Consider the following 57,671-nt stretch of genomic DNA (forward strand, 5'->3'; position numbering starts at 1 on the left):
GTACGGATATTGCTCCGCGACTTGGATGCGGGCCTGCGAGCCGATAGAACGGAACAGCTTCGCCATCTCCTCGACCGTCTCCGCGGGAGGCGTCTCGCACAGAGCAGGCATGCCAGCGGCAGACAGCTCTAGCAACGCATACGGAGCTGCGGTTCTCGGAACGCTGACGACGACGAACGAGAGATCCGTCATCGCGAGCAATTCCTTGATCGAGCGGAATGCGGGAATTGCCCACTTCCGCTGCATCTCCGCGCCCTTGTCCGCGTTGCGAACGACGATTCCCCCGACTTCGAACCTCTCGGGCAGAGCGGCGGCAATCCGTAAGTAGAATTCAGACCGCCAGCCGCCGCCGACGATGCCGAACCGAACGGCGCCGCTCATAGCAGCCTCCCGTTGCGGCCGCCGCCGACTCCGTCGTAGGGAATGCCGGCGACCCAATCCCGCCCCTCGGAGGGCGGCTGGAAGCGATCGACCGGGAAGGTCACGCGGCAACGCTCTCGCGCGGACAAGTAGGCGCCTTCGACGATTTGAAGCGCCGCCAGCGAGCTATCCGCGACGCGATAATCGGGCGCGCCCGACTCGATGTCCGACGCCATATTCTCGAGATGGCGCCGGTGTCCCGTGACGGGGTATTCCTCGGGAACGATCAATCCTTCGTCCCGCCAGTCTCTGCTCTGCAGCGCGTAGCCGTTCTCCCAGCCCCAGAATTCGATCGTGCCGCGCGTTCCGACGAGCCGGAACAACGTATCTTTGCCCTCTCGATTGACAAGCACGTCGTCCCCCGTGTTCATGACGATCCGGACGCCGCCGCGCGTCTGCGCATAAGTAATCGCCGCCGTCTCCACCTGCATGCCGTCCCGGTAAGTGCGCGTGCTGGAATCGCATTGCGCCATGACCCAATCGAGCGGGTCGTCCTGCATTAGCGACATGCTGAATTGCAACCAATGAATGCCCGCGTTGATGATGTCCCACTTGTCGTTCTGAATCTCCACCAGCTTCAATTCGCCGATGTCGCCGCGCTTCACGCGTTTGATGATTTCCAGAGGCGTCGCTTTGGCGATCAAGCCGTGAGGGACGGACACGGGAAGTTTCCTCTCCTTGATCGCTTCCAAGATGCGGCGGCCCGAAGCCGCGGTATGTCCAAGCGGCTTCTCTACCAACAGCCCTTTCAGTTGCGGCATCGCAAGCGCGTCCATCGTCACTTCCTCGTGCGACGGGGGATACGTGCTTACGCACACCACGTCGGTCGGACATTCCGCGAACATCGCGCGATGGTCGGCGTACGTCGCAATGCCGGGGAACTCCCTTTGCAATTCCTCGCGGACTTCGGGCCGCAGATCGGCGACCGCCTTCAATTCGAACAGGTCGGATGCCGCCAGGGCGCTCAGACTAAGCCGACCGCCCTGACCTCCCCCCACGACCGCAGCCGTTAATTTGTCCATAGACGAAGCGCTCCTCTCTACTCCCAAGGTTGAAGCACGATTTTCGCGCATTGTTGCGACGCGGACGTCTCGAACGCTTCCTGAATGCGGCTCATCGGATAGACGTGCGTAATGAGGCGATCTACGAGCGGGGAGCGCCGAATGACGTCCATTAGCCTTGGGAACGCGTTCAGATTGTAATGCCAGGAGCCGATCAAGGATATTCCTTTGCGAATCAAGTCGGGGCTGATCCGGATCGGCGTGTCATCCCCGCATTCGCCGACGAACGCGATTCGGCCGCCTCTGGCGATCGCGTCGATCTGCAATCTGTGCGCGGCCACGGCGCCGGATGCGTCAATGCCGCAATCCGGTCCTTTGCCGCCCGTCAGCCGCTTGATTTGCGCGACCGCGTCGGGACCGCGCGGGTCGACGATATGCGTGACGCCCATCTCCCTGGCCAGCGCGATTCGATGCGCGTTCGATTCGACCGCGATAATCTCCGCGCCGCGGAATTTCGCGTTGACGACGGCGCCGAGGCCGACGGGACCGAGGCCCGTGATCAGCACGGTCGAGAATGCGTCGACGCCGAGCTTCTCCATCGCGCCGAACGAGGCGCCGAGACCGCAGCACGCCATCGAAGCTTTCACATAGGACACGTCGTCCGGAATGGCCGGAAGCAACCACGACGGCTTCGCGATATATTGCGTGATCGTAGGGGCTCCGTAGTTCAGGTTATGTTCGCAGTGGACGTAGTCGCCGGCGAGACAAAGCCCGCATTGTCCGCACGGGTATTGCGGCATGACGACGACCCGGTCGCCGACTTTCACCCGGCTGCCCGCGGACACTCGCACCACTTCTCCTGCCGCCTCATGTCCGAGTCCGACGCAGGGCTCGCCTTGAACGAACGCCTTATATTCCGCGCACATCGGCGCCGCGTGAATTTTGACGACGGCCCAACCTTCGCCCGGTAATTCCGGCTCCTCCCGTTCGACGAGCCCGATTCGTTGGGGACCCATTATCGCTGCCGTTAGCATCTTTCCGTCCTCCCATTCTCTCCGAATTCGTCCGGAGTTTCAATATCAAGCGCCCAGTGAACGCCGTTACTAATGATCTGTCTGAATGCCTGCAGTTCGAAGTCCTCGGGATGGCCGAGCGTCGTCGTCATCGTACGCCCGCCGCCGTAGTGCTTCCTTGTCCATACGACCGGATGAATCCGCAGCGTATGATGATCCGCCGTTCCGTGCTCGGGATGGACGGCGTAGCCGTTCATCAGCACCTCCGCTTCTCCGGCCGCTTCCGGATAGGGGAATACGTCGTACAGCCATGAGCGGGCGACGAAGCGCTGCGGCACGCCCCGCAATACGGGATGATCCAGACTATTCCGGTCCGCGTTCACGTCCGTTATCGAGGAATGACCGAAGTGGCGGATCCACGGCGCTCCCAACACGTCGATGCCGAATTTGCGATTCCACTCCCGCAGCGGGTGGCCTTCCGGATAGTCGAAGGCATGCGTGCTGGTGCGAAAAGCGATGACCGGTCCTCCCCGCTCGAGATAGGCGCGAATGTAACGGAACTGCTCCTCGGGCAGCCGACGGAAGCGCAAGTAGACGATCATCAGATCGGCTTGCTCAAGCTCGGACAATCCCGGAAGGTGATCCGCCGCTCTCGGGTCGGGTTGGCAGGTTAGCAACGCGACCTCGGCTCCGTATCGACTCCTCAATTCCTCAGCCACCGACGCCAGCGACTCCTCCGAACGGTATTCGTCTTCACCGCTTACGATGGCGACGCGCTTGCCTTGAAGCGAACCTATCGATTCTTGCGATCCTCTAGCTTTCGCCATCATGACCTATTCTCCTTATCGTTCCTGGCAGCGATCGGATGGAGCGTGCCGGCGATATAATCGCCGTTCCATCGCGTTACGCCGTTCGGGTCGCTCTCCGCCTGCGCCGATTCTTCTTCGACCATAATCCATCCCTCGTAGTCGCTGTCCCGCAAGAAGCGCACAAGACCAGGATGGTCGATCTCGCCCTTGCCCATGGGATGCCATCCGCCCGCGCCGGACCAATCCTTGAAATGGACGTGGCGTATGAGTTCCCTCTGTTCGCGAAACACTTCGACCGGGTCCATGCCACCATTGGCAATATGACCGGAGTCCGGCGCATAGCCGATCACCCGCCGGTCCAACCCGGCGAACAGAACCTTGTAATCCTCTTCGGTCCGGAATACGGAGCCCGCAGGAGAATTCGGGTGATACGCGCAGACGATCCCCGCCGATGCGGCGCGCGCCGCGACGGCATTAATAATGCCGAGCAAATTCCTCTGGCGCTCAAGAACCTCGTTGCGGTCGTGCCAGGGCAACTGGACAAGAATGAGCAACGTCCCGGGAAAATGGCTCAAATACGCCAGCAGCCCGTCGGCCTCTTCCTGCTCATCGTCGCTTTCCCGTTCTCCTCTCCAAGGAAGCGCGAGCGTCAAGGCGGCCAACGACAACCCGCGCAGGTTCAACGCCTCCTTCAGCTTCAGCGGATCCCCTGCGTAGGGACCGAGCATGCAGACTTCGGCTTCTACGCCCGTAAACCCGCTGGCCGCGACGACGTCCAATATAGCATTCAGCCGATCCCGATATTGGTCATAGGAGATCTGCCACGTATAGGTCTGGCATCCGAAACGAATTCCGCTCATCGTCGAACTTCTCCTCCCCGAGAACAAGATTCTCGTCTATTCTGCATCTGATTTAACCTTACGGGTTTACGATAACGGCTTTCACGAATCCAGGCGGCTTAGCAGCCGCCGTCTCGAACGCCTCGTTGATTCGGTCTAGCGGGAATCTGTGCGTCACGAGAGGGCTCATCTTTAATCGGCCGCTTGCGAGCAAATCCATGCCGATCCGAATGCCGCTCATGTAAATATCCCAATCTCTCTCGTGGGCGTTAACGACGTCCAGGCCTTTGTAGTTCCACAGTTGCATGTCGACGGAGCGGCGGCCGATCTGATGATAACCGACGATGACCAGCGTTCCACGGACACGTACGCATTCGGCCGCAGTGTTCAACGCGCCTTCGGACCCCGTCGCTTCGATGACGACATCGGCCCCTTCGCCGCCCGTAAGCTCCCGGACCTTAGCCGCGACATTCTCCCGTCCCGCATGGATGACGATGTCCGCTCCCAGCTCACGCGCCAAGTCCAGCACTTCGTCCCGAGAGTCGACCGCGATAATCCGTCCCGCACCCCTCAGCCTGCTCCCCTGCAAGACGAGAGATCCCATGAACCCCAATCCGATCAGGACGACCGTATCGCCGAGCTCGATCCGCGATCGATTGACGGCGTTCACCGCGCAGCCGATCGGCTCGCCGAGGGCATGCTCGAACGGAACGTGGTCGGCCAGCTTGACGGCATACCGAACCGGAACGCATAGCTCCTCCGCGAATCCGCGCGATCGATACGGGTAGACGACGACCCGGTCGCCGGGTTTGAAGTCGTCGGTATCCACGCCGCTCCCGGTTTCCAGAACCGTTCCGCTCGCTTCATGACCGTGATATTCGGGCTCTTGCAGGTTCCGTTCGGGAAGCCACATATGAAGCTCCGACGTGCAGACCCCGCACGCCGCCACCTTAAGCCGAATTTCACCCGGTCCCGGGGATGGACGTTCCGCCTCTTCGATCTCGAATTTTCGTTGACCCGTCAGCGCCGCTATCTTCATCCTAGCCTCTTTTCCGACCGGAGCCGGTCGCGTCATGTTCCCTCATGAAAGCAAGCGTCAATGCGTTGAACCGGTCCAGGCTGTCCCAATGGTGCGTATGACCGCTGCCCGGGAACATCTCCAAGCGTGCGAACGGGATCGCCGCCGCCAGCTCTTCGGAATACGCCGGCGACAGGAAGATGTCCTTGTCCCCGGCCGTAACGAGCGTCGGCATGCGCAAGTCGCCCAATAGCGACCTCGCGTCGTGTCCGGCGCAGGCTTCGCACTGCGCTTGGAAAGCGTGAGCAGGCATACGATTCGGGGAATCCGCCGATGCTGCCCGCTCCCGCATATCTTCCTCGCGACTGTTGGCATAGGAGGGGACGAAGATCCAAGCGTTCAGCAGCTTCGCGAAGACGACGGGGGACACCGCCCCGTAGACGTCGCCCATCATGCCGAATACGGACTTCGTATAGGCGTCGCAATGCGCCCACGAACCATGCAGGCTTAAGGAGGCTATTCGCTCCGGACGAACGGCGGCAAGGTGCTGCGCGATCGCGCCGCCCATCGATATGCCGCTTACGTGCACGCCATCGAGATCTAAGGCGTCGATTAACGCCGCGGCATCATCGCCCATTCTCTTCGTCGAATACGGGCCTTGCGGCTTGCCTGAGCGACCGGCGCCGCGATTGTCCAGGAGCAAGCAACGGAAATGGCGTTCATACGCCTGCGCATGCTGCTCCCATACCGAGCCGTCCGCGCCAAGCCCCGTGAGCAGCAACAGGGGAGGCCCGCTGCCTCTCTCTTCGTAATACAGCTCGATTCCGTCAGCTTCAACGTACGGCATCTCTTCGCCCTCCTTCCGTCCGCGCGGCATTCACCCCATCGCGCAGGAACCGCAATCCGTCCCGGGCGATCGTCTCCTCGCTATCCCCGAACGTACGCCACAAGTGCAACCGCGAGACGAGACCGGGAACGGACTGGCCGAAGGCTTCGATCGTCAACCAGCCGTCGTATCCGGAGCCGACCAGGTAAGGGAAGAGGTCCGGCGGGACGGCATGACCTCCGCCCGGCGTTCCGCGATCGTTCTCCGAGATATGGACGTGCTTGATGGCGTCCCGAACGTCACGCCATGCCGTCGTTACGTCGCGTTCTTCGATGTTGCCGTGATGCGTGTCGGCCAGCAGGCCGACATTCGGCAATCCAATGCGCCGAACGAAAGCCGCCGCCTGCGCCATCGTATTGACGATATACATCTCGAACCGGTTAAGCGGCTCTAATGCCAGACTTACGCCGCAAGACATCGCATATTCGCCCGCTTGCCGCAGCACATCGGCCGCGCGTTCCAGCTCATCGTCGGTCGGAGCGGCGCCGCTGAATCGACCCAAGCCTTGGAACAGCGGTCCGCATAACACTTGCGCGCCAAGCGCCGCCGTCTTGTCGATGGCGCTTCGGATTTCTTCCAACGCCGCAAGGCGCAGGCGCGGATCCGCGCTGGCGGGATCGGCATTGGACGCATCCAATGCCAGAATGGCGCTTCGTCCGAGATTAAGGCTGTCGCAGAGCGCCGAGAAGGCGGAGATGTCCGAACGCGTCATCGGCGCCACGGGGAACTCCACACCGTCGAAGCCCCAATCGCGAAGCGTGCGAATCAGTCCTTCATGTTCGGCGAACGTCGGCGTATCCGTCCACAGCAGCAAGTTCATCCCGATCTTCATTTCGCTCTCATGCCTCCTTGCGCTTCAATGAGTCGTCGCACGAACGGGACGGCTTCGCGCCCCCAAGCTTCTACTTCCGCATTGAAGCAGAAGTCGACGCACCACCAATCCAAGTCCGCCAGCAACGCCCCGCTCTGTTCCAGGAGCCCATCGAAGTCGACGAAGCCCTTGCCGAACGCGGCATGGGTACTCGTCTCGTCATCGTGCAACGTTCCGTCGGAATCGATCAGATGAAAGTGGCCGATATACGGCGCGAGCAGTTCGGCGTAGGCTTCCACGCCGCCGTCCAGCACCTCGGCGCTACCCTGATGTCTCGCTCCGACGACCGCACCCATATACGCATGGCTCGTGTCGAACAGAACCTTGAAATGGGGCGAATCGACCGCTTGGCACATGGCGAGCACTTCGGAAGGTTTGTTCAGCCAGAAGCCCGGTTCGAACTCCCATACGATCGTAGCGCCTTCCGTCCTGGCCGTCTCCGAGGCTGCCCGCCATACGTCCGTCAAATGCTCGAAGGTTCTTGCATAAGCTTCGCCGGTCAGCGCCATCGGCGGGCTAACCGTATCGATGCGAATCGTTCGCGTCCCGATGTCCGAGGCGAAGCCGATCATCTGTTTCAACCGCTCCGCATACCGATCGGACGAGACGAGCGCGGGCGGAACATCGTTAAAGGAAGGCGCATAGCCCGAGACTTTCAGACCGTAGGATTCAATCAAACGGCGCAGCTCGCTTCTTCGCGCGGCCGTGTCGAACTGTTCCGGGGCGGGATGCGGCGGGAAGCCGTTAATTTCCACTCCGTCGTAACCCGCGTCGCGCGCGTAACGCAAGACGTTCTCGAATGACCAAGGCGCGTGGGCAAACGGTCCGAACGCGAATGCCCAGCTGCCGATCGACAGCTTCGGTTTCATGAGATTACCCTCCTATGTGTGACCGGATGCGTACCGGATCGGCACGCACCGCGGCCTCATCAATCCAGCGATAGGCGATAGTGCAAGCCGTCCACCGGATCGCCGTACTTATTCAGAAACCGGGCGCTTACGGCGATCTCCCTGCCGTGCGCCCCGTAACAGACCATAAACCAATTGTTGACGCCTCGGTTCAGCAGCACGTCGTTGATTTTTACGTCGGCAGCGTCGCTGCCCTCATGCTTGTAATCGATGTACTTGTCGCCGTTCATCCACATCTCGAACGAGCAGTTGACGGTCACGAACAGGTCGGGCACGATGCTGGTGTCGGGCAGCAATCCGTCTTCCCGGTTGAGCGGGTTGCGGTTCAAGGCGGATTCTACGAACAAGGTCAAGAAGTACGCGTCATCGGCGTCGTTCTGCAACCGGATGAACCCGTCTTTCTTCTCTTGCTTCTGAAAATAACCGTAAGGTCCTTCGCCCAAATGATTCAGTCTGTAGTCCCTGTCCCTAAAGTAAGCCGACAGTTCATCGAAGCGGGATCCGCCGTCGTACTTCTTCGCCATCATCATGCCGACTCCGTAATCCCTGTCGGCTTTGATCTGCGTCAGCACGTCCGACCGGATGCCGGCTCCCAGATTGGCGAGCAGTCGGGAATAGAAACGGACGGTCTTGTCGTCAGACAGCAACTTGACCTGCGGGATCAGCAGCTTGCCCTTGCCGACCTGCAGCAGCAAGCCGTAGCTTCTCGATTGGAAAGGGCGGCTATCGCTCATCGTCGCGATGCTCATCTTAATGGCTTCCGCGTCCAGGCCTTCCACGAAGAACGCTTGCCACGGATTGTTCACGCCGTCGAGCAGCGATTCGCCGTCGACGCACGCCACGCTGCATTCGGCAATGACCGTATTGCGAACGCTATCGTTCGTCACCCCGGAGTACGTAACGGCTTCCATCCGGTACAAGTCGTAAGCCGACACGCCCGCCAGCAACCGATTAGCTGACGGCTTCAACTGATAGACCGCTTCGCGCTCCACCGACACGCGTCGGCCGGCCAACCGTCCGAGCATCGTCTCGTGTTCCGGCAGCACGCCGGGCAGCACGAGAGTTCCCCCGTTCTCCATATAGGAGACGAGCTTGCTCGCATCCTCCGTCCGCAACCCGGACGGGTCAGCCAGCACGATATCCGCGTCAACCGACTCCGTATCGCTTCCTTGCATGGAATCGGATAACAGTCCGAGCCCGGCGAAGTAAGCCGCGAATTCGGATAGGGGTTCCCCGTACAGTACCGTGCGTGCGGCAGTGCGGCCGCCGACGGAAGCGGCATAGGCCAGTATGTTGCGCAGCAGCGCGCAAGCTTGCGGTACTTCTCGGCTATAAGCCGTCAGCTCCAGCTGACTCATGATGACCGTGCCTCGGCCGTTCGCGTATTCCAGCAGCGGCGTCCACATCAGGCCGCCCCAGCCGAAGTCGCCTTCTGCGCATTCGAGCAAGATGCGGAAGTCGCCTTTAGCCGGTTTGTTGAATGCGTTACCGACCAGATGTCCGCATGCCGGATCGTTCGCGTTGCGGCGATCCCAGAACGCAAGATCGTCCTCTTCAAGACCGGCGAAGATAGGGTGGTTATGGTCGTTCATGAATGTCTTGAAATATTTCCGGCCGGATAGCTCTACCTCTCCGAAGGCCAACGTGCGTTGCTCTAACACGATGACCACGCCGCCCGCATTCGCGAAGCCTTCCAGCGGCGGCTGAAGGTAATCGGCTTTGCCCGAGAACAGCGGTCCGATCACGACAATATCTGCGCCGTCCAGCGAAGCCTCGTTTACTTCGTCTATCCGCTCGACCCGGTCGACCAAGCCGGATACGATCGCCAAGCCTTCATCGGAGCCGACATAGGCGACCCGCTTGCCGCGCATATCGACCGGCCGGGCAAGCCGGGCACGCGAGTACGCCTTGTATTCCCGGGTCAGCACATACTGCTCTATGCCTTCGTGGTAGAGCCGCATCTCCAGCCCGACTATCGCGACTCGGCCTTCCTCTGGCTCCGGCAAGACGAAGCGGATCGCGATCGCCTCCTGTTCGCCAGGTTGCTGCAGGAAGTCGAATTGTCCGGCGGCGATCGTTCCGATCTCTCCTTTCACCTCGAAGACGATCTTCGCTTGATGCGGGACAAGCGTATCGTTGTATACCGTGAAGCTTCTGGCGACGTCCTCGCCCGCATAGAACGAGCCGTTGTAGTCGTCTGCGATGATCGTTGCCGGCTTGAAGCTGTCGCGGAACTCCGTATAGGCGCTGTTCGGCATATACGGCTTACTTTCGCCGATCCACCCGTTATCGAGCGTGATCGAGTTCTTGACGATGGTGCGCGGCTTGACGCCAGGCGTCTCCAGATCGTCCCAGACGAGTGCGACGTCTTGCTCCGGCATCGTCTTCATCATGTAGTTGACCATGTTGAACGGCGAAACCCCGGTCACTTCCGCTTTGCGCGCATACTCGACGAACATTTTCTCGCTTAAGCCGAGATTGCGCTGCGCTTCTTCGAAGCTTAGGTAAGCGGACTGGCCGACATAATCGCTCGCTACTTGCGGGGCGATGTAGTGCCACTTGCCATGCTCGCCGAAGATCAGCGGCAAGCGGCGGTCCCAGCCGTCTACCGTACCGTCGATATTATAATGCATGCTGACGACCTGCATGTCGGCCGGGTCGAGCAGGCGGTTATCGCCGTCGCACGAGATAAGACGCGTGCCGTCCAGTCGGTTTATCGTTTCCATTAGCTCGCGAATATGGCGTTTGTAGCCGTCTCTGCCGTCGACCCAACGCATCTCGTTCTGCATGCTCCACATGACGACGGAAGGGTGGTTCCGGTCTCTGCGCATAATCGACTCGAGATGGCGGTGGCTCTGGTCGATGAACGCCGGATCGTCTGCCTGTATCGACTTGGCTGACCCGTATATCGCGCTTTCCCCGATCAGCAGCATGCCGACTTCGTCCGCGGCTTCCAGATATAATTCCGGATAAGGCATGCCGTGCAGGCGAATGAAGTTGATACCCGACTCCTTGGCTAATCGATACCAATTCAATGCGTAGGCTTTGGTCTGTTGGGCGAAGCCTTGATAATGCCAAGCGTCCGATCGCAAATTGACTCTAACGCCGTTCAAGTAAAACTTGTGTCCTTCCGCCCAAACTTCCCTGAACCCGAACCGGGTATCGACCGCGTCCACGACTTGCCCGTTATGATAGACTTCCAGTCTTAACGCGTATAGGTGCGGATTGTCCGGACTCCAATAATTGGGGTCGGTCCATTCTGCTTCCGTCCGCAGCGAACCGCTTCCGCCGCCTGCCAGCGCCGCTTTGGTTACCGCCAGTTCCTTCACTCGCAGAGTGCCGTCGTAGACGAACGCCCGAAGCGTAATGTCCGCTCCCTCGGCGGCACGATTGAACAACTCCGCTTCCACGCCGATCGTATGCGTTCTCCAGGAAGTGACGATCCGGCAATCGCCGAGATGCAGCTCGGGCGTATACTCGAGGAAGACGTCCTGCCAGATGCCTCTGGCCATTCCGGCAAACCAAGTTCCGTCGGGTGCAATTCGCTTCGACGCTGCCCCGGCGGCGATCGTCCGGAATGGTCCGCACCACACCTTGACGTCCACCGATGTCCGACCTTCGCCAATCCAATCGGTGACATCGATTCTGATCGGCAGGAATGCTTCGTCGCTCGAATGAACGAGCTTATCGTCGATATAGATTTTCGATGCTTGCATAATGCCGTTAAATAGAAGCCATACCCGCTCGTTCGGCGCGCGATCCACTCGGACCTGACGGCCGATGACGCCTGCTTCCGCCCGATTCCACTCCTCGGGATAGCCAAAGAGATCGTAAGGCCGATACGTCTGCGCTTCATCCGGCATGTTGCGCAGCAGGAACCGCCAACTGGACGGCACGCGAATCGGAGTTTCCTCCCAGGCCTCGACGCGGATCGTATCGCCGGGTTCGTCGCCTTCGTAAATCGGAGCGAATCGCCACTCGCCGTTCAGGCAACGCCTTCTACGAGCGGGATTCCGTTCCCACGGCTTCAGCAGCCCTTCGACGGCACCGGGGGGCTGCTGCGGAGGCATCGGATCCGCTTCCCCGAAAGCAGCCTTGTCGCCGAAGACGTTGTTCTTAAAGGTAACGAGCTTATCTATCATGCAGAGAAGAGATCCGTCTCCCTTGCCGCATTGCCAGTAGACGACATTGTCTTCGACGACGATCGGCGTCGCGAAGGTATCACCGTAGTTGTCGATCTGCAGCCCTTTGCCGTTATATTGGCTAGCGGGTGGGTCTTGATGAATCCGGTTGCCGCGAACGAGCCAGTGGTGGCCGCCGCTCAGCCCGATGCCCGCATTGCCCGTACGGTATACCTTGTTGCCCAGCACATGGTAGTACCCGCCGCCGCCGTCTCCGAGCATGATGCCGGATCCGCAGGATGAGGAGCTGTATCCGTAGATGTAATTGTCGCGAACGACGATCGGATATTCCTCGGAGCCCGTACTGCAATAGCCGTTAATGTGATCCTCTGCGCCGAAGCCGGTGTGTTCCCGCTGACATTGGTCCGGGGACTCCGGGTCGACATAGGAGAAGTTATTTTCGATCAGGATCGGAGCCTCGCGTCCGTCGCAGAGAGCAACCTGTACCATCTGTCCGCGGGGGAAGGGCCCTCTGTGGTTTTTGCTGAAATTCCCGCTGAACGTAATCGGGCCCTTGCATTCGACCAGATAGGCGCCCGTCGGACAGTTCTCGAAATAATTGCCGCGAATCTCGATATCGCTCGCACCCATCGGCTGCACGATCGGATTGTCCCATCTGTCGCCTTCCGTCGTCATCACGCCGGCGAACTGCTTGACGTATGCTAGTGTGCCGGACGGCTTCAGGTCGTGAATATAGTTATTCCGGATCTTAATTCCGCTAACGGGACCGTACAGAACGATCGCTCCGGCAATATCGCATTCTTGGATGGTGACGTTGTTCGCCTTGACGACGATGGCATAACCTTCGGGCCGGCTGAAGCGTAACCGGGACACGACCGCGCCGTCCTCGGTCACGACGAGCGGCTCTGGTTCCTTCCATTCATGCAGATTGTTCATCTCATAGTCTCCTTGGCACGTACAAATTCAAAGTATCGAGGGAACGGAAGAACGGTTCGCTCTTGCGATCGCCGGTTTCCTCCGTATGAATAAGAGACGCGATAACGGCCGTCGTATTGAAATTGGAAATGCGCTGCTCCTCGTTATGAATCCGAATGCCGGCATCCTGATACTCGTAACGGATATGCTTGCCGAACTCCAGATCCCGGCTGATGACCGGTATCCCGGTATCTACGAGACGATGAACGCCTTCGCCGACGCGCTTGGACTCGAACGTTCGGAGCGTCACCCAAGCCGAGAATTGATGCGGATCGCCGGTTGCCCGCACTTCGTACGCGCATGCCGAATCGAGCTGACCAAGGATGGCCGCCAGTTGTTCTTCCGTCAGATTGCCGCGTGCCGCTTGAACGATTTCTTCGCGCAGCTTGCGGATTGCAGCGCTCTCGCTGGTCATGAATAATCCCCCTTATATCGCTCGCGCGGATGCCGGCTCTCTCCCGCGAGCGACTCCGCGACGAGCATCGGCCCGCGCCCCGCGCCTGGCGGCGCGTAAGGCGGGGCCGTTGCTTGCCGTGCGCTTGCGCATACGGTTTATTAGTGCGACTTCAACCACTCGTTCAATTGGTTCTGCTTCTCTTGCAGCAGCTTCTCGCTGCCCGCCTTCTTGAGCTTGTCGCGGAATTCCGCCAAATACTTGTCAGGGTCGAGCGTTCCGGATTCGAGGCCGATGCCGTATTTGTCCAACACGGCGTCCGTTGAAGCGATCTCCGTCTGTACCGGTTCTTCGTTGAACGTGAAGCCGAAGTACGGCGACACCTTCGCCGACTCGTTCATCTTCTTCGTCTGATCCCACGTATCCGCCGGTTGCCCCTCAAGCAGATAGCCGTTAAATACGGACCCCATTACCCAAGGGAAATCCGGCGCATAGCCGCTGTCGAAGTCGATACGAATCGCGTTATCCCCTGTTTTCGCGTAATGCTTGCCTTCAATGCCGTAGGTGATCAAGTTGTACAGCTCGCTGTCGGAATTAACCAGGTCGAGGAACATCAACGCCCGTTCCGGATTTTTGGACGTGCGGCTGATCGCGTTCAACCCGGAAGTCACGCCGGTGAACGACGGCTCCGTCAGGCGGACCGAGACCAGATCGTTATTGCCCCATTTCGCGCGTTCCTCCACTTCGACGCCCGGCTTGGAAGTCGGGTCGAAGGCGGCTGCCACAACGCCTTTGTTAAACAGCTCCTCTTCCGGGTTCTTCATCGTTGCGATGTCCGGATGGATGTAGCCTTTCTCGTACCAGCTGCGCGCAAGTTGAAGATAGGACTCGTATTCGGGAGTGAAGGCATAGTCGACGATCGTGTTCGTCGTATCGCCTACGCGGACCTTCGCCACCGTGTCGTCGTCATAGCCGTAGAGCTTGCCGCTGAAGAAGTTGCGGCTCCCCCAAGGGACGATGTCCGGCTCGTTAGCCTTGAGCTGAGCGAAGAACGGTTCCAGATCCTCGAACTTACGAATCGTGCTCAAATCCAGACTGTATTTGTCGACGAAACGCTTCTGCAGCAGAATGCCGACCGATTTCGCGGCGATTTGGTAAGTAGGAACGCCGTAAATTTTGTCTTGTACTTTCGTGTCGCTCCACATCCAGTCCGGCATCATCGTTTTCAGATGGGGACCGTATTGGTCGAGGAGTTCGTCCAGCGAGACGAACGCGCCTTTGCTGGCATTGTTGGAGTAGTCGAATATCCAGTTGGCGGTAAAGGCGATATCGAAGTTATCGCCGGCCGATACGATCGTGTTCATTCTGTCTTCGTATTCGCCGCCGTCGAACGGCTCAAGCTTGATCGTTGCGTTGATCTTCGCTTGCGTAATTTTGTTCACTTCGTCTTCAACCGTTTTCAAATCGGACTGCGCCTTCGGCTGCATGTAGTGCCAGGTCAAAGTGACGGGCTCCAGCTTATCCGGCGTAGTGGACGGATCACCGCCTGCGCTTGCCGAGTTGGAGCTTGAAGGACCTTCGTTCGACGTTTTATTCTCGTTGGCGTTATTCGAACAACCGGACAATACGAGTGCCGCAATTAAAAGACCAGCCATGCCATACCCTGTCGCTTTTCTCTTGTTTATCATGCTAATCCGACCTCCTAGAATTTGTTGGTACTTCATCTTTATAAGGACGGGTAGCCGGGCGATCACTCCGGCATGCTACCCTTTTAAAGAACCGATGGTAAGGCCTTTGACGAAGTATTTCTGGAAGAAGGGGAAGATGAACATCATCGGCCCGGCTACCAGAATCGCCATTGCCATTCGGGCGGACAGCTTAGGGAAGTTTGCCATATCCATTCCGCTAAGACCTTGCAGGAATTGTTTCTTGGTCGTGAGGAATTCAATCGTGTTCATCATTCGGACCAACAGCAGCTGCAAGGGAACCAGCGCGTCGTTATTGATGAACAGCATGGCGTTGAACCATTCGTTCCAATAGGAGAAGGAGATGAACAGTCCTAGCGTGGCGAGTCCAGGCGTCGACAACGGCACGACAATGCGGAAGAAGATACGAAACTCGCGCGCCCCGTCGATCTTGGCAGACTCGATGACTTCGCCGGGAATGCCCTGCAGGAATACCCGTAGCACAAGCAGGAAGAACGGGCTGAGCAAGCTAGGCACGATGAGCGCCCACAGCGTGTCTTTCAAATGCAAATACTGCGTCATTAGAATGTAGAAGGGAACGAGGCCCCCGCTGAATAGCATCGGTAGGAAGAAGTAGAGCATTGCCGGACGGCGCAGCGCGTAATCTTTACGCGACAGCACGTACGCCGTCATCGCGGTTATCAGCAGACTGATGATCGTGCCGACGACGGTAACGGTGATCGTCACCCCGTAGGCCTGCAGCATAACGCCGGGAGATTGAAGCAAGTAAGAATAAGACTTTATCGAGAAATGCTCCGGTATGAACCGATATCCGTTATCGGTGAGCGATTGTTCGCTGCTGAACGAGATCGCGATTACCAGCAGGAACGGTAACAGAATAACGGCCGACACGAGAACGAAGATGCCGTGAATGATGCCTTCCGTAACGAAAGATTTATTGATTCGCCGAGTCATGCTCTACCTCCTACCACATCGAGTAATCTTCGTTCTTCTTGCGGACGATATAGTTCGTTGCCAGAATGAGCACGAGGCCGACGACCGATTGGAAGATGCCGACCGCGGCCGACATGCTGACGTTGCCTAGAGAACGCAGTGCCCGATAGACGTAAGTGTCGATGACGTCCGTCGCGTCGTAGACAAGCGTTGAGTTGCTGGGCACGAAATAGTGCAGTCCGAAGTCTCCGCGGAACATGCCGCCAATGCTGAGGATAAACAAGGTGAAGATCACCGGCGAGATCAGCGGAATCGTGATGCGTACGATCATCTGCCGTCTCGATGCCCCGTCGATTCGAGCTGCTTCGTAATAAGTCGGATCAATGGCGATAATGGCGGCGAAATACATTAACGTGGAGAAGCCGATCGATTTCCAGAGATGCACGATATTAAGAATGAAAGGCCAGTATCTGGCTTCGGCATACCAACGGACCGGCTCGGCTCCGAATACCGACTGAAGCATCTCGTTAATGTAACCGCTCTGGTGATCGAGGAATGCATAGGTGATATAGCTGACCAATACGAAGGAGATGAAATACGGCAGGAACAGAATCGTCTGGTACAGCTTGATGAACCCGCCTTTGATTTCATACATGAGCACCGCCAGCGTAATGGAGCAGATAGCGGTAATCACAATGTAGCCGGCGTTGTACAGCACCGTATTGCGGATTAAAATCCAAGCTTGGTCGGACACGAAGAAAAACTTGAAGTTGTCGAAGCCGACCCACGCGCTGCCGAACATGCCTTTGTCGTAGCGGTATTGTTTGAAGGCGATAATCATTCCGATCATCGGCAAGTACGACATAACGAGCACGTAGAGAAAGCCGGGCAGGATTAACGCGTTCATTTCTTTATTGCGACGAATTCTTTTCCAAAGAGATTTCACAGATTCACCTTCTTCTACTCGGATGCCGGGGAATGCCGGGTTTCAGCTTGCTTGGGAGCAGGCAACTTTTGAACTTGCCATGATCATGGCACAATTATCGGCCGGTTGCGTACTGTTCATCGTAAATCTGGATGTACTTTCGCGCTGTACGAATTAAACTTTACTGAACGAATCGCTTTTACAAACAAAAAAGGCAGGGTATCCTGCCTTACATGCGACTTAATCGATCGCTTTTTTGATCCGATATTCCTTCGGCGTCGTACCGAATTTCTTCTTGAATAGTCTGAAGAAATAGCTTTGGTTAATATATCCGACCTTCTCCATGACCGTATTAATGCTGTAGTGCTTGTTTTCCAATAAATCCAGGGAGCGATTCAGTCTAACATCATTGATATATTCCGTTAAAGGGACGTTCTCCGTCTGTTTGAACACGCGTCCGATATATACGGGGGACATCTTCAAGACCAATGCGATGCTCTGCAGGTTAAGATTCGGATCGTAGTAGCTCTCGCCTACGATTTCCTTGATCGTCTCGATCAGAATACGGTTCTTGCTCTCGGGCATAACTTGCTGGCGCGACATAATGTCGGCCAGCAATTCCCGCAGCAACGCGGTCATCTCGTGCAGCGTGTCCCGGTCGAGCATCGTGCGGATGAAAGTCGTTAAGTCGATGTCGACGGGCTGCAAGCGGTTCGCGTTGATCTCGTGTAGCGTCGTCTTCACGAGAGCGACCGTATCGAGCAGGGAATGAATCATATTGTCTTCGCTTAGCGTCTGCAAGTAGCCGCGGATTTGGCCGAGGAGCTCTTCTAGCGGCTCGCCGGTTTGCGAAGACTTGATGGCCGCAGCCAGCTTCTTCTTCAGTTCGGGCGGCAGCTGGAAATCGTCGTTGGCCTCGTTGCGGGCAACGTCTGAAGGCAGGATTACGGACATCTTACCGATCGTTAGCCTGTACTTGGCGACTTGCTGCGCCTGTGCGTACGCCTTGGGCAAGTCGCGCCAATGTTCCGCAAGACCGCTTAAGGCGACGGTGACCGATACGCGGAAGTAGCTCCACACCGTCCGTTGCATCTCGGAGAGCAGATCCGGAAGCGCTGCATATCCGCCGCCTGCGGAGGAACGCGGGATCCCGACGATAGCAGCCCCCTGGTCGCCCCGGAATTCCACGATCAAATTCGGATATTCGCGGCCGATGATCTCGCTTGCGATATTGCCGATGGCGAAGCGAATCAGCTCTTGATCCGCGTGGCTAGGCCGCTCCTCGAAGGCGCGGTAATCGTCGATCCGCAAGACGCACACCGCAAGCCGCTCGCGTTCGCTCGTCAAGAACGGTTGCTCCCGCAAGTAATCTTGCCATTCGTCGTTCATCGTCGCGGGCCCGTCTGCCAGCAGCGTCCGCGAATAATAGTTGTGCACGATATTGCGCTTGGCGTCCTGTTCCTGCCGCATTCGCTTCACGTTGGCGATCGCTCGGCTATGGACGCTGGCGATGATCTGGAATTCGTCCTGGCCCTTCTGCAGTTCGGCAGCCCCTTCGGCATTGTGGCGGAATTCCCCGACCAAGCCGTGAACCGGCCGATACAGCTTATGACTGACGATTAGGGAGAACACGAGCGAGAGAAGCAGGAAGATTACGGTGACGATCACCGTCGTGTTTCGCAGATGGTGAATATTCCCGAGAATTTCCGAATAGGGCTGGACGCTGACAATGACCCACTGGTTGATCCCCGTCTCCAGATAAGTGACGATCTGATCGGGACCTGCGCCATGATAGGTAAAGGAATTGAACGTATCCCCGTCATGAACACGCTTCCAAATTTCTTGTTTAACGGACTCGGGCAACCGGCTTTGCGCCGAATAGATCGCTTCCCCCTTGTTATCGACCAAGTAGACCTGCTTATTCTGATGAACGTCCGAGATATTGATCTTATTCATATTGTCGAAGAGCCATTGCGGCTTAATATTCAGAATCAAGACGCTATCGCCGGAGCTATAACCCTTAAGCGACTCGTACATGAAGTACGAAACAACGTAGGGATTGCTGCTCCCGGCCGCATCCTCGTTCGTTACCCCCCCGGTCAACGGAGTGAGCCGCATCTTTCTTACCTGTTCCGGCTGCTGCAGGAACAGCCTGACATCCTTCAATAGCTGCTCATGAGTCCCGTTCGATTTGGAGCCGTAGATGAACTTATCCAGATTTCCGTTGTAGATCAGAATGGAATGCAAATACGCGGAAGAATGCACTAGATAATCGAGCTCTGCCTGCTTGTTGAGAATGTCCAACATATCCGGCGTCCTGCTGTTCATCAGAACTTTCGTATCGTTCCGATAGTAGAGCGATGTCGCGAGGTTCTTAATGATTTCGTTCATATGCCCTAGCTCGTTATTCAATTGATCCATCACTTGCCGGTTCGATTGCCGGGTCGCTTTGAGCATGAGGGATTCCGCGCTGTAGTACAGCACGGCGGAGCTGACAAGCAAGAACAGAACCATGAGCAGGGAGATCGTCCTTATAATGCTTTGCCAATACTTGCGGGATTGGTAGGTTCTCAGCCAACTCATCGGGTATGCCTCCCACGGGTATCTAATCGGACAGACGGTATGTCTACCTCTATAATTAACAGGCGATGTCTCTATTGGTCAAGTAAGATTGTCTTCCGATATTTCATTAAAAAACGGGTCCGCGGGATTAGATTCCCGCTAGACCCGTCCTCAGCGCGCCGGTTGCGCCCGGAGCCGTCTTAGTGGCCCCACGCCTCGAATTCGTATATTCTGGCCGTATTATCCGAACCGGTAGTCGGCGTCGTAATGTACAAGCGCACGTAGCGGCTGGTGAAAGCCGTGACGGTACGATCCGTCACGCTTCCGGTATTGCCCGTTACCGTGTCGACGTCGACCCAGCTTATACCGTCGCTGCTCCGCTGCAGCTTAAAGTCTCTCGTGTTGAAATAACTTGCCTCGCCCGCTGCTTGCGCATGCTTCGCGACCCAACGGCTGATGCTGTAGCTCTGCCCGAGGTCCAGAGCGAGCCAGTGGCCGCCGGTCGTGTTGGCGGAAGCCCACTTGGTGGTCAGCGAGCCGTCCACCGTTCTGCTAGCTGCTTCGGTAGCATAGTTAGAGTCGGCCGTAGCCGTCTTGCCGAGCGCTACGTTCGCATCCGCGGCAGCGGCGGCGCCCCACACTTCGAATTCGTATATCCGGGCGGTGTTATCCGAAGCGGTAGTCGGCGTCGTGACGTAGAGTCGCACATAACGGTTGGTGAACGCCGTGACGTTACGATCCGTCACGCTCCCCGTATTGCCCGTCACCGTGTCGACGTCGCTCCAGTTCGTCCCGTCGCTGCTCTGCTGCAGCTTGAAGTCCCGGGTATTGAAGTAGCTCGCCTCGCCTGCAGCTTGCGCATGCTTCACGACCCACCGGCTGATACTGTAGCTCTGTCCGAGATCCAAGGCGAGCCAATGTCCGCCGGTCGTGTTGGCGGACGTCCACTTAGTGGTCAGCGAGCCGTCTACCGCTTTGCCGGCCGCTTCGGTGGAATACGTGGAGTCGGCCGTGGCCGTCTTGCCGAGAGCCAGGTTCGACGATGACGGAGTGGATGAGGTCACGGTAATGTTCTTCTCGACTCTCGCGCCGCGCCCTAAATTATCCCATACGACCAGCGTCACTCGGTACGTGCCCGCTTGATTGTACGTATAAGTCGGGCTCGTGGTAGTCGATGGAATACCGTCTCCGAAGTCCCATAGCGAGAAGCCGATCGACCCGCCCGGATCGCTGGACGTATTCGTGAATGAAACCGTTTGACCCACGGTGGCAGTCGTCACGGAGGTGAAATTGGCCGTCGGCTTCGCATTGCTGAAGCCTCTGGACGTCAGCTGCGTGTTCGTTCCGTTCCCGCTGACCGTATTGCCGCTCCACTCCAAATCGGGGGCAGCAGACGGATAACCCGATATCGATGCGCTGACATTACCCGTGATCGTGTTGTTCACGAAGCTCAGCTTATCGATCCCCGTAGTCGGACTTACTTCGATGCCGAGACCGCCGTTGTTCTTAATCTGGTTGCTATCCAACGTGAAGTAAGTCGTATTCCCGTTGAAACGGAAGCCGTGGCCGTCGTTGTCGGGATAGGTGGCGTTCGGATTGCTGTTCTGAGTGTTCTGGAACGTATTATTGTAGAAATACTGATAGTTCGCATTGCCCGTATCGCCTTGAACTTGCGCACCCCACTGCACCATGTTCTGAACGGTGTTGTAAGCCCAATAATTGTGCTGCTTGTCGCCGTCGTTCGAGATCGAGATGCCGACCTGCTGTCCGCTGTCCACCGTATTATCCGTGAATACGTTGTTGCTGGTGGAGGCGGCTTCCAACCCGAGGAACTTAATCGTTCCGCTGGTATCGCGCACCGTATTCCGGCGTACGGCCGTATAATCCGCGCCGTCCAGGCTAATCCAGTGGTCTACGACGTTGTCTTCGATGATCGCCTTGCCTGACTCGCCCCATACCTCGATCGCCAGCCCCTCGCCTACGGGAGTCGTGCTCATTCCGGAGCCGGATACCGTATTGTTGCGAATAATGCTATCCGTGGATCCGTCGTGAGCGAAGATGCCTCCTCGTCCCGTATTCGAAATCGTATTGCGCAGGATCTGGTTGCCCTTGGATGCCCAGCCCATTCGAATGCCCGAGCCCCACTCCCTGGACGTTCCGATGTTCGTAATCGTGTTGTCCGCGACGGTGCTGTTCTTGACGCCCTTCAAGGAACCGGCATTGCCGCTCTCGCCTTCGAACCAGATGCCGAAAGGACCGTACAGCGAAGCCGTGCCCACGAAGTTTTTAATCGTCAAGTGATGGAAGTTGTGCCCGCTGCCGTTATGCGCCTCGATTCCGTAATACGCTTCGGGGTCGCTGTTCCCGTCGAGCGTCAGATTGGAGATCTCGACGTTAGAGATGCTCGACGACATCGGCATGTAGATCATTGCGCTGCCGGCCGAGCCGTTGAACTTGATGATCGCCGTGCTCTGGGATGCTCCGTTCAGCTTAATTCCGGACTTCGGAAGCAGAGAAGAGTTAATGTAATAAGTACCCGCCGGGAAATAAACCGTGTCTCCGGACGATGCCGCGTTAATCGCATTCTGGATCGCCGTCGTGTCGTCGCTCGCGTCGCCGCCGTTGGCGCCGTAAGAGGTGACGTTCATCGTCGCGGCATAAGCGCGGTCGTACGATAGCGCCGGAATGCCCAAGCTCAGCAACAACATGATCATTCCGGCACGATAACACCACAGGGGAAAGACCCGTCTTCCGTCATTTCTACGATTCATTACAGCAACTCCTCCATGAGTGGAATACCGCGTCGTCGGGACGCGTCTTGCTTGTAAGACGTGAAACCGGAATTGCACCACCTGTTCAGGGATAATAAAATCGCCTCTGTCATTCCGCGCGGAACTTAGTTCAATCATAGATAGGATTGAACGAACATGAACACTGTACAAATCCAACTTTGCCGTACAACGGGACAGCATGATCTATATTTCGCTGTATTGAAGGGGCGCGCGGATTCGCGTAATCGGCAGGTGCTTAGGGGTAACCTAATAGCCCCCATGCAGCCTGGTGGCCGTGGGGGCTTATTCTGCTTATTCAAACTTTTCAATTGGTAACGCGAATGTAATCGATGACGACCGATTGCCCGGACGCGGAAGGGTTAAGAGGATCGATTCTCAGCTGCCTGATCGTGCCCGTCCAAGAGGCGTTGCCGGACATATCGACGATATAGTCGGCATATCCGCTATTCGCGACGATAGGGAAGGCGACGGATTTAGTTTCGCTCCAGGTCACATCCGAGTTCGTGATGAAATAGACTTTGGCTGCGGTCTGGGGCGATGCATTGAGCATTCGAATGCGCACCTTGTTATAGGTCGTCGGAGCGGCGATCGCCAGAAGATCGGGAGACTTCAACTGCATATCCGTGCTTGCAGCCGTCATGGTGTAGGCATTGTTCGAGACCATGCCATTGAGATGCAACGAGCTCCACCCTTCGACGTTCGCATTCGTATTGAAGTTCCATGCCTTCGCGCTTGTATACCCGGAGCCGGTATTATGCAGCTTAAATTCGTACATGATCGGCGTGGCGCTTCCGCTCGTATAGTAAATCCGCGCCTTGCTTCCGGTGACGGCCGGGAAGCTGTGCGAGCTGGGGGCGGCAAGGCTGCCTATGGCCGTTCCCGTATATGCGGTCGCCCATGCGCCTCCGTTCCAATATTCGATCCGGAATCCGGTTGTTCTGCTCCCGAATTCAGCCAGTACGGCTTGATTGAAGGTCGTTCTCTCGCCGAAATTGACTTCGAGCCATTGTCCGTTGAATACGGAGTATTGCGCGGCCTGCCAGTTCGTTCCGTTCAAGCCGTCGAAGGCCAGATTCGCGGATTGATTGCCGTCCCACTGGGACGAAGCGCTGTACGTTTCGCATCGCGCCAGATTCGAGCCCCAAGGCGAGCAGCCGTTCAGTATCGGCCCTAACCGGTCTACGATCTTCTGCACACCGTTGTCATTGGGATGAAGGGTGTCCAGATAGTCGGTAGACGTCAGCCATCCGGTCGTATCGACGTAGAACACGTTCGCGTCGCCGGCGGAATTTCTCGCAGCCGCCGCGTTCTGGGCTTGCAGCGCTTTATATCCCCCGAAAGGCCTGATCACGAATATTGGGGCGGATGGATATTTCGCGCGAATGCTAGTCAATAGCGTGATATAGGTGTTCTGAAAGGTTGAATCGGGAACGCCGAGACGCCCGTCATTGGTCCCGATATTCACGACGACTTGAGAAGGGGTATAGTCGGTGAAATTCCAAGGGGCAGCGGGCGTGACTTCAATATTTTTCTGGTTGAAGAAGGAGCTGATCATGCCGACCGCGTTGACCCCGGTACAGGAGTAGCCGTCAGGCAGGCACATGCCGCCATGCGAGATCTGCACGTGCTCCGCATTTATACTTTCCGCTGTCCTCCACGGGTAACTCATCGTCGGCATATCGGACGATCCGTATCCGACCGTGATGGAATCCCCTACGAACTCGATTAACTTGGCGCGCGGCATCGTAACCTGTGTCGAAGCCGCATCATCCAATTCAAGTCCCGCGAATTGGAAATCCGCGCTGCCGTCTCCCTGAGGGACAAGGACTAAGGAGTGGGTGCCGTTAGCCAAGGGAACCGGGGTCAGATTGATCGTAGCGTTGGGAGTCGAACCATAGACAACGAAAGGCCCGTCGTCGATGCTCGCTTCAAAGGCGGTCGTCGTCGAACCAAGCACCACTTGGATCGTCGTACCGCTAAAGTTCACTTTCAAATACGCGCCGGGCCAGCGTCCGGTTGAATAAACGGAGGGATTGCTCTTATCCCATCGGCCGAAGTATTTCATGTTCGCATCCGCAGGCAGAATTGTCGTCGAGGCATAAGTAGGAGTCGGGTAGTGAATCGTACTTGCTAGTCCAATGGCGAACATAAGCATGATCTTGGCAAACATCGCTCGCATCGTTCTTGTCCTCATCGTGAATTCAGCCTCTCCGGATTATGGATACTCTAACTATATCAACTCCCCGGGATGAACTTGAAGTGCTCAAAATTCAATAAAAAGTATACTATTTTATTTATTTCCGCTAGATATTCTTATACTCGCTGGGCGTGTAGCCCGTCCTCTTCTTGAACACTTTATAGAAATACTTCACGTTGCTGAAGCCTACCATTCCAGCCGTCGCGATGACGTTGTGCTCGCCCGCCCGAAGCAGCTCCTTGGCTTTCTCGATGCGATAATTGCTCACGTAGTCTACGAAGTTCTCGTTCATCTCTTTCTTGAAGATGTTGCTGAAGTAGGTCGGCGTGAGGTGAATGTGCTCGGCTACGGACTCCAGGGATAGTTCCTTGGCGTAGTTGTCATGGATGTATCTGCGGGCTTTCTCGACGATCCGTTTATTCCCCTTCTCTCTCGCATGCTGCAAAGCCTCGAAGCTAATATTCAACGTACCGTGGAACCATCCGATAATCTCGTCGATATGGGTGCATTGATTGACTTCTTCATACAGCGTGAGCTCGTCGCCCAATAACGCCAGCGGCTCGACATCCAGACGTTCGAGTATCTTATGAAGCAAGATGATGATCTGGAAATTCAGTTTCAACAAGCTGGCCCTGTCCACGTAATCAAGTGAGAAGAACGGGGTATACAGCTCCTTGATAAGGTTCATGGCCGTCTCTTGCTCGCCCTTCTCGAACGCCGAGAGCATCTCTTGCTCGAACTGGAAGCCGAGCACCTTGAACTTATCGCGTCGGACGTCGGGATTGTCGAAGGAAATGACGCAATTCCCGCCCCGGATCAGGCGCTGCGACAGCGCGCTGCGGGAGGTTTCGTACGAATGGAACAGCTGGAGGAAATCGGCCGTCGTCGTACCGATTCCGATCGTTACTTCATGCTGAAGATACTTCAACACGCTGTCTTTGATCTCGATGCAAGGCTTCATGACGGGAGATGTCTCCGCGTTAGGGTCTTCATCTGGAAAGTTGACAAGCAAACCAAGCCCGTCCTCCGCATCGAATGCATACGAGGAGAAGCCGTGGTTCAGGAAGATTTCGCCGGCGATATTCTCGATGCCGTATTGGATCAGGGACATTTCGTTCGGCGAGAAGCGTTCGATCAGCGCGGCGTATCGATCCAGACTGATGCCGAGCACGCAGAACGCGCGGTGCGCGAAGCCGATCTCCAATTCCTGAAGCCGATGCCGCAAGTAGTTCTCCGAGTTCGATCTCCGGGTGACGAGCTCTTCGACGAAGCGGCGTCTCATCGAGGAGACGCCTTGGTTCATCTTGATCTTCATGAGCAGATTGGATTCATGATAGCGATCTTGCCGCTGCAGCTTCTCTCTCGACTTATGAATCACGACCTGAAGCTGCTCGGCGGAGACGGGCTTCAACAAGTAGGACAGGGCGCCGAGGTCCAGCGCGCTCTGAACGTATTCGAACAAGTCGTAGCCGCTCAACAAGACGAATAACGTCTCGTCGTTCGTCTGCTTCAATGTCTTCAACAGCTCGATGCCGTCCATTCTCGGCATTCGAATGTCGGCGATAATCAGATCGGGGCGATGGCTCGCGATTAACCGCAACGCCTCGATGCCGTCTTCGGCTTGCTCGATGTCGCTATAGCCCAAGCTCTCCAAGCTTTGAACGACCGAATCTCTGACAAGGGCTTCATCGTCGACGACGAGTATTCTCATTCGCGATCTCCTCCCGGCAGGGTCAGGGCATGGGCCGGCTTGTCCGGCGCTTCGGCCGGCAACGTAATCTTGACGACCGTCTCCGAGCGATTGTTCATGTATAGCTTCAATCCGTACCGCGCCCCGTAAGTCAGCTTGATTCTGGCGTTCACGTTGAAGATACCCATATGTTCGGAATAGGGATTGGTCGAGAAGTCGCCGTTCCATTCCAGGGATTGATTAATGCGCTCCAGCTTGTCGCTCTCTATCCCCGCGCCGTTATCGACGATGTAGATGAAGAACATATCCTTGGAGGATTTGGCGGTTATTCGGAGCGTTCCAGTCCCTTCCTTCGGATCCAGGCCATGAATGAAGGCGTTCTCGATCAAAGGTTGAAGCGATAGCCGAACGATGCCGTACGACAGAACGTCATCGTCGATATCGTAGCTCACCTGGTACCTGTCGGCGAACCGGCATTCCTGGATATAGATATACTTCTTGACGTGCTCGAGCTCTTCCGAGAAGGAGACGATGTATTTGCCTTTGCTCAGGCTGTATCTGAACATGGCGGACAGGCTCTTGATCATGGTGGCGGACTTGGCGAAGTCCCGCTTGTCGATCACGGATAAGATCGAAGTCAGCGTGTTGAACAGAAAATGCGGATTAATCTGGCTTTGGAGCGCATCCAGCTCGGCTTGCTTCTTCAACAGGCCGATCTGGTAATTCTGCTGGATCAGACTCTCGATGTTCTGGACCATCGCGTTAAAGGCAACGCCGATCTGGCTGAGCTCGTCCTCTCCCCTGACGGCAACCCGCGTGCTGAGGTCTCCCTTGGACAGCTTCCTCAAGGAGAAGAGAAGCTTCTTCAACGGGCTCGTGACGACATGCGAGAAGTACAGGGAAAGCACGAAAGCGAACAGGATCAGGACGGTCAATAATACCAAGTTGATATTGCGCAGGAACAAGTTTTTCTCCTTCAGCTCTGACAAGGGAATCGCGGAAATGACCTTCCATTGATACTTCTCTGAACCGCTGAAGTTGACCAGCCATTCGCGAGACTCGATGCCGAGCTTGAAGGATCCGGATATATTCGCATGGGCGCGTTCGATCAATTGGTCGTAATAAGCCGGAGATAGCGCGGCATCCGAATAAATGACCGCGCCGCTGTTGCCTACGACCATGAAGTGTTGATTGTTCTCCCACTCGATCGCGGAGACGATATCGGAGAAACGGGATATTTCCTGATCGAACACGATCATGCCCGCGGGCTGGCTGGTTTGCAGATTAATAATCGAGCGCGAGATGGAGATGACGGATTTATTGTTGGGAGCGCCTGCATCGATGAATTTATTAAGGTGCGGTTCCATGATCAGGGGCATCCCTTTCAGTTCCATCGTCTCCGCGAACCACGGTTCGTCTTTGACGTTGTATAGATTGATCGCATTGCCTTGTTTGCCGGAATAGTAAAGGACGCTTCCGTCCGTGGATAGAAGCGTTATCGCGTATAGATTCTCATTGCTTTGCAGCAGGCTATTCAAGTAGTTGGACACTCTGCTGTAAGTGGACAGATACTCCGTGCCCATGCTCTCGTCGGTGAGGGACAGCACATGGATGATGTCGTCCAGGTTGGAATAGATCGCCATCGATTGGCGCGTCAAGTTCGCCAGATTCTCTTCCATGGTTTTGACGATCTGCTGATTGATTCGCCCTTGATAGTTGGTATAGTCCCTCTCTAGACTCGCCGTGGACATGGTGTACGAGATGCCGCCGAACAGGATAATAGGTAAGGAGATAACGACGACGTATATGATGAAAAGCTTGCTTTTGACGCTTTTACGAATGAGCTTAACGATCGTCATCGCCCCCTGTTCCCGTATTGCGATCGGTAGACTTACTCTACCATCCGCATTTGCAACTAAGCAATACAGGCAGTTAGGAAAGCAACGGTTGCGTAAAATAGTGTACCTTTTTTTAATTTTTGAGCACTTCTCGCTTCTTGCCGATGACTTTATAGTGGAGTTGCGGGGACAAGCATTCAAATCGACAGAAGAGGGTGGAAGTAACATGAGGAAGTCATGGTTAAGCTTTCTAAGCATCGCTGTATTGGCGTTACTCATTACCGGATGCGGGGCGAACGGGAATAACGAGGCAAGCGAATCCGCGAAGCCGAGCGGAGAGGCCAGCCAACCGGCGCAATCCAGCGGCGCCGAAGCGGAGGAGGTTACGCTCAAGTATGCCTCGTGGATGTCGAAGGGCGAGGATAAGCCGACGCTCGAGGCGTTCATGCAAGCGAACTCCAATATTAAGATCGCGGATGAAGTCATCGACGGCAAGCAGTACAGCCAGTTGATTCAGACTCGAATCCTATCGGACGATGCGCCCGATGTCTACTTGTTGCCTTTCGACCAATATACGAAATACGCGAAGGAAGGGCATCTGCTCGACCTGACCGACGAGCCGGGCATGAAGCTGATGATCGACAATCCGTTGGTCGACGAGGCGTTCAAGATCGATGGCAAGAGATACGGGTTCATGGTAAACTCCGGCGCGCCGATCAACCCGATCTATTACAACAAGAAAATATTCGAAAAGTATAATCTCGTTCCGCCGACGAATGCCGAAGAATTCCTGAAAGTCAGCGAGACGCTCAAAGCGAACAACGTCGAGCCGCTCGTATTCGGCGCGAAGGATGCATGGACGCTGTCGGGCACGCTCTACACGGCCATGTTCCGGTCGTATGCACTCCCTAAGGCCAACAACGATATCTTCTATTCGTTGGCAACGGGCAGCGCGAAGCCGTCGGAGCTCATCGATTATCCGCTCTCCTTCATCGGGGAGCTGACGCAAAAAGGGTACATCTCCAAAGCATCGTCCACGCTGACCTATGACCAGTCCGTACAGTACTTCGCGGACGGCAACGCGGCAATGCTGCCACAGGGGACATGGGTTCCGACGTTGGATCCGATCGTTAACGCGAATAAGGACGTATTCGAATTGGGCGCCTTCGTTCCGCCCGTTCCGGAAGTGGACGGCAAGAAACACGCGCTCAGCAACGGAGATCGCATTCTTGTTATCTCCTCCAAGACCAAGAACGTGGAAGCGGCCAAGAAGCTGTTCAACTTCTTCGTCGAGCCGGCGAATCTGCGGGAGTACATCGAAGCGCAATCCTTGTTCACGGTGTTGAAGGGGCTGGATTTCAAGACGGCTCCGGTGCTCCAGGATTACGTCAATAGCTTCGCGTCCGATAGCTTCGCGGTCACAATCGGCAGCAAATCCGCGTTAACCCCGGCCTTCAACAAAGAAGTGGATATCGCGCTTCAGAATATTCTGGTCGGCTCGACGGTGGACAAAGAATTGAAACGGTTGGACGAGGAATTCGAGAAAACGAAAAGCCAGATGGTCATTAAGGAATAACGAGAATGGGGGAGGCGGAGTCGTAATTATCCGCCTCCTTCATAATGAATGGAGCAAAAAGATGATAACCAAACGCGCAAGACGAGATTTCCTATCGGCCTGTCTCTTTTTGGTCCCGGCGCTATGTTTGTTTCTAACCTTCAAGTACTATCCGCTCATGATGACTTTATATTATTCGTTCACGGATTGGGATGGCTTCAGCAAGGCGTTCCGCTATGTGAGCTTCGATAATTTCCTGAACATCTTCCATGAGAGCAAAATTTACGGCGCCTTCATGAATACGATCTACTTCGCGGTAATCAGCATATTGGTCGGTACCGCGGTACAACTGGGATTGGCCATTATTTTAGTCAATAAGCTGAAGGGTAATCGTTTTTTCAGAACGATTTTATATATGCCTTCCGTAATCAGCTCGTTAATCATTAGCCTGACGTGGATCTCGTTCTTCCAATATAACGGCATTATTAACCGGGTGCTCGAATCGGTCGGTCTGGATATGCTCGTTCGCAACTGGCTGGCCGACGCCGACATAACGATTAACGTGCTTGCGGCCATTAATATCTGGCAGTGGGCCGGATACGGAATGATCATCTACATTACGGGCTTGCAGAGCATCCCGACCGAGGTGAAAGAAGCGGCCGCCTTGGACGGCGCGACGGGCTGGAGCAAGTTCATGCGGATTACGCTGCCGCTTATTATGCCTGCGGTCACGGTCAATATGTTCATCTCGATCACGGGCGCCCTGAAGGTGTTCGAGCTGCCCTTCATACTCACCGGCGGAGGTCCGATGAACTCGACGAACACCGTTACGATGCAAATCTACAACACGGCGTTCCTGTCCAACCAGTTCGGGTACGCGAGCAGCATCGGCCTGACCTTCTTCCTCTTCATCGCCATTCTGACCCTTATTCAATTGCGAATAACGAGAAGGATGGAGGTGGAGTACTAGATGGTTCGGAAATTCCAGTATCTCGTGTTGGTTATCGCCGTTGCGGTCATCTCCATTCCGGTGCTTAACATCGTGCTAAGCAGCTTTAAGACCAACGAAGAGATCAACCGCGTGTTCACGCTGCCTTCGTCGTTGCAGTTCGAGAACTATCGCCGGGTGTTCGAATCTTCGGAGATTCTGCTCAATATTGTTAATTCGCTCGGTATTACCGGAAGCGCGATTCTGATCGCGATCTACTTGACTTCAATGGCGGCCTATACGCTGGCGAGAAGATACGAGGCGTTCTTCCAACTGATCTATCTGCTGTTCATCAGCGCGGCCATGATTCCGGTCGCCGCGAATTTGGTGCCGTTGTATGTCCTGATTAACAAGCTCGGGCTCGTCGATACCCGATCGGCCATCGTGCTGATCAGCGCGGCAAGCGCGATTCCGATGGGGATTCTGCTGTACACGGGATTCATCAAGGGCATACCCAAGAGCTTGGAGGAATCGGCTAGCATAGACGGATACGGGAAAACAAGCATTTTCTTCAAGATCATCTTCCCGTTGCTGAAGCCCGTGACGGTTACTTACGCGGTCATCTCTTCCATCAGCGTATGGAACGACTTCTTAATGCCGCTGCTCTTCCTGCGGACCGAATCGAAGAAGACGATTACGCTGGCCGTGTACGCATTCACGAGCGAATACGTCAACGATTGGGGAGCCATCTACGCGTTGTTGACCATTGCTTTCATCATACCGGTGCTGTTCTTCATCCTGAACCAGAAGCACTTCTACAACGGGATGACGGACGGCGCGGTGAAAATGTAGAACTAGAGCGGAAGAAGGGGAATATCAGTGAGCCAAGCTGTATATGAGGAACCGTCTCAACGAATACCGATCCTGGTAACGTCGGATGTCGTCGTCTGCGGAGGGGGACCGGCAGGGGTCGCGGCGGCCATCGCCTCGGCGCGCGGGGGCGCACGCACCGTGCTGCTGGAAAATCAGGGATGCCTCGGAGGCATATGGACTTCCGGGTTGCTCTCGTGGATTATCGACGCCGGCAATAAGAAAGGCATCATGCGGGAAATCGTTGCCCGACTGGATCGACGCCATGCGAGAATCGCTAGCGCAGGGGAGGACTTTACTTACGATCCGGAAGAAATGAAGCTCCTGCTGGAGGAAATGTGCGAAGAAGCGGGCGTAACGGTCATGCTGCATACCCGTGTCGTCCATGCGGCCGTCGAAGAATCGGGACGGCTTACGCTTGCGATTACCGAATCCAAATCCGGCAGACAAGCGTGGGCCGCGAGTATGTTCATCGATGCTACCGGCGATGGCGATCTGGCGGCTCGAGCGGGCTGCCGATTCGATCTGGGCAGACCGCGTTCGGGGGAAACCCAGCCGATGAGCCTGATGGCCTTGGTTGCGGGAATCGATCCGGATGAAGTGGCGGCCTATACGATGGACGGCGTTAACGAGACGCCGAAGGCCAGACTGCTCGAACGGATGGAGCAAGCAGGGCAGACGCCGTCTTATGCCGCTCCGTCGTTATTCCATATCCGCGACGGCTTGTTCGCTCTCATGGCCAACCATGAATACGGGGCTTCCGCGCTTCAGACGTCGCAGGTGACCCAGGCTACCCTGCATGCAAGGAAAGAGCTTCATCGCATTATCGTTGGGCTAAGAACGCTCGGCGGCGCATGGGCGAACATTCGGATCGTCAGCACCGCTAACCATATCGGGGTGCGCGAAGGCAGACGTATTCATGGACGGTATACCGTTAGCGAACAGGATTTGCAGGCGGGCGCCCGGCACGAAGACGGCATCTGCCGGGTTCGTTACGGCATCGACATCCATTCCACGAACCCGGACGAGGGCAAAGGATTCGGCGACGACGGCAAGAGAAGCTTGCCCTACGATATTCCCCTGCGCGCGTTAATCGCCGCGGACGTGGACGGCTTGCTGATGGCCGGTCGCTGCATTAGCGGGGATTTCATCGCGCATTCCAGCTACAGGGTCACGGGCAACGCGGTCGCCATGGGACAGGCCGCCGGAGCGGCGGCGGCAATCGCCGCGATCACGAACGTATTGCCGCAGCACTTGAACGGGGCGGATCTCGCGCAAGCGCTGCAGCGATTGGAGGAAGCGAATTGAAACCCAAGCTGTACATGGATCTATCGAACGAAGGCGGGCAGATCGGTATTGGTTATGAGGCCGATGCGGACAGCGTTGTATTTCATTTCGGCTTCTGCATCAAGCTTGCATCGGGAATCGCATGGACGGAGCGGGACTTCGTACGAGGAAGCTGCGAGCTCCTTGAGGAGACCGGCGAACTACGATCGTATGCGGTGCATTACGGGAATTCGCGAATGGCGCTCGTTCTTCGCCTGGACTTGGCGGAAGCCGGACGCTATGCGGAATGGTCGTTCCGGATCGATAACCACGGCGACGATCCGCTTGAGATCGCAAGCATGGACATCGGCGACGGACTGCTGACGAGATTCGGTCAACAGCCGTCGGGTGCACCTTGGAAGGCGTTGAATATCGGCCTGCAATCTACGGACGAGCACGTTGGAATCGCAACCTTGACGCCGAATCGCCAGTTCTATTTCGATTCCGTGACGATGCTTCATCAGACGGCGACCCGAAGGAACATTCTGATCGGGTGCTGCACGTTCGAGCGCTATTTCCCCCACCTGCTCGTACAAGCGAGAGAAGAGGACTCTTGCTACATCACGATCTCGAACGGAATGGAGCATTCGATCCTGCTGCCCGGGGAGTCGGTTACGACCGAGAAAGCGATCTTGATGGTCGGAGGGCGGGACCATGACGGCATGTTCAGCCTGTATATGGACAGGGTATGCCGGGAGATGAACCCGACAAGCCAATTTCGCAAGCCTCCTACCGGATGGCTGTCTTGGTACTACTATTACGGGACGGTCACGGAGCAAGACATCTTGGACAATGTAAGCGGGTTCAAGGAGTATCCCGACATTCGCCCGGAATATATCGTCATCGATGCCGGCTGGTTCCTGGAGTCCGGATTCGGGGATTGGGAGGCGAATAGCAAGTTTCCGCACGGCATGAAGTGGCTGGCGGACGAGATCGCGTCGGCAGGCTATAAGCCGGGATTGTGGTTCTCGCCGTTCCTGGCTGATGCGGGATCGCTAATGGTCAGGGAGCATCCGGACTGGCTGTTAAGGAAGAACGGCATCCCGGTCGCGGGCATGAATCCGTCGGGAAGCGACGTGCTCGAGCTGCACGAGAAGAACAAGATCAAATTCGTGCTGGATCTCACGCATCCCGAAGTACTGGCATATCTTCATCGCTTGTTTCATCGCGCGGTCCACGAATGGGGCTTCGAGTATATTAAGCTGGATTTCCTTGTTCGGTCTCTATTCACGGATCAAGGCAACCACTCCAGTCTTACTAGGGATCAAGTGTACTTCCCGGGTACGACCACGGCCCAAGCTTATCGCAACGCGATGCGCGTCATCAGGGAAGCGGCGGGAGAGGATTGTTACATTCTCGGCTGTGCCGCCCCCCTGTTCGCCAGCATCGGGAATCTGATCGACGGCAACCGAATGACGCCCGACATTACGCGCAGGAACTATACCCCCGACCAGATCAGGCCAACCGCCTGGGAGCTTGTGAAGATGTGCTCCAGAACGATGGCGGCCAGATACTTCTTGCACGGCAGAGCGGGCTTCAACGATCCCGACGTGCTTGTCGTCCGGGGACACGAACCGGAGGGGATTACCGATGAATACACGCCTACGCTCGACGAAGCCCGCGTCTGGGCAGGCGTCGTCGCGCTATCCGGCGGGATGCTGTTCTATAACGACAAGCTGACGACGTTGGAAGAGGACCGCAGGCCGTTGCTTAGCCAGCTGTTTCCCGTCGGTCCGGGCGCGGCCGTTCCGGTCGACTTCTTCCATACGGACGCCCCGGCCATATGGAAGCTCCCGGTGCAACGAGGCGCGGATAGCTGGACGGTCTTGGGCCTATTCAATTGGGGAGAGACGACCAAGGATATCGCCGTGGACTTGAGCGAACTGGGCTTCCGCGAAGAGGAGGAGGCGCACGGCATAGAACTGTGGTCGCAAGCGTACGTTACGGGCCGAGATCGGCTGACGGCGCTCCGGGTGCCGCCGCGGGCGATGCGGTTCATCTCTCTGCAGGCCAAGGTCGACCGTCCCCACGTTATCGGCACGGATATGCATTTCACGCAGGGATGGGCCGAATTCGAGCACATGGGCTGGGAGGATCGGACGTTGACGCTCAAGTGGAATCCCGACTATACGCGGCGCGGGACGATATCGATCTATGTTCCCGCAGCGTTCTTGGCGGATACGATCGAGAGCAATGCGCGAGAAGCAAGCCGGACAGGCCATCGGCTTACGGTTGTTCCGCATCCGGACGACGGCGGGACGTTATGGTTGAGATTCGATAAGGGCAGCCATTGATCCGCCGAACGAACATCTAATCGAGGAGATGGTCATGATGTTGCGCAGGGGAATAAGCGTCAAAAAGTGGTTAGTCGTCATGAGTGCCGGTTTTGCGTTGTATTTTCTGTGGAATTGGCCCAACATGACTTCCGCGAGCGCTTCGGGCATCATTCAGGGGGAATGGCGCTTAAGCGAGGGGAGCGGAACATCCGCGCCGAATGCATCGGGCAATCACAATAACGGCACGTTGAACAACGGAACGGGATGGTCAACCGGGAAGATCGATAGCGCGGTTAGCTTGGACGGCGTTAACGATTACGTCAGCATTCCCGACAGCGGCACCTTGGACGGCATGAGCACGCTTACCGTATCGACGTGGATGAACCTCGACCAACTGCCGACGAACAATTACGACGTCGTAGGCAAGAACGCGAATGGCAATTCCTATCGCCTGGCCGTTAGTTCAACGGGCATTGCTTCTTTTGTCGTGAAGACGACGAATAACGATTGGTATACCGCGGGCACCGCGGCCAACGGCTCGACCGCTCTAACGCCGGGAACCTGGCACCATTTGGTCGGCACCTACGATGGAAGCCATGTCCGAATCTATGTCGACGGCGTTCTGCAAGGCACGGGCGCGCAAGCGATCTCGGGCAGCATTCACAATAGCGCGGCGTCGCTGAAGTTCGGTTACGGCAGCGGCACGAATGTCGACTATACGAAAGGCAAAGTGGACGAAGTCCGAATCTACGACGGGGCGCTGAACGCCGTCGAGGTTCGGAATCTGTACCGATCCTACGCAACGGTTTGGCAGCCCGCCGAGCTTACTTTTCTATCCGGAATCTCCTATTCCAACCCGTATAAGGACGTGGATATTAGCGCTACCTTCACCGGACCGAACATGGAGAGCATGACCATACCCGGTTACTGGGACGGGGGAAACGTATGGAAGATCAGATTCTCGCCTACGGCGGTAGGCACATGGACGTACACGACCTCGAGCACGAATAGCGGCGATACGGGCTTGCATAATCAGTCCGGAACGATTCGTGCCGGCGCTTATACGGGCAATCAAGAGATCTATAAGAAAGGATTCCTTAAGAAGAGCGGCAACAACCGGTATTTAACCTACCAAGACGGCTCTCCGTTCTTCTGGTTAGGCGATACGCATTGGTTCGGCTTGTCCCGCGAATCCTGGAGCAGCTCGACCGATGCCAGATGGAGCTCGCAATTCAAAGGCATGGTAGATAAGCGGGCCGAAGACGGATTCACCGTGTATCAGACGAATCTGTTCGTCGGGGAATTGGGGGATGCGGGGTCGCAAGGAACGAGCAACGAGGGCGGATATGCATGGGGACTCGAGGGCTATGCGGTCGGCGCGTCCACCGTGGATACGACGGGCTATTATAAGCCGGCGAACAAGGCTTTCGACGGCAACGCGAATACGAAGTGGGTCGCCAAGGACAATACGTTCCCGCAGAAGCTGTATATCGACCTGACGCAGAATACGACGCTAAACAAAGTGGATACCGAATTCGATTATGCGGCGACCTGGAATTATCGAATCGAAGGTTCGACGGATGGCGTGAATTACGCGGTGCTGGCTGACCATGCGTCGGGAAGATCGGGTCAACTGGTGACCGATACGACGAATGAGACGGTACGTTACGTCAGAATTACGATTACCGGCAATAGCTTGAACGCGACGGCGGCGATCAAAGAGTTCAAGGTGTACGATTCGAGCAATCGATTGATTAATAACGATCATAAATGGGATGTGCCCAACGTCGCGTTCTGGCAAGATGTAGACCGCAGGTTGGCCTACATTGCGGATAAGGGCATGGTGACGGCGCTGGGCCTGGATTGGGGCCGGGAGCTGGAGCCTGTCCTGGAGGACGATTTCAAGCGAATGTCGAGGTATGTGGTCGCCAGATACGGCGCTTATCCGATGTCGTGGATTCATGCCGGGGAATATGCCTACGGCGATGACCAGACATGGGGATCTCTTGCCGCTTATACGCGGTCGATCGATCCGTATCGCCAAATCACGACGCTCCACAACACGGCCGACAATCCGAATCTGTTCCGGAACGAGGCATGGTACGACATCGACTTCCTGCAGGGCGCGCATGACGCGAGAAGGGAAATCTCTTACTGGAAGGGTCGTTACGACCTGACGCCGACCGTGCCGGTGCTGGAGTCGGAGATCGATTATGAATCGATACTCGGCATACCGGAATATTACACCCGGGAAGATGCGTACAGAAGCTTCATGGCGGGCAGCTTCGGCTTCACCTACGGGGCGGAAGGCATCTGGAACGCGGTGACGGATTGGAACGACGCGTTCCAGACATGGGGCAAATCTCCGCGGCCTTGGTATAGCGGCATCGACTTGCCGTCGGGAAGCCAAATGAAGTTCTATAAGGATTTGCTGACGGGAATCGATTGGGCGTCGCTAGCGCCAAGCCCGACTGCCATTACCTGGGGGAGCGGAGCGCCCGCGTCGGGTATACGGCAGCCTTATCAGAAGGCGAATTCGGCTCGCACGTTGGTCGTTGCGTATTTGCCGAGCTGGGGTGGGGAGTATACGGGGACGGTCAATGGCCTCTCGACCGGGGATACCTATACCGCCAAATGGTTCAATACGAGAAACGGCAAATATACGACGATTAGCAGCAATTTCAGTCCCGGAGCGGGCGGTACTTGGAGCATTCCGGCCCAACCCGACGGGGCGTACGACTGGGCGTTGCTGCTGTACGCCACGACGAATCGGGTCAATCAACCGACGGCGTCCGTTGGGGGAGGCACATTCGCTAGCGCGCAAAGCATCACGTTGTCCTCATCGACGTCGGGCGCGACCATTTACTATACGACGGACGGCACGACGCCGACGGTGAACAGCACGCTGTATGCCGGAGCGTTGACCCTAAGCGAGAAGCGCACGCTGAAGGCGATCGCCGTGAAGAGCGGCATGACGCCAAGCATCGTAACGACGGAGTATTACGATTTCAGCGGCGGGACGGTAGCCGCGCCTGCGGCTAGCGTGGCGAGCGGTTCCTATGGCAGCTCGCAGGCCGTTACTCTCTCGTCGTCTACATCCGGCGCAAGCATCTACTACACGACGGATGGAACGCCGCCATCGACGGCGAGCCTGTCGTATAGCGGTCCGATTACGATAGATCGGACGGGCACGCTGCGGGCGATCGCGGTGAAGAGCGGGTATACGAACAGCGAAGCCATGGAGAAGCAATATCGAATTCGCGCGCAAGACCTGATCTCCAAATGGAAGGATGTCAGGGCATCGTCCAGGTTAAGCGGGAACGAAGAGGCCTATGCGGTCGACGGAGATATCCAAACCTGGTGGAGCCCGAATAGCTCGCAGAACGAGTGGATCGAAGTCGATCTGGGAAGGCCGTACGATATCAGCCTCATCAATCTGAGGTTTAAATCCTCGGCGCCCTACTTCTATCGGATCGAGATGAGCGGCGACCGTTCAACCTATACGACGGTTGTCGATAAGTCCGCGACGAACACGGGCGGCTATGGAACCTCGCATGATTATCCGATAGCGACAACCAAGGCAAGTTATGTCAGGCTGACCATGGTCGACATCTACGAAGCGAAGTCGGACGGAAAGTTCACGTTGCCCGAGATCAGCGTGTACGGCAATAGCGCGAATCTCTTGCAGGAGTCGGCTTTCGGCAGCGAAACGAATCTGATCTACGGGAAAGCGGTCAAGGCATCCTCCTATTTCAACAGTTCCTCCGGCGGCAGAAATATAGGAGACAACAATGCGAATACGTCTTGGCAAGCGGCAACCGGCAAGTTCGCGGGCGAATGGGTCGAAGTGAACTTCGGGGAGAATAGAACCTTCAACGTCGCGAAGCTCATGGAGTTCGGCAACCGAACGAGCGGCTACAGAATCGAATATTGGAACGGGTCCGCTTGGCAGACGGCCTATACGGGAACGACGATCGGCACCGCGAACCAGTTCAAGACGGTAAGATTCCCGGAGGTAACCGGCAGCAAGGCGCGGTTATACTTCACCTCGGGTACGTCCCAGCCGATTATTTACGAATTCCAGCTATTCGGCAAGACCGATCGAACTTCCGCGTCCTCCCAGTTCAGCGAGAGCCATATCTCCTGGAACGCCTTCGACGGCAATCGCAGCTCGGCTTGGCAGGCGGCGGCCGGAAGCTATGCCGGCGAATGGATCGAGCGGGATATGGGCGCGAATACGACGTTCAATACCGTGCAATTATCGGAATACGCCAATCGCACGAGCGGCTATCGAATCGAGTATTGGAACGGCTCGGCATGGTTGACGGCCTATACGGGCACGACGATCGGGGATTCCAAGACGGTAAGCTTCCCCTCCGTGACGGGAAGCAAGGCAAGGCTCATCTTCACGGGAGGCAGCCAACAGCCGGCCATCTACGAATTCGAAGCGTACAACAGAACCTATACGGCGTCCTCCGTCTATAATGGCGACAATGCCTACGCTGCCGACAAGGCGTTCGACGACCATGCAAGCTCGGCTTGGCAGGCGGCTAACGGGCAATTCGCCGATCAATGGCTGGAAGTCGATATGGGCAGGGATACGATCTTCAGCCAGGTCCAGCTATCGGAGTGGGACAACCGCACGACGGGCTATCGCATCGAATATTGGGACGGGTCCGCTTGGCAGACCGCATACACCGGCACGACCATCGGCAGCGGCAGCACGGCGGAGTTCGCTTCCGTCGTCGGCAGCAAAGCCAGAATTTATTTCACCTCGGGTACCCAGCAGCCGAGCATCTATGAATTTAAAGTGCTAGCGGACAGCAGGGATCTCTCGCAGAACGCCACTGCGTCGGTATCTTCCTTCAGCAACGTGAATCACACGGCTGCCAAGGCGGTCGACCGGAACGCGGGAACGTATTGGTCGGCTTCGTCCGGCGCATTCCCGCAGTGGCTCAAGCTCGATCTGGGACAATCCCGTTATCTTACGAGCATGCAACAAACCTTCAACAACAATACGACCTGGAAATTCAAAGTCGAGGTATCCGATGACGACGTAAGTTATACGACATGGGTGGATAACACTTCGGCCGGGGTCGCGGGCACGAATTTCTATTACAACTTCGAAGCCCAAGCAAGGTATGTAAGATTAACCGTAACCCAGAGCTCATCGGGAGATTGGGTAACAAGCACCGAGTTTGTCGTGTCCGGCAGATAACGAAGAATCGGGAGCATAAGGTTCGCTTTATGCTCCTTTCTTGCGAGAGGGGTACTGCGTCCGTGAGCAGGGAGATCTATAAGCTTACATTGAATATGCCGATTGCTGATGAATACGACGTCGTTGTTTGCGGCGGCGGAGCCGCAGGATGCGCGGCGGCGATTCAAGCGGCGCGGGAGGGCGCTCGAACGGCTTTGATCGAGAAGAACGGCATCCTCGGAGGGACGACGGTCGTCGCTGCCGTCAATTTTCCGGGATTGTTCCATACCCGATCGGGCAGACAAGTCATTAAGGGGATAGGCTGGGAATTTATCGCGGAGACGGCGGCGCGGGGCGGGGCCGAGCTCCCCGACTTTACGATTCCTTATCCGCCGAAGCACCATCCGAGGCATCAAATCTGGGTCAATAAATTCATCTACAGCAAGGTGTTGGACGATCTGTGCTTGGCAGCGGGCGTTCACTTGAGATTTCATGAAATGCCCGTGAACATTCACGAGGATAGCGAAGGATTGTATATGACCGTAGCCGGGAAAACAGGGTTGGAGACGATCAAAGCCCGCAAAATCATCGATGCCACGGGCGATGCGAACGCGGCGGGGCTTATGGGATATGCCATGGAGCGATCCGAGCACCGCCAACCCGGCACGTTGATCTATCGCATGGGCGGTTACGATCCGAAGGATGTGGATAAGCGCGCGCTCGAGCGATTGTATGCGGAAGCATTCGCGTCCGGTCGGATCGCGGCAACCGATCACTCCCATCCGGAACCGGGAGACCCTCCGCTATGGCGCGAGCTAAGAACCGGCGGAGGCAATGCCAATCACCTTATCGGCATCGAGGGAGACTCTTCCAGAACGAAGACGGAAGCGGATCTGCAGGGTCGCGCGGTTGTGATGAACGTGTATCGTCTGTTGCGCAAGGTTCCGGGGTGCGAGCACCTGGAGATCGACTATGCCGCCAATGAAAGCGGCATACGCGACACCAACCGGATTATCGGCGAGGAACGGATTACCGGGGAGGCCTATACCGGCGGATACGTATGGCCGGACGCCGTATGCTACAGTTACTATCCGATCGATATCCATCGGCATGACGGCAACGACATCGATATTCGGCCGTTAGCCGACGGGATCGTGGCAACGATTCCTTACGGCGCGTTAATTCCGAAGGGCAGCAAGCACGCGCTGGTTGCCGGCCGCTGCATAGCCGGAGACGCCGAGGCCCATTCCGCTTACCGCGTCCAAGCCTCTTGTATGGCTACGGGGCAAGTCGCCGGCGCCGCGGCCGCGATCGCGTCGAAGAGCCGCATCGCCGTTGGCGACGTTGATCTGCGCGAGCTGCGGGAGACGCTGGGTAGGCACGATGCGATTGTGCCGCGAACGCCGACAGGCTGCTGATCAAGCAGCCTGTTTGTGTTTCAACTCCACTAATAAGGCATGGAGTTGTTCCGTGGCGAGCCCATGAAGCACTAATCGGAATCCGGCACGAAGCGTAGAGAGCGGGACCATCGGGTGCTTATTATTGATCAATGCCAGCCTATCATTGCTGCCGATTACTTTGGAGGCCAGAATCCCGATCGTTTCATCGAGCTGCAAGGAGTTCGTGGCCCGCCAGAAATCGTTGTCCGTGAGGAAGAACTGGTAGACCGGAGTGAAGCATTCGATAGCCGTCATAAGATCGAGGAAATTGGTCCATCGATCCGGCATCTTCTCGATCGGGATAGGACTTGAAGTAATGGCATTGAAATTAAGCCGCTCCTGCTTAGTCACTTCGATATTTTTCTCGCGAATTTGTTTATTCAAGTTGATGACGAAATTGTACAGGTTAATATCATGCAGGAGGAATAAATCGTCTTTAACGGGTTCAAGATTTAACGGTTTCAGCGGATTCAACTCGATTTCGACGCCCGGGATGTTATCGCGGATAAACTGCAGCACCTCCGATCCAAGATAGAAATGCCGAAGGATCATATAATTGGCGTCCCGACTAACGAAAGTTCTCATCCCCCAATATAAGACGCGATGCAGTACCTTAGATGAAGTGAATTTTTTCGGGAAAATGATCTTGTATAACTGGAACAGTATAATAAGCAACCGGGAAAGCGGCCTTAGAACGGGAAGTAGAAATTGTCTGGATTTACTGGAGCAATCCTTTAAATAGGCGGCCTTCGCTTCTTCGTTGAACGGGATGCTCTGATCGAGGAATATGGCCAGGAACGGATTCGGGTCTTGCTTGTTATGAGGCATGTTATTGAAATATTCGGTTTGGCTCATAGGTTCCCTAGCTCCTCTAATTGTAATAGATACAATCGTGCCGTCGTTTTAGCGGTCTTGACGATTCGCTCGGCAATCTCCATCGTAAGCATCGGATGCTGAATACCGGCCTCCAGACGCTCGAAATGTTTCTCGTCCGAGTCGCTATGATAGAGCAAGAAGGATACTTGGTCGTCGTTTAATCCGAGTTGATCGCGGATGGCTTCTCCCCAATACCTCGCCATGCGACAACCCAAACCTTCGATAATCCACATCGCGCCCATCAGATCAACGGGGTTTTCTCGGCTTGCTCGCTGGAATAGATAGGCGGAAAGCGCCTCGCTCCCGATATTTTTCTCCCCTGATTGAATATGTGCAAGACTTCCTCCGACGGCAACGTAATTGCGTTCTAAGATTTGAAAGTCGCGGTGCTCATCGCGGGCATGGGCGATAAACAAGGAACGTAGTTCGATATGTTCGATCGCAATGTAAGAGGCAGCGCGCGCAATCCACTGGGATCCGTCGATCACCTGCTGTCGAATGTTCTCCATAAGCAGCATGTAATCTTCAAGCGTGAATTTGCCTCTGTACAGTTTGTGAATGATCGGAACTTGAGCAAGCTTTTGTTCGAAATCGATCCAGACGGTGACTAACTGTCGCACCAAATGAGCTTGAATCGAATCGGAATGATCGAACTCCAGATGGGGAGCTTCGGGTTGCCGCTCCATGTAGGGGTTAACCGTCTTGTTGCCCGGTTCCGTTCCGACTACCGTTAACAACATATAGGAGGTCTGAAATCTGCCGCTCTCCGGGACCATGCAGAGCACTTGCTCGCCCGATTTCAGATGCCCTTCGTTCAATAGCTCCTCCAGCATAATGTAGATAGAGGCAGCCCCCGTGTTGCCTTTCGTATATAGGTTAGTGAACCACTTGCGTTCTGGAATGGTCATCCCGCCAAGCTGCATGAGTCGGAAGATCTCGTCGCGAAAATAGTGCGAGGAATAATGACACACCATCCAATCAATGGCCGACGGATTAACTTTTCCTTCCTCCACGAGTTCGAAGAAACGCTTCACTCCCACTTTCGGCATTTCGTTGACCAGGCGAATGTCCTGCTTCAGATTGATTGCGCCATCATCGGCCGCTTCGTGGATGGAAGAATAGTCGAGCCAGCTGGGTTGACGATCTATCGAATTCTCTTTGTTCATGCCTGCATACATGCAGGTGTCGTATAGATTCGCATAAGATTTGTTGTCGATCCATTCGATTCTAAGGGATAAGCCATGTTCGCTCGGTTGCTGCTGAAGGACCGCGGCACCTGCGCCATCGGACAGCATAAAACGAAGGAAATCAGTGTCGAAAGGAATGGAATGATCCATGAATTTGGCCTGCGCTTCGAAGCGAGTATGCTTGAATACGCGGCTTGGAAACTCGCTGGCGCAGGAGATGGCTGCTTGTTTCTCGCCGGATTGTACTTGCAGGTAGGCATTCTTAATCGCCTGCATGCCGCTGCCGCACACGCCGTGATGCGTCGCAATCTCCATGACGGGCAGGCCGGATTCGGCATGAACCATACTTGCAAAACCGGGCACCAATAGGTCGCCTTGGGTGGTGCCAACGGCTAGAAAGTCTATTCGGTCGGCTAAATCGTCATGATTTCTCTCAAGGGCATCGCGAATCGCGTTCGTTGCCATTTCGGCATTGGAATAAAGGCTTTTTTGATCTTTATCAATGGCATAATGACGATATTGGATTCTGTTCTGTTCAAGAATACGCTTCATGGATTTGGAGCTCTTGCCGCCGACTCTTCCGAGGTACTCTTCTATATTGTCGTTATCGATGGGCGAACCGGGCAGGAATTTTCCTATGCTGGTTATATAGACGGGATTCATCGTAAACTCTCCTTGTGGAAAAATTGTATAAATTTATCATCGACTATTTCAGGGGAAATTTATAGTACTAAGTTATTGTAGTACCTTACTGTCGGGTCAATTATCCGGATAGCAAAAACATCGCCATGCGGCAAGTGCCGCGGCGATGTTATTTATGCCTTTACCTATTATCCCTACTCCAACGCCACGCCGCTAACCCATACCAGCTTGCCCGATTTGTTTACATAAGCCTGGTATTCCTTCCCTTTCTTATTCACGTAGACCATGGCTAGACCTTCTTTAAAGACGGCATGCCGCGTGAATTGAAGAGGGATGGCGATCTTGCCGTTCTTGTCGATGAACCCAATCTTATCGATCCCACTCTGCTTGCCGCTTTGTACGCCGACCATGGCAAGGCCTTCGTGAAAGTCTTCGTTCGCGGCGAAAGTGGTTTTGAATTTGAACTTGCCCGATCGATCGAGATAGCCTTGTACTTTGCCGGTTCTAGCATAGGCCAAGTCCTCCGAATAGTTACGCAGCTCGTCGTATTGGAACGGAATTTTCGCTTTGCCCGCCGGGTCCAGCAAACCCATCTTCCCCTTATACGTTGCGAGAGCAAGGCCGTCCCTGAAGGGTTCGATCGCATCGTACTGAATCTTCGTCAATTGTTTGCCGGAGCGATTGATAAGTCCCCATTTGCCCTTCAGCCGAACTCTCGCCACGCCGTCTTCGAACGGGTAGACGTAATCGTACTTCGGCTTCACGACCGTTGTCCCCGAGCGATCGATATACCCCCATTTGCCCCCGTCAACGTTGAAGATTCCGAAAATATTAACTTTCCCGACCCCGCCTTGATTGACCGCGGCAAGTCCATCGGTAAAGGGCAGAGCAGCCGAATAAGAGGTCTCGAACGCTTCGTTACCCTGCAGGTCGAGATACGACCACTTGCCCCCCTTGGGAAGAAGGTAATCGCGGTCGCCTTGAACTTGACGTCCTCCCTTATAGATCGCCGCCAGCCCTTCGGAGTAAGAAGAGGCGAAGGAGAGCTCGGGTTCGACCAAGAGGCTATAGTCGGATTCACTCATGAATCCGTATCGATAATAGAATTGGTTCCCTTCGCTGATCAAATTGCGGATCAACAGCGTACCTTCCGACGGCTCATCGAGGTGGAATAAGTTCGTGCTCAGCTGCCGGCCTTGCGAATCGATGACCATGTTGGTGAGGTCCGATGTGTAGACAAGCGCTTTGCCGTTGCGAAACGGGAGCGTCATCGCATAGATGGGCGGAACAACGAACTTACCCGACTTGTTAATGTAACCCGCGCTATTATCGGTCCTGTTAACGCGAACGCCTAGGAGGTCTCCCACGAAAGGCTCATTCTCGTTTTCAATCGTATAGAAAGCGGGCTTAATGACGACTTTACCGGCCTTATTAATGAATCCGACTTTATCGTTGCCGTCCCTGAACGGGTAGAGAACGTTCGATTGCGCTGTGGTCGGCGATTGTGCAAGCGAGTGAAAGGCGTTCATCGGAAGCAGTACCAAGACCGCTAGTATTGCAATTATTGTTCTGAGTTTCAGCGTATTCAACTCCGTCTGTTGGAAATTGTGCATGTTAACTATAAGGGAATTATCTCCAAACTTCAATTCACGATTGACTCTCCCGTTACGTCAGACAGTATCTTGAATGCTAAGAACGATCTTGAAGGGAGCAGTCAGGATGGATAAGCATACTCATGTGATTATCGGTACGGGACCGTTGGGCATGTCCCTCATGCGCGAGCTTAGAGGCAGGGGCGTCCGAGACATTCGCATGGTGAACCGAAGCGGGCGCATTCGAGGGGAGGAGCAGGTAGGCGTAATCAAGGGAGATGCAGCTAACATTGCCGACGCCATCGCGATCTGCGAGAATGCCTCCGTCGTCTATCATTGCGCGCAGCCCGGCTACTTGAATTGGCCGAAGCAGTTTCCCGCGATTACGAAGGGTATTCTTGATGGGGCCGCCGCAGCGGGCGCGAGGCTGGTATACGCGGACAATCTGTATATGTACGGGCGCGTGCATGGGCCTCTGAAGGAAAGTCTTCCTTATCGCGCGGAAGGGCCTAAGGGGACAACGCGGGCACGGATGGCGCAACTGCTGCTAGATGCTCATAAGGCCGGAAAAGCGCGCGTTGCGATCGGGAGAGCTTCGGATTTCTATGGTCCCGGCGTTACGCAATCTTTTCTGGGGGAGAGAGTATTCGGACATGCGCTTAGCGGAAAACCGGTCGATGTGCTCGGCAATCTCGATATGCCGCATACCTATACGTATATCGACGACTTCGCCAGAGGGTTGGCGATTCTGGGGCAGGAAGACCGCGCGTTAGGCGAGAGCTGGCATGTTCCGAGCGCGCCGACGATGACGACCGGGCAGTTGCTGCAGATCATCTTCGAGCAGTCGGGATCGAAGCCTAAGGTACGCGCTTCGTCGCGCGGAATGGTGTCGCTGCTGTCGTTGTTCCATCCGATGATGAGGGAAATCAGAGAGATCATGTACGAGTTCGAGCAGCCATACTTCGTGGATCACGGCAAGTTCGTCGAAGCGTTCGGCGAGCTTGCGACGACGCCGCATCAAGAGGCCGTAAGACGAACGCTGGAGTGGTATAGAAATGTGTTAAGCTAATCGTGGTTGGATTAGTAGGGTCAACTTAGCTGCGAGAGGGAGGGCAATCATGTCGAACGAGATTAAGATCGGCCTGTTCTCGAGAATCGCGCAAGTGACGATTCGGACGCTGCGCCATTACGACGAGCTAGGGTTGTTGAAGCCGGCACGCATCGAATGGAGCACGAATTATCGCTACTACACCTATGACCAGCTCATCCGGCTGAATCAGATCCTGGTGCTTAAGGACGCCGGATTCACGCTCGAGCAGATCGCGTCGATGATCGACAAGGCCATGTCGATTGAAGAGATGAGACGAATGATGCTGCGCAAGAAGGAAGAGCTGACCGCGCAGATCAGCGAAGCCGCCTATCGCATACAGAGCATCGAGTCGCGATTAAGCCAGCTGGAGAAGCTTGGCGAGGAGCCGAGATACGAGATCGTATTGAAGCAAGTAACCGAGCTGTACGTCGCGACGCTGCGCGCGATCGTGCCCAAGCCTCAGGATATGCCCGCCTATCGCTGCCGGATGTTCGACGAGCTGAGCGAATGGCTATCCGGAACGAAGCTCGTCCCGCGTGAGGAGTACGTGTTCTATCATATGACCGAATTCATCGAAGAGAATTTCGATATCGAGGTCGCTTATTGCCTGGAACCCGCAGCCGAGCCGATTCCGCAGGGCAGCATTGCGCTCTTCGGCGTACCCGCGGAGCCCGTGGTCGCCAGTCTCGTCTACAAAGGCCCTTTCATGGAGCTGGGCGACGCCTTGCTGGAGCTCTTCTCGTGGATCGGCAGGAACGGATACTCGCAGTCGGGACCCGTCAGGGAGCTTCATCTGTTCGGCCGGGAGAACGATCACCCTGACATGAACAATGTGCTGGTGGAGCTGCAGGTGCCGGTGTTGAAATGATGACTTGACTCTACCGTTGCGGAAGACATTACGATCTCCTTATCCCGTCAATCGACGAATGGAGGAGATCAAGATGGTTCATAAGAAAGTATTCCGTACCGCCGCGTTGCTGCTCGTTCTAGAGGTCATACTGATGATCGTGCCGTTCCTCATTCTGCAATCCGTATTCGAATTCCCCGACATCCTGCGCAAGCCGGCATCCGAAGTATTCGAGCTGTACCGAAGCCAGCAATCGATTATTACGCCGGCGTATTACTTCTTCATGCTCTCCGGATTACTCCTCATCCCGCTAGCCATCGCGATGCACCACGCCATGCAATCAAGCTCGGAATCGAATCGCTTGTTGCTCGCTATATCGACGGGTTTCGGCATCGGAGCAGGCATCGCCCAGATCTTCGGCTTCATCCGCTGGCCGTTCCTGATGCCCTATCTGGCCGAGACGTACGCTTCTTCTACGACTACGCCCGCTGCGAAAGAAGCCGTAGTCGTCGTATACGAGTCCTTTAACCGTTATGCAGGAATGGCGATCGGCGAGCACCTTGGGTGGGTTTTGTTAGGCCTATGGTTAATCGGGGTTTCGTTGGTTCAGCTTAAGTCCGCGATCGTGAAAAGCTGGGTCGGCATCCTGGGCTTGCTATCGGGAGCGGGCTTGCTCGTCAGCGCGTTCGAGCAGCTAAGCGGGTCGTTGGCTTCGGCACTCGCCTCGCTTAATATTGTGGCCAATTACCTGCTATTAGGCTGGTTGCTTGGCACGGCTGCGTTCCTATTCATTCATAGAAAAGGCCACTAAGGATAGCCATTCCAATCGTTAATATCGAGGGATAAAATCGGATTCTTCAGCGACCGATTTTCCCTCCGCATTGAGCCCCTCTAAACGATATCTCCACGAGTCATTCGTATTGTCCGCTATGGCAATATACCAGTAGGTATGTCCATCTTGGCCTTTTACAATCGTGGCATGATGCGCCATCTCTTCGTTTCGTTGGACAGCGCGTATGTCCACGATGCCGGGATCGTCCAGCATACCGAAGAACAATACAACCCCGTTACTGGCGAAGCTTGCGGACGTGACGCGGCGGCTTTCAGGTAATTGACCTCCTTCGAGCAGGACGGAGTAGCTTACGCTTCCGTTCGGCTTTCCTGCCTCATGGCGAACCTCTTCCTTGCCGTAGCGATAATAGTCCATGATCATCTTGATGGATTGATGTCCTCTAAGCGAATAGGTATCCGTTCGGAAATAAAATCTATTGTTGTTCAAGACAAAGTCATCAAGCGATTCCGATAGGGGGATGTCGTAATGGTCCTCGTGAACGGGAATATTCGCGGATGAGGCTGCGACGTGTTCTTGCCCTACGCGCGGAAGCGGTTCGCCACTCCCGGTGAAGACGTAGGAGAGTAGAACGAACAGCGCAATGGAAACGGACACGCTTCCTATGAAATATGCCCGTTTTCCATGTTTGGGCACTCGTAGAACTTCGGTGCGTACGCGGTTGGCGAGTTCACTCGTGAACCCATTAGATCTCAGCGGTTCGCCCTTCAACCCCATATTCCAATCAGGATTAGATAAGCTCATATGCGGCATCCTCCTCGAGCATTTTCGAAAGTTTTTTACGTGCCGTAGATAATCGGGATTTGACGGTTCCTACCGGAATGCCGAGTATATGGGCGATTTCATGGAGCGGCATTTCGTGCTTGGCTTGAAGCAGAAGTACTTCACGGCATTTGGCGGGAAGCCGTAACACGAATGCCCACAATTCACTGGTAACTTCCCTCTCCATAAATTCTTGCTCTGCCGAAAGGCCGCTCCCTTTGGGAGGAATCAGAAGATCCATGAGGAGAGCTTTACGGAAAAATGCGGAATTCCGATGATTGATGCTGATGTTCTTCGTGATTTTTAGCAACCAGGTTTTGACCGACGATTGTCCTCGAAATGAATGTACATTCCGATAAGCCTGAATAAAGGTCTCCTGCGCGATGTCATCTGCCATGGCTCGGTTTTTAGTTGCGAAATAGGCGAAATTCCAAACATCTCGCCCGTAAGTGGCCATCACCTCTTCAAGCCAAGCGGAATTTCCCGTCTCTATGTGTTTCGTATAATCCTCGCTCAAGTCCTCACCCCTCACTATATTATAGACAAGGCAAAGATACTCGTGGTTCGAATTTCGCCTCGCTTACTATCGTGGCCAATTACCTTCTTTTTGGTTGGTTGCTTGGTACGGTTGCGTTCCTTGTAATTCGCAAAGGAAAAGCCGCCATGTAACCCGAGGGTCATGGCGGCTTGCTCGTTCGGTACAAACTCGTTTAATCGATCGCGCAGGATCCGTCGTCGCAGGTGCCGGCGGCATCGTCCGAGGCGGCGGTTGCATGCGTCGGCCGTTCGTCCCATGCTTGCTGCAAGGCGCGAAGGAACGTTTCCTCCGATTGCGCGCCGGACACGGAGAGCTTCCGGTCGATGGCGTAGTACGGAACGCCGCGAATGCCGAGGCTGCGCGCGTCCGCTTCTTCTTGATGCACGGCATCCTTGTAAAGGTCTCCGGCGAGCGCTTGCAGCGTCTGTTCGCGGTCCAAACCGGCTTCCACCGCCAACTGCGCCAGCGTGTCATGGTCGCTTACGTTAAGGCCGTCGGTGAAATAAGCGCGGTACAGCTTCTCCGCGAGCTCGCTGCTCTTCCCGAATTCCCCGGCGTAATGACGAAGCCGATGCGCGTCGAACGTATTCGTCAGCTTCAAGTCGTCGAACGCGAAGTCGATGCCTTCCGCCGCCGCTTGCCGGGCGAGATTCGCGTTATTGGCGATCGCTTGCTCCCGGCTCATGCCGTATTTGCGGGACAGCATGTCGTAGACGTCGTACGGCACGGACTTCGCCGAGCCCGGGTCCAGCTCGAAGCTGCGGTAGACGACCTCGACTTGGTCGCGATGCGGGAAGCGGGCCAGCGCGTTCTCGAAACGGCGCTTGCCGAGGTAGCAGAACGGGCAGGCGACGTCCGCCCAGATTTCGATTCTCATGCGATTCCCCCCTTTATTGCGCTTCGCCGACGACGGTGAAGCGCTCGTTCGCGTGGCGGGCGTTCTCGATCTCGTCGACGATCGCGATGGCATAGTCGGCATAGCTGACGTAGCTTTGGCCTTGGCTGTTCGCGATGACGTGATCCTTGCCGAGCTTATACGCGCCGGTGCGCGGTCCGTTCGGATCGAAGAACGCCGCCGGGCTCGCATACGTCCAATTTACGGACTCGGAGAGCCGCAGTTCGTCCAGTTGCTTGCCCGCGTTGGAAGCGGTCGGGTAGACGAAGGCCGGGAATTCCGGCGTATCCATCAGCTTCGTCTCGTTCTTCTCGTCGACGAACAGGCTTCCGGCGCCGCCGACGACGATAAGCCGGGTGTTCGGCGCTTGTCGGAACACTTCGATCAGCTTGCGTCCGGCGTCGACGTAGAGATGCTCTTGGCCTTCCGCCGCTTTGAACGTACTCACGACGGCGTCGAACCCGCTCACGTCGGACGGGGTTAGGTTAAAAAGATCTCTCTCGAGCACATTAACGGAAGGATCGGGTATGGACGATGCATTGCGGATGATAGCCGTCACGTCGTGGCCGCGTGAGGCGGCTTCTTGCAAGATGAGGCGTCCGGCTTGGCCGTTCGCGCCGATGATCGCGATGTTCATTAAAGATGTCCTCCTCGGGAACGAAACATAGAATTTGTCTTGCATGCTGTACCGTAGCCTTATATTATTACAATAGTTCGATTTATTGAAGTAGGCATAATAATATAACCTAGTCATAAAAACAGTACCATGGGAGGCGTATGACGTGGCGAGGAGCAAATTCGAACGGGACAGCGCAGCCGAGCATATGCGGATCATCTGCCCGGTTACGGAGACGCAGAACGTCATCGCGGGCAAATGGAAGATCGTCATTCTGTATCATCTGCAGGAGACGAGACGGTTCGGGGAGCTTCAACGGCTTATCCCCGGCATCTCGAAAGCGATCCTTACGAGCCAGCTCCGGGAGCTGGAGAACGACCGGATGATTCATCGGAAGGTGTATCAAGAAGTGCCGCCGAAGGTCGAATATTGGCTGGCCGAAGCGGGTCTGCAGTTCGTGCCGATTCTTGAAAGTATGGGCGAATGGGGCAGGAAACATGCGATGGGCAACAAAGAGCAAAGTCTCGCGAGCGGCGGGGAGCCTAGCGGGGAATAAGGGGAGTCGATCCGGTACCATCGTCAATACATCGTCAGGCAGCTTACTGCCGCGGCGATGTATTTTTTTTAACCTATAAAATCAGGCGATCGGGAAGGAGGGCATTGTTCGGGGGATAGCGCATAACATTAGGAATGCAAAGGATGAGAGGAGAACGGATAATGGCAGGGTTAGGAAGCGGTCAGGGCAATAGGAGGAGCAAGTCGAGGATAAGGGGATACATGATGGCGGTCGTTATGGTCATGTCGTTAATGACATTCGGATCCGTATCGTTCGCCGGATTGGATACGGGGCTCGGGCCCAACACCCAGATCGTCGTGACGTACGATACGAACGGCGGGTCCGATATCGGCCATGAATTCTTGCAGCCCGGAGGCACGGTCGTATTCCAACGTGTTCCGGTGAAAGCATGCTATAGCTTCAATGGATGGTTCTACGACAGCCAGTTGACGCAGCCTTACAAGGCAACGGACCTCATCTATAGCAACCTGACGCTATATGCGAAATGGGCATTTTCCAGCACGGGTACGGCTTGCGAAGAGGCTGCGTTGACCTCGACTGTCGGCGTGGTAAGCGCCGGCGGGACGGACAACGAGACGATTACGATCGGGAGCAACGTCAAGCTTGCCGCGTTGAGAGCGGCGATTACGCCTTCCGCGAACGCAACGTTCGAGATCTACCATGCGGACGGAATAACGAGAGCGGAGACGTTGGCGGCGGGCATGAAGATCATCGTAACCTCGCAATCCGGAACGAAGAAGACGACGTATACCGTTCTCCTGGATAATCCGAACGTAGCGCTCAATCGTCTCGCAACCTCTACCGGTACGTGCGCAACGACGGAGAACGCATCCAAGGCCGTGGACGGCAGCGTATCGAATAACAGCAAATGGTGTTCTTCGTCCGCTAGCCACTGGCTGCAGCTTGATCTGGGTTCCGTGAAGCAAGTGAGCCAATTCGTCATTAAGCATGCTTCGGCAGGCGGAGAGTCCGTTAACTTGAACACGAAGGCCTACCATATTCAAGTCAGTACGGACGGTACCGCCTGGAGTACGGTAGTGAACGTGAACAATAATACGAGCGGAATTACGGTTGACAATATATCGCCTACGCAGGCAAGATATATCAAATTAAACATTACGACGCCTACGCAGACCTTGAATAGCCTGGCAAGGGTATTCGAGTTCGAGGCATACGAGAAACAGAACTTGGCATTGAATAAGCCCGCAACGGCGGGCGGCGCTTCTTGTATCCCCTCTCAAGCAGCGGCCAAGGCCGTGGACGGCAGCGTAACCGACGACGCCAAGTGGTGCTCCACCGCGAAGAATGCTTCGCTGCAGGTCGATCTGGGATATGCCATGCAAGTGAGCCAGTTCGTCATCAAGCATGCGTCGGAGGGCGGAGAGAGTGGGGATTTCAACACGAGGGCCTATAATATCAAGGTCAGCACGGACGGGAACCACTGGAACGACGCGCTCTATAATATGAATAATCAGAACGGTACGACGGTAGACACGATCAATCCCGTTACCGCAAGATACGTGAAGCTAATCGTCCTAACGCCTACGCAGACGAAGGACCCGGATACGAGAATCTACGACTTCCAGGTATTCGGTCCTCAGGATCTGGCACTGAATAGACCCGCGACGGCAGACAGTACGTGCAGGGCTACGCAGACCGGTGCGCAAGCCGTGGACGGCAGCGTAACCAACGACAGCAAATGGTGCTCCTTGTCCGCTAACCGCTGGCTGCAGATCGATCTAGGTTCCGCGAAGCAAGTGAACCGATTCGTCATCAAGCATGCTTCGGAAGGCGGGGAGACCGTCTCTTACAACACGATGGCCTACAACATCGAAGTCAGTACGGACGGCAAGAGCTGGAGCAAGGTGGTGGACGTAACCAACAGTTTCAACGGCATTACGATAGATCAAATATCGACAACATCGGCCAGATACGTGAAGCTGAACGTTACGGCGCCTACGCAAACGACGAACCAAGCAGCGAGAATCTATGCGTTCGAGGTATACGGGCCATCGAATCTGACGTTGAATAAGCCCGCGACGTCAGACAGCGCGTGCAACGCTTCGCAAACCGCCGCCAAAGCTACGGACGGGGTCGCCATCAATGATGCCAACAGCAAATGGTGCTCCTTGTCCGGCAACCGCTGGCTGCAGATTGATCTCGGCTCCGCAAAGCAAGTCGACCGAATCGTCATGAAGCATGCATCGGAAGGCGGAGAGACCGTTAATTACAATACGAAGACCTACCAGATCCAAGTGAGTACGGACGGTATTAATTGGAAGACGGTCGTGGATGTAACCAATAATACGGGCGGTATTACGGCAGATCGGATAACCGAGGTGTCGGCTCGCTATATTAAGCTGATCGTAACGAAGCCTACGCAGACGCTGAACGCGGCAGCAAGGATCTACGAGCTCGAGGTATACGGTCCGGGTTATACGACGTACTCCTAGCGCGATTCCAACACAGTCGTCCGCAAGCTTGCAGGAACAACGCGGCGGCGCCTAGAATTCCATAGCATAACGAAAAAGCCTAGACTTTTCTTGCTAGGCTTTTTTTACGTACGGATGAAATAAAAGGAACTTTGCGCCGTCGCGCTCGTTGTTTGGTCAGAGGAGGTTGCCGGAGTGGATTACGAGTATATCAAGCGGATGCACGAGGGGATCGACCGCAACGCCTTGCTCGACGAACTGATGATGACGTTCGGCAAGGACGTGTGGAACTACGCGTTCTTCTTGACGCGTCGCAAGGAGCTGGCCGAGGATATCTCCCAGGAAACGTTCATTAAAGCCTACCACGCGATCTATTCCTTCCGGGGCGGAATGACGATGAAGGCGTGGTTGCTCGCGATCGCCCGCAATACGGCGCGGGATCACTTCCGGTCCGCGTGGTTCCGCCGCGTCCAGCTCGTCTGGGAGGATTACGAGACGAGCGTGTTCCAGCCCTCCGCGGAGAATCAATGGTTCGCGTCGCTCGAGCAACGCGAAGCGTGGAATGCCGTGCTGAGCTTGCCGCGGAAGCTGCGTGAGACGTTGCTGCTGTACGTGCATCACCATCTCACGCTCAAGGAGATCGCGGAATTGATGCAGCTGAACGAAGGGACGGTCAAATCGCGCATCTTCCGCGCGCGGGCCGCGATCAGCCGCAAGCTGGGCAAGCCCGCGGCTTTCGAAGGAGGGAAGCGACCATGAATCATTCCGAATGGGAGAAGCATCTCGAAGAGCTTCCGCTCGGCAGCGGCGGATTCTCCCGGAAGTCGATGAAGCAGATTAAGGAGAGGATTCGATTGGACGGCAAACGCAGAAGCCATTTCCGAGGCATAGCGATCGCGACTGCCTGTACGCTGTTGGCGGCCATCGTCTGGGTGGCCGGGGATTTGCGCCAGGCGCTCCTCCCGAGCTCCGGGGCGGCGGAGACGGAAGACCAACCGTATCGGTTGACCGTGCAGTACTTCGACAAATTCAGCTTCATGAACCGGTTCGGCTCGCCGTATATGCTGGATCACCCGAACGCGTCGTTCGAGGTCGATCTCCCGAGCGAGGAGTACGGACAGAAGCAAGACTTGGCCTCGTACAAGAAATGGGTGAGCGAATCGGACGCGGACGTACTTCGGGTTCCGCTCGCTTACGTCGACGACCTCGTCGCGGACGGAACGATCGTTCCGCTCGAAGATCTGATTAAGCAGGAGAAGGTAGACCTCGAAGCGCTCTATCCGTCCGCGGTCGATCTGATTAAGGAAGCGGGCAATGGGCGAATATACGGCATCCTCGACGATTACGACATGAATATGCTCGTCTACAACCGGTCGCTGTTCCAGAGCAAAGGCGTGCCGCTACCCGAGAAGGGCGCGACGTGGGACGACATCGTTCGCTTAGCCGCACGGTTCGAAGGCTCGCAAGATCAGGGCAAGCCTGCGTACGGCTTCTCGTACGGTTCCGCTCCCGATCCGTTCCGAATGATCATCGACATCGGGCAGTCCCAAGGCCTGTCGATCGTGAACGCGAAGGGAGAGCCGCAAGTAGACGGCGACTCCTGGAAGATCATCTGGAGCCAAGTGTCGGAAGGCCTTCGCCAAAGCTGGATCAGCGACGAATCGCTGAATAATGCCGAAGAGTACGACCCTCTGCAAGCGGCGATCGCCGGCAATCCGTTCTATATGGGCCGTTCCGCGATGACGCTGCAGCCGTATCTGTCGTGGTACGTCATGAACGAGGCGATCCGGCAGGGCACGTTCCAGGACGAATGGGGCGCGATTCCGCTGAGCGCGCCCGCCGCGCCGGGCAAGATCGGCTCGTTGACCGGCGGCACGGTCTATGCCATTAACGCCAAGTCCGGCAACCAACCGCAAGCGATGCGACTCATTCATTATCTGACAAGCAAGGAACGGTCGGATGAAGTCGTAGAGGCGGGGGGTCCGCATGTGCTGCACGCGGCGGTGCCGGATCCGAAGATCGGGGAAGGTTCGCCGATCAATCGCTACTACGAATCCGAGCTGAATGTGTCCGCCGTGCTGCAGCAAGCGGAGCGCGATCAGTTGCCAGCATATCGGCGCGTCATCGGCGCGCTGTCGGAGAAGGCGAACGCGGAGGTCCGGGACATCGCGGCCGAACGGTCGACGGTCGACGAAGCGTTAGCCCGGCTGCAAGCGGATGCGGAGCAGGCAGCGATGCTCGGCGATTCGGAGGCGAACCGATGAGGGCGGCGGTCGTAAGGAAGAGGCGGCGCATCGTCTTCATGGCGCTGGCGGTCTTCGTGCTGCTCGCGGCGTCCAGCGGCTGCACCGGCAAGACGAAACCCGTGGCGGAGCCGCCCGTGATGACGATCGCGTGCGTTAACGAGATGACGTTCGACTCCTTTTACCGCAGCGCCTTGCAGTCCGTCTATCCGAATACGAGATTCAAGATCGTGCCGTTGGAGGATCCGAAGTATTATAACCCGGATTACGATAACCGAGCCGCGCTTGAAGAAATGTTCGAGACGAATAATCCGGACCTCGTTATTCTGTGGGACGCTCAGTACAAGTACGCGGCGGATGCGGGATGGCTGCGAGATCTCGAGCAGATGGCGGCTCTGAACAAGTTCGACCTGAGTACCCTGCACGAGGGGATGCTCGACAGGGTACGGAACAACGAGGAAGGTAAATTGTACGGGTTGTCTCCTCTCTTCTACTCCTCGGCGGTGTACTACAATAAATCGCTGTTCCAACGCTATGGCGTGCCGCTGCCGACTCAGGATATGACCTGGGACGAGATTCTGCGGTTGGCAGGGTTGTTCATCGATGGGCCGGGAAGCGAGGAAGGCGTTAGAGGCCTCAGCATGAGCTCGTTGACGAAGCCGTTCGATCTCATGTCCCGGATCGCCGCTACCGAAGGGATCGGGGTCTACGACAAAGCTTCCAACCGCTTGAACTTCGACAGTCCGTCGTGGCATGCGATCATCTCTAAGGTCATCGCTGCCTATGAACATGGTACGTTCGTTGCCGAACCCTACAAGACGAAGGGCAACTATATCGGTACCGGCGAGATGAGCGAGCGAGACCTGTTCGGCAAGGGCAAGGCGGCGCTTACGGTCGAAACCGATTTTTACGTGGCCAAGCTGAAGCAGCTGTACGTCAAGTTCGAGTGGGGCGTGCTGCCCGGACCGGTCCAATCGCGAGATCAGAGCCGGGGCGGGGACTTCGCGGTGAACT

General features: G+C 55.9%; 41 protein-coding genes and 1 pseudogene (2 of these 42 running past the window's edge). 15 read left to right on the forward strand and 27 right to left on the reverse strand.

The window, feature by feature from the left end:
* The 19 genes from ACFQZG_RS14375 to ACFQZG_RS14465 all read right to left on the reverse strand — a co-directional run.
* Positions 1-381, reverse strand: the 5' portion of a protein-coding gene (locus tag ACFQZG_RS14375) for a Gfo/Idh/MocA family protein (protein ID WP_378153617.1). The gene continues 696 nt to the left of window position 1, outside the view; only the first 381 of its 1,077 coding nucleotides appear in the window; its start codon is at positions 379-381; its stop codon lies off the left edge, out of view.
* Positions 378-1,442 carry a Gfo/Idh/MocA family protein gene (locus ACFQZG_RS14380; protein WP_378153619.1) on the reverse strand — a complete coding sequence of 355 codons (1,065 nt, stop codon included), beginning with the start codon at positions 1,440-1,442 and terminating at the stop codon, positions 378-380. Before ACFQZG_RS14380 ends, ACFQZG_RS14375 begins: the two co-directional genes overlap by 4 nt.
* Before the next feature lie 17 nt (positions 1,443-1,459).
* Positions 1,460-2,455, reverse strand: coding sequence for a zinc-dependent alcohol dehydrogenase (locus ACFQZG_RS14385; protein ID WP_378153621.1), 996 nt, complete (start codon positions 2,453-2,455; stop codon positions 1,460-1,462).
* The gene (locus tag ACFQZG_RS14390) at positions 2,449-3,261 is read right to left on the reverse strand and encodes a ThuA domain-containing protein (protein ID WP_378153622.1); all 813 of its coding nucleotides are present in this window, start codon (positions 3,259-3,261) and stop codon (positions 2,449-2,451) included. Before ACFQZG_RS14390 ends, ACFQZG_RS14385 begins: the two co-directional genes overlap by 7 nt.
* Positions 3,261-4,103: a sugar phosphate isomerase/epimerase family protein gene (locus ACFQZG_RS14395; RefSeq protein WP_378153624.1), complete on the reverse strand. Its 843-nt coding sequence runs from the start codon at positions 4,101-4,103 to the stop codon at positions 3,261-3,263. The genes ACFQZG_RS14390 and ACFQZG_RS14395 overlap by 1 nt, the downstream gene beginning before the upstream one ends.
* A gap of 58 nt (positions 4,104-4,161) precedes the next feature.
* Complete coding sequence (locus ACFQZG_RS14400; RefSeq protein ID WP_378153625.1) at positions 4,162-5,121, reverse strand: MDR/zinc-dependent alcohol dehydrogenase-like family protein; 960 nt, start codon at positions 5,119-5,121, stop codon at positions 4,162-4,164.
* A gap of 1 nt (position 5,122) precedes the next feature.
* On the reverse strand, positions 5,123-5,947 hold the full coding sequence (locus ACFQZG_RS14405; protein WP_378153627.1) for an alpha/beta fold hydrolase: 825 nt from the start codon (positions 5,945-5,947) through the stop codon (positions 5,123-5,125).
* Positions 5,934-6,818: a sugar phosphate isomerase/epimerase family protein gene (locus ACFQZG_RS14410; RefSeq protein WP_378153629.1), complete on the reverse strand. Its 885-nt coding sequence runs from the start codon at positions 6,816-6,818 to the stop codon at positions 5,934-5,936. Before ACFQZG_RS14410 ends, ACFQZG_RS14405 begins: the two co-directional genes overlap by 14 nt.
* A complete protein-coding gene (locus ACFQZG_RS14415; RefSeq protein WP_378153631.1) occupies positions 6,815-7,726 on the reverse strand; it encodes a sugar phosphate isomerase/epimerase family protein in 912 nt (303 codons plus the stop codon). The genes ACFQZG_RS14410 and ACFQZG_RS14415 overlap by 4 nt, the downstream gene beginning before the upstream one ends.
* Before the next feature lie 59 nt (positions 7,727-7,785).
* Positions 7,786-12,843, reverse strand: a complete 5,058-nt coding sequence (locus ACFQZG_RS14420) for a glycoside hydrolase family 2 TIM barrel-domain containing protein (RefSeq protein ID WP_378153633.1) — start codon at positions 12,841-12,843, stop codon at positions 7,786-7,788.
* Position 12,844: 1 nt separating this feature from the next.
* Positions 12,845-13,297 carry a hypothetical protein gene (locus tag ACFQZG_RS14425; RefSeq protein WP_378153635.1) on the reverse strand — a complete coding sequence of 151 codons (453 nt, stop codon included), beginning with the start codon at positions 13,295-13,297 and terminating at the stop codon, positions 12,845-12,847.
* 140 nt (positions 13,298-13,437) lie between these two features.
* Positions 13,438-14,964: an ABC transporter substrate-binding protein gene (locus tag ACFQZG_RS14430; RefSeq protein ID WP_378153637.1), complete on the reverse strand. Its 1,527-nt coding sequence runs from the start codon at positions 14,962-14,964 to the stop codon at positions 13,438-13,440.
* Between the two features lie 75 nt (positions 14,965-15,039).
* Positions 15,040-15,936, reverse strand: a complete 897-nt coding sequence (locus ACFQZG_RS14435; RefSeq protein WP_378153639.1) for a carbohydrate ABC transporter permease — start codon at positions 15,934-15,936, stop codon at positions 15,040-15,042.
* Positions 15,937-15,946: 10 nt separating this feature from the next.
* Entirely contained in the window at positions 15,947-16,822 is an 876-nt protein-coding gene (locus tag ACFQZG_RS14440; RefSeq protein WP_378153641.1) for an ABC transporter permease, read from the reverse strand.
* A 258-nt stretch (positions 16,823-17,080) separates the two neighbouring features.
* Entirely contained in the window at positions 17,081-19,423 is a 2,343-nt protein-coding gene (locus ACFQZG_RS14445) for a helix-turn-helix domain-containing protein (RefSeq protein WP_378153643.1), read from the reverse strand.
* 179 nt (positions 19,424-19,602) lie between these two features.
* Positions 19,603-22,116 (reverse strand): galactose-binding domain-containing protein, encoded by a 2,514-nt coding sequence (locus tag ACFQZG_RS14450; protein ID WP_378153644.1) that lies wholly within the window; start codon positions 22,114-22,116, stop codon positions 19,603-19,605.
* A 382-nt stretch (positions 22,117-22,498) separates the two neighbouring features.
* Positions 22,499-24,373 carry a GDSL-type esterase/lipase family protein gene (locus tag ACFQZG_RS14455; protein WP_378153646.1) on the reverse strand — a complete coding sequence of 625 codons (1,875 nt, stop codon included), beginning with the start codon at positions 24,371-24,373 and terminating at the stop codon, positions 22,499-22,501.
* A gap of 124 nt (positions 24,374-24,497) precedes the next feature.
* The gene (locus tag ACFQZG_RS14460) at positions 24,498-26,102 is read right to left on the reverse strand and encodes a response regulator (protein ID WP_378153648.1); all 1,605 of its coding nucleotides are present in this window, start codon (positions 26,100-26,102) and stop codon (positions 24,498-24,500) included.
* Positions 26,099-27,940, reverse strand: a complete 1,842-nt coding sequence (locus tag ACFQZG_RS14465) for a cache domain-containing sensor histidine kinase (RefSeq protein WP_378153650.1) — start codon at positions 27,938-27,940, stop codon at positions 26,099-26,101. Before ACFQZG_RS14465 ends, ACFQZG_RS14460 begins: the two co-directional genes overlap by 4 nt.
* 205 nt (positions 27,941-28,145) lie before the next feature.
* On the opposite strand from ACFQZG_RS14465, the gene ACFQZG_RS14470 reads away from it, so the two are divergent.
* The 7 genes from ACFQZG_RS14470 (at position 28,146) to ACFQZG_RS14500 (ending at position 41,489) form a co-directional block, all read left to right on the forward strand.
* On the forward strand, positions 28,146-29,495 hold the full coding sequence (locus tag ACFQZG_RS14470; RefSeq protein WP_378153652.1) for an ABC transporter substrate-binding protein: 1,350 nt from the start codon (positions 28,146-28,148) through the stop codon (positions 29,493-29,495).
* Positions 29,496-29,652: 157 nt separating this feature from the next.
* Positions 29,653-30,444 carry a carbohydrate ABC transporter permease gene (locus ACFQZG_RS14475; protein WP_378153654.1) on the forward strand — a complete coding sequence of 264 codons (792 nt, stop codon included), beginning with the start codon at positions 29,653-29,655 and terminating at the stop codon, positions 30,442-30,444.
* A complete protein-coding gene (locus tag ACFQZG_RS14480) occupies positions 30,445-31,254 on the forward strand; it encodes a carbohydrate ABC transporter permease (protein WP_378153656.1) in 810 nt (269 codons plus the stop codon). It begins immediately after the preceding gene.
* Between the two features lie 27 nt (positions 31,255-31,281).
* Entirely contained in the window at positions 31,282-32,580 is a 1,299-nt protein-coding gene (locus ACFQZG_RS14485; protein WP_378153658.1) for an FAD-dependent oxidoreductase, read from the forward strand.
* Positions 32,577-34,892: an alpha-galactosidase gene (locus tag ACFQZG_RS14490; protein ID WP_378153660.1), complete on the forward strand. Its 2,316-nt coding sequence runs from the start codon at positions 32,577-32,579 to the stop codon at positions 34,890-34,892. Before ACFQZG_RS14485 ends, ACFQZG_RS14490 begins: the two co-directional genes overlap by 4 nt.
* 79 nt (positions 34,893-34,971) lie before the next feature.
* Entirely contained in the window at positions 34,972-40,092 is a 5,121-nt protein-coding gene (locus ACFQZG_RS14495; RefSeq protein WP_378153662.1) for a discoidin domain-containing protein, read from the forward strand.
* Positions 40,093-40,154: 62 nt separating this feature from the next.
* Entirely contained in the window at positions 40,155-41,489 is a 1,335-nt protein-coding gene (locus ACFQZG_RS14500) for an FAD-dependent oxidoreductase (RefSeq protein WP_378153664.1), read from the forward strand.
* Here the strand turns inward: ACFQZG_RS14500 and ACFQZG_RS14505 are convergent, their stop codons facing one another.
* From ACFQZG_RS14505 to ACFQZG_RS14520, 4 genes and pseudogenes are all read right to left on the reverse strand, one after another.
* The gene (locus ACFQZG_RS14505) at positions 41,490-42,365 is read right to left on the reverse strand and encodes a DUF6999 family protein (protein ID WP_378153666.1); all 876 of its coding nucleotides are present in this window, start codon (positions 42,363-42,365) and stop codon (positions 41,490-41,492) included.
* A complete protein-coding gene (locus ACFQZG_RS14510; RefSeq protein ID WP_378153668.1) occupies positions 42,362-44,236 on the reverse strand; it encodes a 3-oxoacyl-[acyl-carrier-protein] synthase III C-terminal domain-containing protein in 1,875 nt (624 codons plus the stop codon). Before ACFQZG_RS14510 ends, ACFQZG_RS14505 begins: the two co-directional genes overlap by 4 nt.
* Positions 44,237-44,409: 173 nt before the next feature.
* On the reverse strand, positions 44,410-45,429 hold the full coding sequence (locus ACFQZG_RS14515; protein WP_378154068.1) for a WG repeat-containing protein: 1,020 nt from the start codon (positions 45,427-45,429) through the stop codon (positions 44,410-44,412).
* A 33-nt stretch (positions 45,430-45,462) separates the two neighbouring features.
* Positions 45,463-45,828: pseudogene (locus tag ACFQZG_RS14520) on the reverse strand (WG repeat-containing protein); the annotation flags it as partial.
* Between the two features lie 106 nt (positions 45,829-45,934).
* On the opposite strand from ACFQZG_RS14520, the gene ACFQZG_RS14525 reads away from it, so the two are divergent.
* The 3 genes from ACFQZG_RS14525 (at position 45,935) to ACFQZG_RS14535 (ending at position 48,555) form a co-directional block, all read left to right on the forward strand.
* Positions 45,935-46,876 (forward strand): NAD-dependent epimerase/dehydratase family protein, encoded by a 942-nt coding sequence (locus ACFQZG_RS14525; protein ID WP_378153670.1) that lies wholly within the window; start codon positions 45,935-45,937, stop codon positions 46,874-46,876.
* A gap of 49 nt (positions 46,877-46,925) precedes the next feature.
* Complete coding sequence (locus ACFQZG_RS14530; RefSeq protein ID WP_378153672.1) at positions 46,926-47,765, forward strand: MerR family transcriptional regulator; 840 nt, start codon at positions 46,926-46,928, stop codon at positions 47,763-47,765.
* Positions 47,766-47,838: 73 nt separating this feature from the next.
* A complete protein-coding gene (locus ACFQZG_RS14535) occupies positions 47,839-48,555 on the forward strand; it encodes a DUF4386 family protein (RefSeq protein WP_378153674.1) in 717 nt (238 codons plus the stop codon).
* An 18-nt stretch (positions 48,556-48,573) separates the two neighbouring features.
* Here the strand turns inward: ACFQZG_RS14535 and ACFQZG_RS14540 are convergent, their stop codons facing one another.
* The 4 genes from ACFQZG_RS14540 to ACFQZG_RS14555 form a co-directional block, all read right to left on the reverse strand.
* On the reverse strand, positions 48,574-49,338 hold the full coding sequence (locus ACFQZG_RS14540; RefSeq protein ID WP_378153676.1) for a hypothetical protein: 765 nt from the start codon (positions 49,336-49,338) through the stop codon (positions 48,574-48,576).
* Positions 49,325-49,873, reverse strand: coding sequence for an RNA polymerase sigma factor (locus ACFQZG_RS14545; RefSeq protein ID WP_378153678.1), 549 nt, complete (start codon positions 49,871-49,873; stop codon positions 49,325-49,327). The genes ACFQZG_RS14540 and ACFQZG_RS14545 overlap by 14 nt, the downstream gene beginning before the upstream one ends.
* A gap of 193 nt (positions 49,874-50,066) precedes the next feature.
* Positions 50,067-50,771 (reverse strand): DsbA family oxidoreductase, encoded by a 705-nt coding sequence (locus ACFQZG_RS14550; RefSeq protein ID WP_378153680.1) that lies wholly within the window; start codon positions 50,769-50,771, stop codon positions 50,067-50,069.
* 13 nt (positions 50,772-50,784) lie between these two features.
* Positions 50,785-51,426, reverse strand: coding sequence for an NAD(P)-dependent oxidoreductase (locus ACFQZG_RS14555; protein WP_378153682.1), 642 nt, complete (start codon positions 51,424-51,426; stop codon positions 50,785-50,787).
* Positions 51,427-51,613: 187 nt separating this feature from the next.
* Between ACFQZG_RS14555 and ACFQZG_RS14560 the strand changes: the two genes are divergently transcribed.
* From ACFQZG_RS14560 to ACFQZG_RS14580, 5 genes are all read left to right on the forward strand, one after another.
* Positions 51,614-51,961, forward strand: coding sequence for a winged helix-turn-helix transcriptional regulator (locus ACFQZG_RS14560; RefSeq protein ID WP_378154069.1), 348 nt, complete (start codon positions 51,614-51,616; stop codon positions 51,959-51,961).
* Positions 51,962-52,182: 221 nt separating this feature from the next.
* Positions 52,183-54,435, forward strand: coding sequence for a discoidin domain-containing protein (locus ACFQZG_RS14565; protein WP_378153684.1), 2,253 nt, complete (start codon positions 52,183-52,185; stop codon positions 54,433-54,435).
* Positions 54,436-54,609: 174 nt separating this feature from the next.
* Positions 54,610-55,173, forward strand: coding sequence for an RNA polymerase sigma factor (locus ACFQZG_RS14570; protein WP_378153686.1), 564 nt, complete (start codon positions 54,610-54,612; stop codon positions 55,171-55,173).
* Complete coding sequence (locus ACFQZG_RS14575; protein WP_378153688.1) at positions 55,170-56,678, forward strand: ABC transporter substrate-binding protein; 1,509 nt, start codon at positions 55,170-55,172, stop codon at positions 56,676-56,678. Before ACFQZG_RS14570 ends, ACFQZG_RS14575 begins: the two co-directional genes overlap by 4 nt.
* On the forward strand, positions 56,675-57,671 hold the 5' portion of the coding sequence (locus ACFQZG_RS14580; protein ID WP_378153690.1) for an ABC transporter substrate-binding protein. 341 nt of this gene lie beyond the right edge of the window; the window shows 997 of its 1,338 coding nt (coding positions 1-997); the start codon lies at positions 56,675-56,677; its stop codon lies beyond the right edge, outside the window. Before ACFQZG_RS14575 ends, ACFQZG_RS14580 begins: the two co-directional genes overlap by 4 nt.

The organism is Cohnella sp. GCM10027633 (assembly GCF_042675445.1).
GTDB lineage: Bacteria > Bacillota > Bacilli > Paenibacillales > Paenibacillaceae > Cohnella.

Bases quoted from the DNA above. Each gene is read 5' to 3' on its own strand.
- ACFQZG_RS14380 (WP_378153619.1), bottom strand. From the start codon at position 1,442: ATGGACAAATTAACGGCTGCGGTCGTGGGGGGAGGTCAGGGCGGTCGG.
- ACFQZG_RS14385 (WP_378153621.1), bottom strand. From the start codon at position 2,455: ATGCTAACGGCAGCGATAATGGGTCCCCAACGAATCGGGCTCGTCGAA.
- ACFQZG_RS14390 (WP_378153622.1), bottom strand. From the start codon at position 3,261: ATGGCGAAAGCTAGAGGATCGCAAGAATCGATAGGTTCGCTTCAAGGC.
- ACFQZG_RS14395 (WP_378153624.1), bottom strand. From the start codon at position 4,103: ATGAGCGGAATTCGTTTCGGATGCCAGACCTATACGTGGCAGATCTCC.
- ACFQZG_RS14400 (WP_378153625.1), bottom strand. From the start codon at position 5,121: ATGAAGATAGCGGCGCTGACGGGTCAACGAAAATTCGAGATCGAAGAG.
- ACFQZG_RS14405 (WP_378153627.1), bottom strand. From the start codon at position 5,947: ATGCCGTACGTTGAAGCTGACGGAATCGAGCTGTATTACGAAGAGAGA.
- ACFQZG_RS14410 (WP_378153629.1), bottom strand. From the start codon at position 6,818: ATGAAGATCGGGATGAACTTGCTGCTGTGGACGGATACGCCGACGTTC.
- ACFQZG_RS14415 (WP_378153631.1), bottom strand. From the start codon at position 7,726: ATGAAACCGAAGCTGTCGATCGGCAGCTGGGCATTCGCGTTCGGACCG.
- ACFQZG_RS14420 (WP_378153633.1), bottom strand. From the start codon at position 12,843: ATGAACAATCTGCATGAATGGAAGGAACCAGAGCCGCTCGTCGTGACC.
- ACFQZG_RS14425 (WP_378153635.1), bottom strand. From the start codon at position 13,297: ATGACCAGCGAGAGCGCTGCAATCCGCAAGCTGCGCGAAGAAATCGTT.
- ACFQZG_RS14430 (WP_378153637.1), bottom strand. From the start codon at position 14,964: ATGATAAACAAGAGAAAAGCGACAGGGTATGGCATGGCTGGTCTTTTA.
- ACFQZG_RS14435 (WP_378153639.1), bottom strand. From the start codon at position 15,936: ATGACTCGGCGAATCAATAAATCTTTCGTTACGGAAGGCATCATTCAC.
- ACFQZG_RS14440 (WP_378153641.1), bottom strand. From the start codon at position 16,822: ATGAACGCGTTAATCCTGCCCGGCTTTCTCTACGTGCTCGTTATGTCG.
- ACFQZG_RS14445 (WP_378153643.1), bottom strand. From the start codon at position 19,423: ATGAGTTGGCTGAGAACCTACCAATCCCGCAAGTATTGGCAAAGCATT.
- ACFQZG_RS14450 (WP_378153644.1), bottom strand. From the start codon at position 22,116: ATGATCATGTTGTTGCTGAGCTTGGGCATTCCGGCGCTATCGTACGAC.
- ACFQZG_RS14455 (WP_378153646.1), bottom strand. From the start codon at position 24,373: ATGCGAGCGATGTTTGCCAAGATCATGCTTATGTTCGCCATTGGACTA.
- ACFQZG_RS14460 (WP_378153648.1), bottom strand. From the start codon at position 26,102: ATGAGAATACTCGTCGTCGACGATGAAGCCCTTGTCAGAGATTCGGTC.
- ACFQZG_RS14465 (WP_378153650.1), bottom strand. From the start codon at position 27,940: ATGACGATCGTTAAGCTCATTCGTAAAAGCGTCAAAAGCAAGCTTTTC.
- ACFQZG_RS14470 (WP_378153652.1), top strand. From the start codon at position 28,146: ATGAGGAAGTCATGGTTAAGCTTTCTAAGCATCGCTGTATTGGCGTTA.
- ACFQZG_RS14475 (WP_378153654.1), top strand. From the start codon at position 29,653: ATGATGACTTTATATTATTCGTTCACGGATTGGGATGGCTTCAGCAAG.
- ACFQZG_RS14480 (WP_378153656.1), top strand. From the start codon at position 30,445: ATGGTTCGGAAATTCCAGTATCTCGTGTTGGTTATCGCCGTTGCGGTC.
- ACFQZG_RS14495 (WP_378153662.1), top strand. From the start codon at position 34,972: ATGAGTGCCGGTTTTGCGTTGTATTTTCTGTGGAATTGGCCCAACATG.
- ACFQZG_RS14505 (WP_378153666.1), bottom strand. From the start codon at position 42,365: ATGAGCCAAACCGAATATTTCAATAACATGCCTCATAACAAGCAAGAC.
- ACFQZG_RS14510 (WP_378153668.1), bottom strand. From the start codon at position 44,236: ATGAATCCCGTCTATATAACCAGCATAGGAAAATTCCTGCCCGGTTCG.
- ACFQZG_RS14515 (WP_378154068.1), bottom strand. From the start codon at position 45,429: ATGGTCATCGATTCGCAAGGCCGGCAGCTGAGCACGAACTTATTCCAC.
- ACFQZG_RS14525 (WP_378153670.1), top strand. From the start codon at position 45,935: ATGGATAAGCATACTCATGTGATTATCGGTACGGGACCGTTGGGCATG.
- ACFQZG_RS14530 (WP_378153672.1), top strand. From the start codon at position 46,926: ATGTCGAACGAGATTAAGATCGGCCTGTTCTCGAGAATCGCGCAAGTG.
- ACFQZG_RS14535 (WP_378153674.1), top strand. From the start codon at position 47,839: ATGGTTCATAAGAAAGTATTCCGTACCGCCGCGTTGCTGCTCGTTCTA.
- ACFQZG_RS14540 (WP_378153676.1), bottom strand. From the start codon at position 49,338: ATGAGCTTATCTAATCCTGATTGGAATATGGGGTTGAAGGGCGAACCG.
- ACFQZG_RS14550 (WP_378153680.1), bottom strand. From the start codon at position 50,771: ATGAGAATCGAAATCTGGGCGGACGTCGCCTGCCCGTTCTGCTACCTC.
- ACFQZG_RS14555 (WP_378153682.1), bottom strand. From the start codon at position 51,426: ATGAACATCGCGATCATCGGCGCGAACGGCCAAGCCGGACGCCTCATC.
- ACFQZG_RS14560 (WP_378154069.1), top strand. From the start codon at position 51,614: ATGCGGATCATCTGCCCGGTTACGGAGACGCAGAACGTCATCGCGGGC.
- ACFQZG_RS14565 (WP_378153684.1), top strand. From the start codon at position 52,183: ATGATGGCGGTCGTTATGGTCATGTCGTTAATGACATTCGGATCCGTA.
- ACFQZG_RS14575 (WP_378153688.1), top strand. From the start codon at position 55,170: ATGAATCATTCCGAATGGGAGAAGCATCTCGAAGAGCTTCCGCTCGGC.